Annotated in this window: 58 protein-coding genes (1 of these 58 running past the window's edge); 40 read left to right on the forward strand and 18 right to left on the reverse strand. The window is 46.7% G+C overall.

Annotated features, from left to right (window positions below):
• Positions 1-264 precede the first annotated feature (264 nt).
• The 4 genes from sigI to DIJ65_RS03750 all read left to right on the forward strand — a co-directional run bounded on the left by sigI (position 265) and on the right by DIJ65_RS03750 (position 4239).
• Complete coding sequence (sigI, locus tag DIJ65_RS03735; protein ID WP_117301585.1) at positions 265-1014, forward strand: RNA polymerase sigma-I factor; 750 nt, start codon at positions 265-267, stop codon at positions 1012-1014.
• A complete protein-coding gene (locus DIJ65_RS03740) occupies positions 1014-2153 on the forward strand; it encodes an anti-sigma-I factor RsgI family protein (RefSeq protein WP_117301583.1) in 1140 nt (379 codons plus the stop codon). Before sigI ends, DIJ65_RS03740 begins: the two co-directional genes overlap by 1 nt.
• Positions 2154-2356: 203 nt before the next feature.
• Positions 2357-3706 (forward strand): TrkH family potassium uptake protein, encoded by a 1350-nt coding sequence (locus tag DIJ65_RS03745; RefSeq protein ID WP_117301582.1) that lies wholly within the window; start codon positions 2357-2359, stop codon positions 3704-3706.
• Between the two features lie 89 nt (positions 3707-3795).
• Positions 3796-4239 (forward strand): MarR family winged helix-turn-helix transcriptional regulator, encoded by a 444-nt coding sequence (locus DIJ65_RS03750; protein WP_117301580.1) that lies wholly within the window; start codon positions 3796-3798, stop codon positions 4237-4239.
• A gap of 47 nt (positions 4240-4286) precedes the next feature.
• Here DIJ65_RS03750 and DIJ65_RS03755 read toward each other — a convergent pair whose 3' ends face one another.
• On the reverse strand, positions 4287-4979 hold the full coding sequence (locus DIJ65_RS03755) for a hypothetical protein (RefSeq protein WP_117301578.1): 693 nt from the start codon (positions 4977-4979) through the stop codon (positions 4287-4289).
• A 61-nt stretch (positions 4980-5040) separates the two neighbouring features.
• Positions 5041-5646 carry a CPBP family intramembrane glutamic endopeptidase gene (locus tag DIJ65_RS03760; RefSeq protein WP_117301577.1) on the reverse strand — a complete coding sequence of 202 codons (606 nt, stop codon included), beginning with the start codon at positions 5644-5646 and terminating at the stop codon, positions 5041-5043.
• Positions 5647-5833: 187 nt separating this feature from the next.
• On the opposite strand from DIJ65_RS03760, the gene DIJ65_RS03765 reads away from it, so the two are divergent.
• The 5 genes from DIJ65_RS03765 to DIJ65_RS03785 all read left to right on the forward strand — a co-directional run bounded on the left by DIJ65_RS03765 (position 5834) and on the right by DIJ65_RS03785 (position 10916).
• Positions 5834-6022 (forward strand): type 2 periplasmic-binding domain-containing protein, encoded by a 189-nt coding sequence (locus DIJ65_RS03765; protein ID WP_117301575.1) that lies wholly within the window; start codon positions 5834-5836, stop codon positions 6020-6022.
• A gap of 92 nt (positions 6023-6114) precedes the next feature.
• Positions 6115-7050, forward strand: coding sequence for an AAA family ATPase (locus DIJ65_RS03770; RefSeq protein WP_117301574.1), 936 nt, complete (start codon positions 6115-6117; stop codon positions 7048-7050).
• A gap of 1 nt (position 7051) precedes the next feature.
• On the forward strand, positions 7052-8206 hold the full coding sequence (locus DIJ65_RS03775) for a DUF58 domain-containing protein (RefSeq protein WP_117301572.1): 1155 nt from the start codon (positions 7052-7054) through the stop codon (positions 8204-8206).
• Positions 8203-9414, forward strand: coding sequence for a death domain-containing protein (locus DIJ65_RS03780; protein ID WP_117301571.1), 1212 nt, complete (start codon positions 8203-8205; stop codon positions 9412-9414). The genes DIJ65_RS03775 and DIJ65_RS03780 overlap by 4 nt, the downstream gene beginning before the upstream one ends.
• A 614-nt stretch (positions 9415-10028) precedes the next feature.
• Positions 10029-10916 carry an NAD(P)-dependent oxidoreductase gene (locus tag DIJ65_RS03785; protein ID WP_117301567.1) on the forward strand — a complete coding sequence of 296 codons (888 nt, stop codon included), beginning with the start codon at positions 10029-10031 and terminating at the stop codon, positions 10914-10916.
• A 16-nt stretch (positions 10917-10932) separates the two neighbouring features.
• Here DIJ65_RS03785 and DIJ65_RS03790 read toward each other — a convergent pair whose 3' ends face one another.
• Positions 10933-11394 (reverse strand): YkyB family protein, encoded by a 462-nt coding sequence (locus DIJ65_RS03790; protein ID WP_117301591.1) that lies wholly within the window; start codon positions 11392-11394, stop codon positions 10933-10935.
• Between the two features lie 259 nt (positions 11395-11653).
• On the opposite strand from DIJ65_RS03790, the gene fadH reads away from it, so the two are divergent.
• From fadH to DIJ65_RS03860, 14 genes are all read left to right on the forward strand, one after another.
• On the forward strand, positions 11654-12421 hold the full coding sequence (gene fadH, locus DIJ65_RS03795) for a 2,4-dienoyl-CoA reductase (protein ID WP_117301565.1): 768 nt from the start codon (positions 11654-11656) through the stop codon (positions 12419-12421).
• 99 nt (positions 12422-12520) lie between these two features.
• The gene (gene cbpB / locus DIJ65_RS03800; RefSeq protein WP_117301564.1) at positions 12521-12970 is read left to right on the forward strand and encodes a cyclic-di-AMP-binding protein CbpB; all 450 of its coding nucleotides are present in this window, start codon (positions 12521-12523) and stop codon (positions 12968-12970) included.
• Between the two features lie 59 nt (positions 12971-13029).
• Complete coding sequence (locus DIJ65_RS03805) at positions 13030-14514, forward strand: MDR family MFS transporter (protein WP_117301562.1); 1485 nt, start codon at positions 13030-13032, stop codon at positions 14512-14514.
• The gene (locus tag DIJ65_RS03810) at positions 14504-15379 is read left to right on the forward strand and encodes a LysR family transcriptional regulator (protein ID WP_117301561.1); all 876 of its coding nucleotides are present in this window, start codon (positions 14504-14506) and stop codon (positions 15377-15379) included. The genes DIJ65_RS03805 and DIJ65_RS03810 overlap by 11 nt, the downstream gene beginning before the upstream one ends.
• A gap of 67 nt (positions 15380-15446) precedes the next feature.
• Positions 15447-16160 (forward strand): 2,3,4,5-tetrahydropyridine-2,6-dicarboxylate N-acetyltransferase, encoded by a 714-nt coding sequence (gene dapD / locus DIJ65_RS03815; protein ID WP_117301559.1) that lies wholly within the window; start codon positions 15447-15449, stop codon positions 16158-16160.
• 11 nt (positions 16161-16171) lie between these two features.
• Positions 16172-17287, forward strand: a complete 1116-nt coding sequence (locus DIJ65_RS03820; RefSeq protein ID WP_117301558.1) for an N-acetyldiaminopimelate deacetylase — start codon at positions 16172-16174, stop codon at positions 17285-17287.
• 271 nt (positions 17288-17558) lie between these two features.
• Complete coding sequence (locus DIJ65_RS03825; RefSeq protein ID WP_117301556.1) at positions 17559-19916, forward strand: hypothetical protein; 2358 nt, start codon at positions 17559-17561, stop codon at positions 19914-19916.
• Positions 19913-20848, forward strand: coding sequence for an ABC transporter ATP-binding protein (locus DIJ65_RS03830; protein WP_117301554.1), 936 nt, complete (start codon positions 19913-19915; stop codon positions 20846-20848). Before DIJ65_RS03825 ends, DIJ65_RS03830 begins: the two co-directional genes overlap by 4 nt.
• The gene (locus tag DIJ65_RS03835) at positions 20845-21684 is read left to right on the forward strand and encodes an ABC transporter permease (RefSeq protein ID WP_117301552.1); all 840 of its coding nucleotides are present in this window, start codon (positions 20845-20847) and stop codon (positions 21682-21684) included. The genes DIJ65_RS03830 and DIJ65_RS03835 overlap by 4 nt, the downstream gene beginning before the upstream one ends.
• A 12-nt stretch (positions 21685-21696) precedes the next feature.
• Positions 21697-23109: a hypothetical protein gene (locus tag DIJ65_RS03840; protein WP_117301550.1), complete on the forward strand. Its 1413-nt coding sequence runs from the start codon at positions 21697-21699 to the stop codon at positions 23107-23109.
• An 18-nt stretch (positions 23110-23127) separates the two neighbouring features.
• Entirely contained in the window at positions 23128-24117 is a 990-nt protein-coding gene (locus tag DIJ65_RS03845; RefSeq protein ID WP_117301548.1) for an AAA family ATPase, read from the forward strand.
• On the forward strand, positions 24117-24977 hold the full coding sequence (locus DIJ65_RS03850) for a DUF58 domain-containing protein (protein ID WP_117301546.1): 861 nt from the start codon (positions 24117-24119) through the stop codon (positions 24975-24977). The genes DIJ65_RS03845 and DIJ65_RS03850 overlap by 1 nt, the downstream gene beginning before the upstream one ends.
• Before the next feature lie 11 nt (positions 24978-24988).
• Entirely contained in the window at positions 24989-26722 is a 1734-nt protein-coding gene (locus DIJ65_RS03855) for a vWA domain-containing protein (RefSeq protein WP_117301545.1), read from the forward strand.
• A complete protein-coding gene (locus DIJ65_RS03860; protein ID WP_117301543.1) occupies positions 26703-29285 on the forward strand; it encodes a VWA domain-containing protein in 2583 nt (860 codons plus the stop codon). Before DIJ65_RS03855 ends, DIJ65_RS03860 begins: the two co-directional genes overlap by 20 nt.
• A gap of 56 nt (positions 29286-29341) precedes the next feature.
• On the opposite strand, the gene DIJ65_RS03865 is transcribed toward DIJ65_RS03860, so the two are convergent.
• The 6 genes from DIJ65_RS03865 to DIJ65_RS03890 all read right to left on the reverse strand — a co-directional run bounded on the left by DIJ65_RS03865 (position 29342) and on the right by DIJ65_RS03890 (position 35136).
• A complete protein-coding gene (locus DIJ65_RS03865; protein ID WP_117301541.1) occupies positions 29342-30553 on the reverse strand; it encodes an MFS transporter in 1212 nt (403 codons plus the stop codon).
• A 243-nt stretch (positions 30554-30796) separates the two neighbouring features.
• On the reverse strand, positions 30797-31873 hold the full coding sequence (locus DIJ65_RS03870) for an ABC transporter substrate-binding protein (protein WP_117301539.1): 1077 nt from the start codon (positions 31871-31873) through the stop codon (positions 30797-30799).
• Positions 31874-31875: 2 nt separating this feature from the next.
• The gene (locus tag DIJ65_RS03875; protein ID WP_117301538.1) at positions 31876-32682 is read right to left on the reverse strand and encodes an ABC transporter permease; all 807 of its coding nucleotides are present in this window, start codon (positions 32680-32682) and stop codon (positions 31876-31878) included.
• Complete coding sequence (locus DIJ65_RS03880) at positions 32666-33484, reverse strand: ABC transporter permease (protein ID WP_117301536.1); 819 nt, start codon at positions 33482-33484, stop codon at positions 32666-32668. The genes DIJ65_RS03875 and DIJ65_RS03880 overlap by 17 nt, the downstream gene beginning before the upstream one ends.
• A complete protein-coding gene (locus DIJ65_RS03885) occupies positions 33474-34580 on the reverse strand; it encodes an ABC transporter ATP-binding protein (RefSeq protein ID WP_117301534.1) in 1107 nt (368 codons plus the stop codon). The genes DIJ65_RS03880 and DIJ65_RS03885 overlap by 11 nt, the downstream gene beginning before the upstream one ends.
• Before the next feature lie 16 nt (positions 34581-34596).
• Entirely contained in the window at positions 34597-35136 is a 540-nt protein-coding gene (locus tag DIJ65_RS03890; protein WP_117301532.1) for a helix-turn-helix domain-containing protein, read from the reverse strand.
• 305 nt (positions 35137-35441) lie between these two features.
• On the opposite strand from DIJ65_RS03890, the gene DIJ65_RS03895 reads away from it, so the two are divergent.
• Both DIJ65_RS03895 and DIJ65_RS03900 read left to right on the forward strand, forming a co-directional pair.
• Entirely contained in the window at positions 35442-35738 is a 297-nt protein-coding gene (locus DIJ65_RS03895) for a hypothetical protein (protein WP_117301530.1), read from the forward strand.
• A gap of 76 nt (positions 35739-35814) precedes the next feature.
• Positions 35815-36474, forward strand: a complete 660-nt coding sequence (locus DIJ65_RS03900) for a potassium channel family protein (RefSeq protein ID WP_117301529.1) — start codon at positions 35815-35817, stop codon at positions 36472-36474.
• A gap of 263 nt (positions 36475-36737) precedes the next feature.
• Here the strand turns inward: DIJ65_RS03900 and rnjA are convergent, their stop codons facing one another.
• On the reverse strand, positions 36738-38405 hold the full coding sequence (gene rnjA / locus DIJ65_RS03905) for a ribonuclease J1 (protein ID WP_117301527.1): 1668 nt from the start codon (positions 38403-38405) through the stop codon (positions 36738-36740).
• A gap of 2 nt (positions 38406-38407) precedes the next feature.
• Positions 38408-38620 (reverse strand): DNA-dependent RNA polymerase subunit epsilon, encoded by a 213-nt coding sequence (locus DIJ65_RS03910; protein WP_117301525.1) that lies wholly within the window; start codon positions 38618-38620, stop codon positions 38408-38410.
• Positions 38621-38907: 287 nt separating this feature from the next.
• On the opposite strand from DIJ65_RS03910, the gene DIJ65_RS03915 reads away from it, so the two are divergent.
• The gene (locus tag DIJ65_RS03915) at positions 38908-39678 is read left to right on the forward strand and encodes a Cof-type HAD-IIB family hydrolase (RefSeq protein ID WP_117301523.1); all 771 of its coding nucleotides are present in this window, start codon (positions 38908-38910) and stop codon (positions 39676-39678) included.
• 102 nt (positions 39679-39780) lie between these two features.
• Here DIJ65_RS03915 and def read toward each other — a convergent pair whose 3' ends face one another.
• Positions 39781-40347 carry a peptide deformylase gene (gene def, locus DIJ65_RS03920; protein ID WP_117301522.1) on the reverse strand — a complete coding sequence of 189 codons (567 nt, stop codon included), beginning with the start codon at positions 40345-40347 and terminating at the stop codon, positions 39781-39783.
• 147 nt (positions 40348-40494) lie between these two features.
• On the opposite strand from def, the gene DIJ65_RS03925 reads away from it, so the two are divergent.
• From DIJ65_RS03925 to DIJ65_RS03950, 6 genes are all read left to right on the forward strand, one after another.
• Positions 40495-41139, forward strand: a complete 645-nt coding sequence (locus DIJ65_RS03925; RefSeq protein ID WP_117301520.1) for a YkyA family protein — start codon at positions 40495-40497, stop codon at positions 41137-41139.
• A 254-nt stretch (positions 41140-41393) separates the two neighbouring features.
• Entirely contained in the window at positions 41394-42506 is a 1113-nt protein-coding gene (gene pdhA, locus DIJ65_RS03930; protein WP_117301518.1) for a pyruvate dehydrogenase (acetyl-transferring) E1 component subunit alpha, read from the forward strand.
• A gap of 3 nt (positions 42507-42509) precedes the next feature.
• Positions 42510-43487 (forward strand): alpha-ketoacid dehydrogenase subunit beta, encoded by a 978-nt coding sequence (locus DIJ65_RS03935; protein WP_117301517.1) that lies wholly within the window; start codon positions 42510-42512, stop codon positions 43485-43487.
• Between the two features lie 27 nt (positions 43488-43514).
• Positions 43515-44930 (forward strand): dihydrolipoamide acetyltransferase family protein, encoded by a 1416-nt coding sequence (locus tag DIJ65_RS03940; protein WP_117301589.1) that lies wholly within the window; start codon positions 43515-43517, stop codon positions 44928-44930.
• A 4-nt stretch (positions 44931-44934) separates the two neighbouring features.
• Positions 44935-46344: a dihydrolipoyl dehydrogenase gene (lpdA, locus tag DIJ65_RS03945; RefSeq protein WP_117301515.1), complete on the forward strand. Its 1410-nt coding sequence runs from the start codon at positions 44935-44937 to the stop codon at positions 46342-46344.
• 130 nt (positions 46345-46474) lie between these two features.
• Positions 46475-47350, forward strand: coding sequence for a polysaccharide deacetylase family protein (locus DIJ65_RS03950; RefSeq protein ID WP_117301514.1), 876 nt, complete (start codon positions 46475-46477; stop codon positions 47348-47350).
• Positions 47351-47392: 42 nt separating this feature from the next.
• On the opposite strand, the gene DIJ65_RS03955 is transcribed toward DIJ65_RS03950, so the two are convergent.
• A complete protein-coding gene (locus DIJ65_RS03955) occupies positions 47393-48862 on the reverse strand; it encodes an aminotransferase class I/II-fold pyridoxal phosphate-dependent enzyme (RefSeq protein ID WP_071151786.1) in 1470 nt (489 codons plus the stop codon).
• Between the two features lie 134 nt (positions 48863-48996).
• Here DIJ65_RS03955 and DIJ65_RS03960 point away from each other — a divergent pair, with 134 nt between their 5' ends.
• Positions 48997-49962: an NAD(P)H-dependent flavin oxidoreductase gene (locus tag DIJ65_RS03960; RefSeq protein WP_117301512.1), complete on the forward strand. Its 966-nt coding sequence runs from the start codon at positions 48997-48999 to the stop codon at positions 49960-49962.
• A 14-nt stretch (positions 49963-49976) separates the two neighbouring features.
• Complete coding sequence (locus tag DIJ65_RS03965; RefSeq protein ID WP_117301511.1) at positions 49977-50252, forward strand: UPF0223 family protein; 276 nt, start codon at positions 49977-49979, stop codon at positions 50250-50252.
• Between the two features lie 64 nt (positions 50253-50316).
• On the opposite strand, the gene DIJ65_RS03970 is transcribed toward DIJ65_RS03965, so the two are convergent.
• Positions 50317-50934, reverse strand: a complete 618-nt coding sequence (locus DIJ65_RS03970) for a YktB family protein (protein ID WP_117301509.1) — start codon at positions 50932-50934, stop codon at positions 50317-50319.
• Between the two features lie 160 nt (positions 50935-51094).
• Between DIJ65_RS03970 and DIJ65_RS03975 the strand changes: the two genes are divergently transcribed.
• Together DIJ65_RS03975 and DIJ65_RS03980 are read left to right on the forward strand one after the other, a co-directional pair.
• Entirely contained in the window at positions 51095-51289 is a 195-nt protein-coding gene (locus DIJ65_RS03975) for a hypothetical protein (protein ID WP_117301508.1), read from the forward strand.
• 88 nt (positions 51290-51377) lie between these two features.
• The gene (locus tag DIJ65_RS03980) at positions 51378-52169 is read left to right on the forward strand and encodes an inositol monophosphatase family protein (RefSeq protein ID WP_117301506.1); all 792 of its coding nucleotides are present in this window, start codon (positions 51378-51380) and stop codon (positions 52167-52169) included.
• Positions 52170-52399: 230 nt separating this feature from the next.
• Here DIJ65_RS03980 and DIJ65_RS03985 read toward each other — a convergent pair whose 3' ends face one another.
• Positions 52400-52585: a YlaF family protein gene (locus DIJ65_RS03985; protein ID WP_117301504.1), complete on the reverse strand. Its 186-nt coding sequence runs from the start codon at positions 52583-52585 to the stop codon at positions 52400-52402.
• Positions 52586-52694: 109 nt separating this feature from the next.
• Between DIJ65_RS03985 and typA the strand changes: the two genes are divergently transcribed.
• Together typA and DIJ65_RS03995 are read left to right on the forward strand one after the other, a co-directional pair.
• Positions 52695-54542, forward strand: a complete 1848-nt coding sequence (gene typA, locus DIJ65_RS03990; protein ID WP_117301502.1) for a translational GTPase TypA — start codon at positions 52695-52697, stop codon at positions 54540-54542.
• Positions 54543-54565: 23 nt separating this feature from the next.
• Complete coding sequence (locus DIJ65_RS03995) at positions 54566-54895, forward strand: YlaH-like family protein (RefSeq protein WP_117301500.1); 330 nt, start codon at positions 54566-54568, stop codon at positions 54893-54895.
• Positions 54896-55008: 113 nt separating this feature from the next.
• On the opposite strand, the gene DIJ65_RS04000 is transcribed toward DIJ65_RS03995, so the two are convergent.
• From DIJ65_RS04000 to DIJ65_RS04010, 3 genes are read right to left on the reverse strand one after another with little or no spacing between them, the layout of a single operon-like run.
• A complete protein-coding gene (locus DIJ65_RS04000; RefSeq protein ID WP_117301499.1) occupies positions 55009-55458 on the reverse strand; it encodes a hypothetical protein in 450 nt (149 codons plus the stop codon).
• Entirely contained in the window at positions 55458-55661 is a 204-nt protein-coding gene (locus DIJ65_RS04005) for a YlaI family protein (protein WP_117301497.1), read from the reverse strand. Before DIJ65_RS04005 ends, DIJ65_RS04000 begins: the two co-directional genes overlap by 1 nt.
• 12 nt (positions 55662-55673) lie before the next feature.
• A complete protein-coding gene (locus DIJ65_RS04010; RefSeq protein WP_117301496.1) occupies positions 55674-56180 on the reverse strand; it encodes a peptidyl-prolyl cis-trans isomerase in 507 nt (168 codons plus the stop codon).
• Positions 56181-56348: 168 nt separating this feature from the next.
• Here DIJ65_RS04010 and DIJ65_RS04015 point away from each other — a divergent pair, with 168 nt between their 5' ends.
• Both DIJ65_RS04015 and DIJ65_RS04020 read left to right on the forward strand, forming a co-directional pair.
• Positions 56349-56630 carry an Fpa/YlaN family protein gene (locus tag DIJ65_RS04015; protein WP_117301494.1) on the forward strand — a complete coding sequence of 94 codons (282 nt, stop codon included), beginning with the start codon at positions 56349-56351 and terminating at the stop codon, positions 56628-56630.
• Positions 56631-56694: 64 nt separating this feature from the next.
• A protein-coding gene (locus DIJ65_RS04020) for an FtsW/RodA/SpoVE family cell cycle protein (protein ID WP_117301492.1) crosses the window boundary here: on the forward strand, positions 56695-57671 show its 5' portion. 190 nt of this gene lie beyond the right edge of the window; only the first 977 of its 1167 coding nucleotides appear in the window; the start codon lies at positions 56695-56697; its stop codon lies beyond the right edge, outside the window.

Consider the following 57671-nt stretch of genomic DNA (forward strand, 5'->3'; position numbering starts at 1 on the left):
ATCCGTGTTAAGATGGGTGTAGGTCATTCGTGGTCACTCCTATGTTTTTCTTTGGTCGGAAAATACATTTAGAGTGTACCACGAATGGCTTTTTCAGTTGTCTAGCTTAATTTTACAATCGGCGTATTATAAAAAGTTTACACCCCCATAAAACGGGTAGAACGAGCGAATCATTATAATAGGAGATATTGTTCATGCTTTTCATTTTTTCTGAATCTCGGTACAATCATTAGTATTGAGAAAAAATGAAAAGAGGTGAACCGCATGTTGCTTTCTGTCCTGACCGGCTATTTTGGCCGCGGCAATAAGAACAATGCTGAAAATTTGGCCTTACAAGCCCAGAATGGCGATACAGACGCAATGGAGGACTTGCTTCTGTCCTATTCCCCTTTTATGAAGAAGACGGCAGGGCAGGTATGCAAGAGGTTCATCGATGACCACGATGAGGAATTCAGTATTGCGATGTCGGCTTTCCATGAAGCGGTCAATGGATTTAATGAAGAACAAAACGCTTCTTTTCTGACATTTGCCCATATGGTGATCCGTCGGAGAATCATTGATTTTATCCGAAAGGAAAGCCGCCGGAACGAATTTCCCCATGATTTCCATGGTCTCGCAGAAGAGGATGGCTACCGGAGCGGCATTGATGCATCAGCTTCAGTTAAATATTATTCTGAGCAGCAGAACGCTGCCGCCCGCAAAGAAGAAATTGCTGAATACGAACGGATTCTCTCGGATTACGGAATGACTTTTCAGGACTTGGTAAAAGTTTCTCCGTCACATGAAGATGCCCGGTCAACCGCGGTGCAGATAGCGCAATTGGTAGCCGAAACAGAAGAATATTGTCAATTTCTCCAAAACAAAAAGAAACTGCCCGTTAAAGAGATAGAACAGCTGGTTGAAGTTTCGAGAAAAACGATTGAACGCAATAGAAAATACATAATTGCGGTTGCGTTGTTGATGATGAGCGATTTGCATCATTTGAAGGAATATTTAAAGGAGCGGTTGCGCTGATGAGAATGCTAAAAGGGCTGTGTATCGAACTGAATGAAGATTATTCTGTTTTCATCGGACCAAATGGGGAATTTGTCCATGGAACACCTGCCCGGATCACCGCCGTAGGTGAAGAAAGCTATTTTTATCCAAAGCAGGAAGTGCCGTTGAAAAAACGGAAAGCGATGAATCCGGTATGGGCGCCGATTATGGCTGCTGCAGCAGTGGCGGTGCTGTTTCTTTCTGTACTGTTGCCGAGGCAGGAAGCGTTTGCTTATGTCCAGGTCCAGGTCAACCCCGGCATTGAACTGGGAATTGATGAAACCTACGAAGTGATATCCATGCGAGAGTTGAACGAAGATGGCCGGGAAGTGATCGGAGAGCTGGGAGAATGGAAGCATCATCCGCTCGAGGAAATTCTTGATGAAGTCATTGGTTTAGCGATGGAAGAAACCACAGACGAAATTGTAATCACAACGGTTGCCGACGACGAAGATGCAATTGCGGACGAAGCAGTGGTGAATTCAGTAATGGCAATTTCAGCCAAAGTTATGGCTGGAAATGTCACGGTCAAACTGAAAGAAGCTTCCAGAACACAATGGAGAACGTCAGTCGAAAAGAATGTGCCTGTCGGGCAATTGATCAGCGATTCGAAAAGTATAAAAAACAACAAGCCCGAAGAGCAGACAATTAAAAAGCCGGCAGAAAAACCGTTGAAAGCAAAAGAGAAAAAGGCTACTGACGATCAGCCAAAGAAAAATGAGTCCCAATCAGAAGAACAAGTGCCGAAAAAAGAACAGAAAACACCAGTAAACAAAGAGAAAACTGTACCGACAGGGCAAGAGAAACGCCAGGAAACTCCGGAAGCCGAAAATGGGAAACTTCTACCGTCAGGCCAGGACAAGCGCACAGAAGTACAAGGCCAGAAGAAGAAGGATGAAGACAGCATTGAATCCGATAAGCCTGAGCCGAAAAAAGCTGAGGCTCAAAAGGAGAAAGAAGTGGCTCCCGCCCCGCAAAAAAAGAAGGATGAAACCGGTGGAAGTAAAGAAAAAGCCGAAGGCAAAGATGATTCTTCTCCAGCAAAAAGCATCAAAGATCAACCTAAGCCGGGAATTGCGGGGCCCCAAAATTCCGCAGGAAAAAAGGGTTCCAAATAAATTGATACAGCAGACAACCCCGGGGACAGTGGCAATGAAACGTATCGATGAGGTAAAATAAGGGGAATGATAGGATAAAACAGCAGAAGCATCTTTTCTGCTGTTTTTTGAATGGAAACAGAAGAATTTCCGATTTCTCTTTCTTTTTTCAAATACTTTACTTAGAATAGGTAGATAACCGAAGTCGAAAGGATTTCCAACATATGAATAAATCATTTCAAAAACTCCGTAATTTAACACCTGCACAGGCAATTGCTGCTTATTATTTCGCCGCTATCAGCATCTCTTTCCTGTTGTTGCGGCTGCCTGGCGTTCATCAGGAAGGGGTCAATATACCACTTATTGACACCCTGTTCACTGCTATCAGCGCTGTCAGCGTAACAGGGCTGACGGTCATCAATATTTCAGAAACTTATTCGGTTTTTGGAATTATCCTTATTATGTTCATCCTGCAGCTTGGAGGCATCGGAATCATGTCGATCGGGACCTTTTTCTGGTTGTTGATCGGCAAACGGATAGGCCTCCGCGAGCGCCAGTTGATTATGGTCGACCACAATCAACTCAGCATGTCAGGAGTAGTCAAACTGATCCGCAATATCATTTCGATCCTGCTGCTGATTGAACTGATCGGTGCCATCATTCTTACTTTGCACTTTACGCAATACTACGATACGTTCAGTGAAGCCTTGCTGCAGGGAGTTTTTGCCTCTGTCACAGCAACAACAAACGGCGGTTTTGATATTACCGGCGCATCGCTGGTGCCTTATTTCAATGATTATTTTGTTCAGGTAGTGAATATGATGCTGATTATCCTGGGCGCAATTGGTTTCCCGGTGCTGATTGAATTGAAGGAGTTTTTATCCAATAAGGACAAAACATTCCGGTTTTCACTTTTCACCAAAATTACAGTCAGTACCTTCGGAATTCTGCTGGCAATCGGTACGTTGGGGATTTTGGCTCTCGAATCCTTCAAGGCTTTCAAGGGCATGACCTGGCACGAAACGCTTTTTGCCGCAACTTTCCATTCGGTATCGTCACGATCCGGTGGTCTTGTGACATTCGATATCACACAATTCGATGAGGCTACAAATGTATTCATCAGTGTTCTGATGTTCATTGGAGCGTCACCAAGCTCCGCAGGAGGCGGCATCCGGACAACGACTTTGGCCATAGCGTTCCTGTTTCTCATTAACTTTGCCCGAAGCAGAAACACAATACAGATTTTCAAACGGGAAATCCAACTGGTTGATGTTTTCCGTTCTTATGCTGTAATCATTCTGGCGATATTCATGGTCATTGTTTCAACGATGATCCTGTTCATCACAGAACCGGAAGCATCAGCAATTGAAATCATTTTCGAGATAACCAGTGCCTTTGGAACCTGTGGCATGTCGCTGGGCATCACTGATGATCTGTCTTCCGTGGGCAAGGTGACAGTTATGGTTCTCATGTTCATAGGCCGGGTCGGCTTGATCTCCTTCCTGTTTACCATCGGCGGCAAAATGGACCCAACAAAATTCCATTATCCGAAAGAGCGCGTCATCATTGGATAATCATCCAATAAGCCCGAAGGATGCCATTTTCTTGGAAAAGGGCTATAATTTATTTTATAGCGGTTACTAAGTGGAAAAGAGTGGATGAAATGAATGAAGAAATAAGGAGATCCTTAAAATTGTTTATCGTGATGTCACGCGCCCATAAGGCGATTACGGAGCAGGCCAACCAATTTTTCCAGGCGAACGGCGTCAATCCGACTGAATTTGCAGTACTCGAATTGCTTTACCATAAAGGCAAACAGCCGCTTCAAAAAATTGGCGGAAAGATCCTGTTGGCCAGCGGATCAATCACTTACGTAATCGATAAACTGGAAAAACGGGGATATATTACGAGAGTCAACTGCCCGTCAGACCGTCGTGTGACTTATGCCGAAATTTCGGAAGAAGGCAAGGAATTCATGGCGCGTATTTTTCCTGAACACGAGAAGAACCTTCACGAACTGACAAGCTCCCTGTCAGCAGAAGAAAAAGACCAGGCAATCGAATTGATGAAAAAGCTGGGGCTTTCCATTAAAGACTTGTCGTATTGAACAATTGAAAAAACGGCTTTCCTGAAATATCAGGAAAGCCGTTTTTCTTATTTGTGGGTTGGAACGATCGTTTTGCCCATATTCAGAAATTCTTCTGTAACACTTGCATCGGTAAGATCAAAAATAGTGAGTTTGACTACCAGGCCGTCTTTCTCAAATGCAACTCCTGTAACTTTCCCATTTTCAGTAGGAATTTCATAGACGGAAGAATTTTTGAATTCAGCCCCATCCAATGCCGGTAATTCCGTCAGTTCGGCATTTTCATTGGAGGCCTGGACTGTTTGCTGAATCGATTCTTCAGCAAACGCAAAATCTGCCTCATCAGGTTTGAAAGTTTCAATGCGCATGAACAATGCATCGTTTTCCGTTGAATAGACGACATCTTTATTCGGCTCTTCTGCTGTCAGTTCGTAAGCAGGCAATAGATAAAGTTCGTATGATTGCGAATCGCTGACAGTCAAAGTTCCTTCATTCACTGCAGGGTTGTCTTCGGCAGGTTGCTCAGCAGGTTCTTCACTGTCTTCACTTGCTCCAGCCGGGTCTGTATCCTGTTCAGTACTTTCATCCTGTTCAGCTTCTTCTTCGGTGCCTTCTTCTATAGTGGAGGTGTCATTCTGTTCTCCTACGGTTTCAGTAGGCGTTTCTTCAGTTGTCACTTCAGACGTTTCGTCCGTTCCGCAAGCTGCCACTAAGCCGCTGACAGCCAAAACGGATGCTGCCAAAAATAATTTTTTATTCATAATAAATTCACTCCCTTTGTAAAGTAGACGCTTGAACATGAAAATCGTTTCACTATTATTTTCAAAAAGGGAAAATAATAAATATTAAGACCATCAGCACTAAATGCGCGATGATAAGCAACGGCATGCTTTTTGTCTTTTCGTAAAGATAACCAAGAATCAATCCGACTGCCGTACCTGCGAATACTCCCGGCCAAAAACCTGCCAGCCATAATGTGAAGCCGAATAAAACGGCTGCAAGGGGGATGGCAATGGAAACCGGGATGTATTGCTTCAGTTGCTGCTGAACAAATCCTCTCCAGAACAATTCCTCGCCAGGCACGACGATAAACATCAATAACAGCAAGTGCCAGACGGATTCGGGAGTGAAAATCGACAGGAATTCAGCAGTGGCACTGGCCGATCCGACACCCAGCGCCTGCAGTAAGTAGTATCCCGCAAACAGCACAGCATACATGGCGACAGCCGCAGCTATTCCATACGCGAATGACTTGAGTGTGCGCATTTCATCCATGATTTCACTGTAAACGATGGCAGCCGACATCAGGATTAACAGCGCGAAGGTATACATATACCAAAACACAGAGATATCCTGGAATGCCAAGTGGTAGAGGCCATATGCAATCGGGAGCATGAATACAAGTTTGTGGTTCTTTAAAAAGCGCATTGTTAATTATCCTCCTATAATGTAAAAGGCAAGTTTTGCCGTTTTATGGTAAAAGAATGAATGTCCATAAACAATGCTTGCTGTATAATAAATGGAAGAGCCTGTCTGGGCTCCGGCAAACTCTTTGTCCGATATGTATTATAGCAGACTTGAAGGACTGGAAATATTGTTAAAGGAGATTTGGTAAATGACAGATTACAATGAATTATTAGATCGGTTAAAATCAGGAGAAATCGAGTCGATTACGGTCGAAAAAGATGAATTTCTTTCATTCCGCACCGTATTGATCGCACGTGAGGATTTCAAGCATTTTCGTGGAGAAGCGTTCCATCACGGAAAAACCATTTACAAATATACAGAAGAACCGAGCAAATAAGTAAACTATAGAAGTTGAACAAAAGGAGGGTGCTTTACAGATCGCTTCGGCGCTTTGAACAAAGGCGAAGATAATAAAAAGGGGTGCGTTGAATGGGGAATTTGAGAGAAGTAAAAGAACATTTGAATCATTTGGTCGTGGGGCGCGAAAAAGAAATCGATTTTATGTTGATTGCATTGATCCAGCAGGGACATGTATTGCTCGAAAGTGTCCCGGGTTCAGGAAAAACCTGGATGGCGAAAGCATTCGCCGGTTCGTTCAATGGATTGTTCCGCAGACTGCAATTCACACCTGACGTTCTGCCTTCCGATGTGACGGGAATCCGTTTCTTCAATCCGAAAAATCAGGAATTTGAGTTGCGGCCGGGAGCGGTGATGGCCAATATACTACTGGCGGATGAAATCAACCGGGCAACGCCCAGAACGCAATCGAGCCTTTTGGAATCGATGGAGGAAAAACAGGCGACCATCGATGGTGAAACCCTGCAGTTGCCACGGCCTTTCATGGTTATTGCCACTCAAAACCCGGTTGAATCCCAACAGGGAACTTTTCCGCTGCCGGCTGCCCAATTGGACCGGTTCCTATTCCGTTTGGAAATCGGCTACCCTGATTACGACGAAGAAATGGCGATTATCCGAAATTTCAGAGACAATGTATCGCACAAAAAAGAAATCCTGAACATCGCATCAATTGAAGATGTTGCTGCCTGGTCGGAAGGCGCGGGACGCGTCAGTGTACACGAAGATATCGAGAAGTATATCCTCAATCTGGTGCGGGCAACGCGCGAGCATCCGTCAATCGAATTGGGACTCAGTTCCAGAGCAGCACTTGCATTGGTTCATGCCGCTCAGGGCAGAGCCTATTTGGAAGGACGTGATTTTGTCACGCCTGATGACGTCAAATATATACTGGCACCAGTCGCCGTCCACCGCCTCCTGCTGACTGTGGAAGGGATGCTGGTCCACGAACCGGAAGCATTGCTCGAAGACATATCCGCTTCCGTGGCATCACCGGTCGAGGCCTATTGAAATGGACTGGATCCGCCATGATTATGGAATAAAAAACACAAAATGGGCACTCAGTTTCCTTGTCGTTCTTTTTTTTATGGCTATGGTGTTCCTCCAATTTGCGGCAGCAGCATTGACGGCATTCATCGCTGTTATCGTGCTGCTTCAATTGGCTTATTTCGCAAAAATGGGGGATAAGCTCATCTTTAAAAACACTAAAGTCAGAAAACGGGTTTTGAATGGAGGGAATTCTGATTGGGAATTGGCTTTTGAAAACAACGGGCTGCCGATTTGGGGAGGCAACCTTAAAATCTGGTTTGTTGATTCGGTTTTGCCGGCCGGACAGGAAACGGGCAATTACACGGAACTTGTCGAGATGGATATTCCTTTTACCGTCGGGCGTAAAGAGACCATCGTATTGAAAGTCCCGATCACCGGCAACCGGAGGGGCCTGGCACGCATCAAAAAGATGGAGCTGTCGATTCCTCACCCTTTTGGCCATGGCAGCCTGTTGCTTGAATATGGCGCTATGGTGCTGCAGGAGCATCTTGTGTACCCGAAACTGCGCAAGTACCAATTTCGTTATGCACCGTCCAAACAAAAACCCGGTCAATTCAATTTGCGCCATTCACTGTTCGAAGATCCATTCCAGCCGATCGGCACACGCGATTACGTATCGACTGACCAGTTTAATCAGATTCACTGGAAAGCGAGCGCAAGGCTGCAGACCTACCAGACAAAGGTTTTCAACCATGTGGCAAATGAAGCGATGCTGTTTGTGCTCAATGTCGCGGACCGCTACGCGGCGATATCAAATCTGGAAGAACGAATCGAAGAACTGGCATCGTATATTGAAAATTGCTTTTCAGAAAGTGTCCCCTATGCCATCGCAATTAATGTCCGCTCTGCGGGCAAGATGCCATATCTTTATCTGCCGCCGGGGGAAGGAAGCCGTCAGAGACAGAATGCGCTGGAACTGCTTTCCGTCATTTCGAAAAACAATTCCACAATGCCTTTTAATTCAATGATTGCGCATCTGGATCTGCATACGGAATTGCCTTACACGACGTATCTGTTGACGGACAATATTGAAAGCATCCGCAGCTACATCTCCAAATGGAGCAGAAAAACGGAATTAAAAATATTGCGCAATGACGTGGGGAGGGGGATTGCATGACCGCAAGATTCTCATCTGCCTCCGCTTACTTGCTTGACGCCTTTTTGATTGCGTTCGTTCTGCTGTTCATAGACGGTGGAACGGATATTCCACTGGTTGTTCTTTGGATGGCGCTGAGCTTTATCACAGGCTCGGTGGCCATGCTCATCAGTTGGCGAAAGCCTTATAATCCAACACCCGTGCTATTGGCGGCTGCTTTGGTCATGGCCTTATCATTGGTTGCTGGAGCTTCGGTCGGCACTTTTCTCGCTTTCACCATCATTTCTCTTTACAGGCTGCATGCGAGATTTTCGGAAATTGAAGACGGCAACAGCGGGGAAAGCAGTTTTTTGGTGCTATTTCTGCTTGGCTTCACCATTGCCCTAATACTGAGCATCTTCAACCCGCTCGGAACTTCCAGTACACTTTTGCTGCCTGTGGCTGCCGGAGCAATAATCTTCTATACGGTATCGCGCATATCCTATCGATTTCTGAACGCCCGTCGGGATGGCGCAAAGTTATGGCAGGCGCTGGCTGCAGCGGGGGGGATAACCCTCCTTTCCGCAGGAACAGCTTTTCTGGTCTATGCAGTTGCAGAAGAAACCCGTCTGCTTGCAGGATCCCTGCTGGGAGGTATTCTTGCTGTAGTCCTATGGCCATTTGCAGGAATCCTCAGCTGGCTGGTGAATATGATTAATGGCATGACCAGTGAGGAAGAGATGTTGAGCAATCGCGATAATATGGAAGAAGCGCTGGAACAGCCTGAAATGCTTCCTTCTTCAGGTGGGGCGGAATTCGACTACACAATCGTTGCCGGCATCGCGGTGGTGTTGCTGGTGGTTGCAGGAATTCTCCTGATGCGCAAGATCAAGCCGGATCTCGGACAACCGAAAGAGGAACCAGTGGCAGAAATCAGCCGCTCTGCAGCAGTTACCGAGGTCGAGCAGGACATCAAACCGAATCACAATTACGATATGATTGATATCCATGAAATCCGCAGAGCTTTCCGGGAATTTGAAGTGGAAGCAATCGCTGCAGAAAAAGGGCGCCTGCCGCACGAGACCCTGCGGGAGTGGGCACAGCGGCAGGACCTGGCGATATCTGCAGGCTTTTTCCATACTTACGATAAGGTGCGGTACAGCACAGGCCATCTGGCGGAAAATGAAGCTTTGCCATTCCTGGAAGAACTGGACCAAATAAAAAGAAATCTTTTCAAGGAAAAGGTTTAAACTTATATACATCGGGGCATACTAATAAAGAACACAGCAACATTCTCATTTCCCCCTTTTGTGGTCGGTCCAGTAACCTGGATCGGCTTCTTTTTTTTTGTTTTTTTTATCCTGTCTCCAGCAGCCCAGTTCTTCGGGTCATAAATCAGCCCAGCTGCTGTAGGATAAAGGCTGCTCCTGTCTCTGCATCGCTACGCTGCTTCGTCGCAAAGAGATGGGCCCATAATGGGCCATCTCTTCGCAGTCGCTTTTCTATTGTCCAGACTCCAGCGGCCCAGCCCCTCGAGTCGCTTCGGTCTTGTGTCTGCATCGCTTCGCTAGCTTCGACACATGAAAAAGAGCTGCCAGCAATGGCAAAGGACGCCATTACTTACAAGCCCTCCAGCGCTTGTCGGAGCTTAACGGGCGTAGTCGCTTTTCTATTTGTCTAGACTCCTACGGCCCAGCTCTTCGGGTCATAAGCCACTTTGGCTGTGCAGCTGAAATGATGCCGCTTCGCCAAATCGTCTTATGCCTTTCAGAGCTTAACGGGCGTAGTCGCTTTTCTTTACTATATAGTGAATATACTGAAGATTTTTGCTAAACTGAAGATAGCTTGAAAAAGGAGGATACATATGAAGGTCGGTTTTATCGGTACAGGGGTTATGGGCAACAGCCTGGTCAAGCACTTGCTTGAAGAAGGACATGAAGTTTCCATTTATACACGGACAGCGTCGAAAGCCACGAATTTATTGGAGGCTGGAGCGTTATGGAAGGATTCGCCCAAATTGTTGGCAGCGGATGCAGAAGTGGTTTTTACAATGGTCGGCTATCCTTCAGACGTGGAAGAAATTTACTTTGGTGAGGAAGGCATTATTGAAAATGCAAAAGAAGGCGCAGTCCTTATCGATCTAACAACCTCGAAACCCGAACTGGCACGGGACATTTTTAAGGCCTCCCTCAAAAGAGGAGTATCCTCATTGGATGCACCGGTTTCAGGTGGAGATGTGGGAGCCCGAAGCGGTCTGCTGTCCATAATGGTGGGTGGAGAAGAAGCAACCTTCAAACAAATGCAGCCCCTATTGGATCTGTTCGGGGGCAATATTGTCCATCAGGGACCAGCAGGAGCCGGTCAGCACACAAAAATGTGCAACCAGATTATCATTGCTTCAAACATGATGGGAGTCAGCGAAGCGCTGATCTATGCGCTGAAAGCGGGACTCGATCCGGAAACCGTTCTTTTATCCATTTCTTCCGGGGCTGCGGGATCCTGGTCTCTGTCGAATCTGGCGCCGAAAATGATTTCCCGTAATTTCGAGCCTGGCTTCTATATAAAACATTTCATTAAAGACATGAGAATTGCAGCAGATGAAGCCGAAGTGATGGGACTGGACCTGCCGGCTTTGCATCTTTCGCTCAGCCTGTTTGAAAGTCTGGCGGAAAAGGGTTACGAAGACAAAGGAACCCAGGCCCTGATCGTTCAATATGAAGACAATAATTTCAAAGAGCCGAAGACTGTTTAGTCCACGGCTCTCTGCATCAATCGAAATATGATTTTTTTGGTGAATAAAACCTGTTCATTTCCGGTGGCTGATAGGATTTTGCAGGATTGGAAACTGCTTCATCCTTTTTGAGGGGCTGCAATCCGGTCAATTCACTTAAAATCTCTTTTGCAGACCGCAGGTTCATGCGGCTGGCAGGATTCCGGAACGTTTCATCCAGATGACCAAGATGTTCAAGGCTTTCAAAATCTTCTTTTTTCGGCAGCATATGGAAATAATAATTTCCGCATTTTACAAGCACAGAAGATTGCTGTTGACTTTTTCGGGGGTTTTTACTGAAGTGCAGCCCTATTTTTTGAGCGCGTTTCTGGAGAAGCATTTTATTTAATGCCTCTTTTTTCAAGGCATATAAATAATGATTGTCTGAAGCGGTTTTTGCGTGCCTGTTGACCGTGAAGATTGCCTGTGCAATTTCAGAATCCGTTTTGGAGTTAGACATTGTCTCATTCCTTTCATTTGTTATTTTATTCATAAAACATCTCCATTATATCAAAATTTTCTTGCAATGTGTATAACAAGTATCAGGGGTATTGATTCAGTTGAGGAAATAGGCGTAAATCACTGCTTTTCATCTCAAAAAGATTATATAAGCCGAAATAAAGGATTTGCATATAGAAGATACTTCGTTGCTGTTTTGCGGAATATCGCCTTCTGCATTTACTTATTTCAACATATAGAGAAAAAAGGAGGAACTGTAAATGTTCAAGGATCAAACAATTATTGTGACCGGCGGTTCGAGCGGGATGGGTTTTCATATGGCGGAAAAGTTTGCGTCAGAAGGGGCGAATGTCGTCATAACTGGCCGGGATATGGAAAAGTTGAACGAAGCTGTTAAAAAGATGGCAAACTCCAGAGGGCAAGTGGAAGTTTTCCAAATGGATGTTCGGGAACCTGAACATGCCAAGGCGATGGTAAAATTTGCCCATGAAAAATTCGGTCGCATCGATGGCCTTGTCAATAATGCAGCAGGGAACTTTATCGTTCACGCGGAAAAACTGTCCCCGAACGGCTGGAAGTCGGTAATCGATATTGTATTGAACGGTACATTTTTCTGTTCGCACGCTGTCGGAAATTACTGGATTGAAAATGGCACAAAAGGCAATATCCTGAATATGCTTGCCACTTATGCATGGAATGCAGGTGCAGGAGTTGCCCATTCGGCTGCAGCGAAAGCCGGCGTCATGTCCTTGACCCGCACACTCGCTGTCGAGTGGGGAACGCAATTTGGAATCCGTGTAAACGGCATTGCACCGGGGCCGATTGAACGGACAGGCGGAGCGGAAAAATTATGGGAGTCGGAAGGAGCGGCGAAACGTACGCTGGAGTCCATTCCACTCGGCCGCCTGGGCAAACCGGAAGAAATAGCAGAGTTGGCGGCTTTCATCATGTCGGATAAAGCTTCCTATATGAACGGAGAAATCGTCACTTTGGACGGTGGACAATGGCTGAACAAATTTCCTTTTTAAGTAAATAATCACTCTTTTAAATAGTTTCATGTTTTGCGATGTGGTATGATGAAATCGGAGTGATTAGCATCAGTTTCTGATGCAAAAGGAGTAGAGCCCATGATTTCATTACCAAGCAAAGACTTTCTTGAAACTCAGATAGAAGATTTTATTATTTCCTCTGAAAAGGTTGCACACGTTCAACTCGGCAATAGTGCAGAGCATGCATTGCTTGTTTTGACGAAAACGGGGTATTCGGCAATTCCCGTGCTGGATATGAAATACCGTTTCCAGGGACTGATCAACACCCAGCTCATCACAGAGTCCATACTGGGCCTGGATCATATTGAATATGAAAAATTACCGGAAATTAAAGTCCAGGATATTATGCAGACAGAGATTCCATTGATAAAGAGTAACGATCGTTTCCAAAAGGCATTGGACTTGCTCATTGACCAGAACTTCCTGTGTGTGGTTGATGAAGACGGTTTGTTCATGGGAATCCTGACAAGGCGCGTAGTGCTGAAGCAATTGAAAAAGCAGATTTATCAAATCAGAAATAGTCACTGACAGGAAGGCCTCAAAGCAAGAGGCCTTTTTTGTGTCATTCGAAAAGAGGGTATTTGAATATGAACACAACAAACCGTCCGCTGGTTCTGGCATCTGTAATGCTGGCAATGTTTGTGGGTGCCGTAGAGGCGACGATAGTTGCAACAGCAATGCCGAGCATTGCCGCAGATCTGGGAGGCTTTTCGAAATACAGCTGGGTTTTTTCAGCATATTTATTGATGACGACAGTGACTGTCCTGATTTATGGGAAGCTGTCGGATATTTTCGGCCGCAAACCAATTTTCACATTTGGCATAGTGCTGTTTCTTTTTGGATCATTGATGTGCGGACTGGCGTCTTCGATGGATCAGCTGATCATTTTCCGTCTCATTCAGGGAATGGGTGCCGGTGCCGTATTGCCGATTGCCACCACCATTGTGGGAGATATTTACTCGGCTGAAGAACGCGCGAAGATTCAGGGCTATCTCTCAAGCGTCTGGGGAATTTCGGCGGTATCAGGTCCCGCAATCGGTGGGATACTGGTCGCGACAGTCGGCTGGCAATATGTATTCTGGGTGAACATCCCCCTGGGAATAATGGCGCTTGCCGGTGTGCTGCTGTTTCTGAAAGAACCGAAGAGAAACGGCAAACAGTCAATCGATTATGCCGGGGCAATGCTGCTGACGACCGGTTTGGTCAGTCTTTTGTATCTGCTGGTTGAAGGAGGGGTCGGTTTTGACTGGCTTTCGGCTTCTGCCGGTATTCTCCTTGCAGTTGCTGCACTGTCTTTCACCTTATTCGTTATCGTCGAGCGCAGAGCAAAAGATCCCATTATGCCTTTCGATATATGGAAGAACCGGACAATTTTATACGCCAACCTGGTTTCGCTCGCCACTGGGATCATTCTGATTTCCGTTTCAAGTTACTTGCCGACATACGTAACCGGCGTCATGGAGCAGCCTGCAGCGATAGCCGGCTTCACTTTGACTGCCATGTCGATCGGTTGGCCGATTGCCGCCACTTTATCGGGACGGTTGTTGGTCAGGTTCGGATATTTCCGTACGTCTCTTGCCGGCGGCGCATTCCTGGTTGCCGGAGCATTAATGTTCGTTATCATGCGTCCGGAATCGGGACCGTGGTGGGCAGCTTTCTCAAGTTTTGTAATCGGTATTGGAATGGGATTGACGAGCACCGCCTTCATCGTTTCCATCCAAAGCGCGGTTAACTACGAAAAGCGCGGAGTGGCCACTGCATCAAACATGTTCATGCGGAATCTCGGCAGCACCATTGGCGTCGCGCTCCTGGGTACAGTCCTCAATACATCCCTGCTCAACTATTTCGCAAACAGCGATGAAGGCGAAGGGCATGATCTGGACTCCATCAATTCGCTTTTGACGGTTGAGAGCCGGGCGGACATGCCGGCAGAAACGCTGCACTATCTCCAAAATGGCTTATCGTTGGCGCTGCAGAACGTTTATGCGTTGATGGCGGTGTTTGCCGTTATCAGCCTGATGCTGATTTTCGGTCTCCCGCGGGATAAAGGAGTGAGAAAAAATGTCCAATGAAGAAATGATCATCAAAATTTTGGCAGAAGAGGGGAATATGCGAAAAGCTGCGGAACGCCTCTTTTTGTCTCAGCCGGCTTTGTCCCAGAGGCTGCAATCGATTGAGAAAGAATGGGGACAGCAATTATTCATCCGTTCCCAAAAAGGGTTAACACCGACACCGGCCGGGGAACTGGTCATCGCCTATTCGAACGAAATGCTTCAGCGCAAAGAGGAAATCTTTGAAGTGCTCCATACACTGACGTCCAAAGTGCACGGGACACTGAAGATAGCCTGTGCCTCAATTATCGGCCAGAATTGGCTGCCAAAAGTGCTGAAGGATTTTGTTACATTATATCCTCAGGCAAAAATCCAGCTGATTACCGGCTGGAGCTCAGAGATAACGAGAGCACTGTATGAAGGCGAGGCACACATCGGCATCGTCCGGGGCCATACGGACTGGAAAGGGAAAAAGATTCACCTCTTCCGGGATACGCTGTATCTGGTTGACAAAGAAATCGAATCATTGGACGAAGTGATGAAAACCGAGCGTCCGTTCATCCAGTTTAAAAGCGATTCCAATTATTATGAAGAAATTCAGCAATGGTGGCAGAAGCATTTCGCTTCCAATCCAAAGCGGCAAATTACAGTTGATCAAATCGAAACCTGTAAACAGATGGCCGTTAACGGCATCGGATACGCAATACTGCCCTCCATTACCTTGAACGGTACTGAAGACGTCAATACTGTCGCGTTGGCGAGCAATGCAGAAGAGCTTGAATTGACAAGAGATACATGGCTGATCGGTTATGATTCCGCATTCGAATTGCGGCAGGTTACTGCTTTTGTAGAAATTGTGCAAAAACATGCCGCTTTATTACGGTAGAGTGATGAATTTTCATGCTGTATCCGTTATAATTACACCATTAACTAATAGAAAGAGGTTTTAATCAATGAAACAAATGGATGCCAATGAAATCATCTCGTACATACAGAACGCGAAGAAATCGACACCTGTAAAAGTTTATGTAAAAGGACAGGGAGTTGCTGCATTAAATTATGGAGAGTCTGCCAAAGTATTTGGCGAAGGAAACCATGCGACAGTATTCGGCGAGTGGTCGGATCTTGAAGCAGCGCTGGAACAGCACAGCTCGGCGATAGAAGACTTTGTTGTCGAAAATGATCGACGCAATTCTGCAATTCCCTTGCTTGATATGAAAAACATCAACAGCCGCATCGAACCGGGAGCATTTATCCGTGAAAACGTCGAAATCGGCAACAATTGCATCATCATGATGGGCGCTGTCATCAATATCGGATCCGTTATCGGCGACGGCACAATGATCGACATGGGGGTTGTCATGGGTGGTCGTGCAACGGTTGGCAAGAATTGTCATATTGGTGCAGGAGCAGTACTGGCAGGCGTAATCGAGCCGGCATCAGCCACTCCGGTGATTGTGGAAGATAATGTAATGATCGGCGCCAATGCGGTCGTACTTGAAGGCGTGCGAATAGGCCAGGGCGCAGTTGTAGCCGCTGGTGCTATCGTCATCGAAGACGTCCCGGAAAATGCGGTCGTCGGTGGAACGCCAGCGCGTGTTTTAAAATTGATGGATGAAAAAACCCGTTCGAAAACGGAAATCAAACAAGAACTGCGTCAATTGTAAGTTGGCTCCCAATGGACCTTATTAAAATAAGAAGAGACTTGCACACTATGCCGGAAATCGGATTCCAGGAATTTAAAACACAGCAGTATCTCCTGGAGCGGATCCGGTCCATGCCGCAGGAAAGAATGGAAATAGCCGAATGGAAAACAGGTATTGCCGTAAAAGTACGCGGACAGAATGCCACCAAACTGATTGCGTGGCGCACGGATATTGATGGGCTTCCGATTGAAGAAGCGACCGGCCTGTCTTTCAGCTCGAACCGTAAGGGCTTCATGCATGCTTGCGGCCACGACATTCACATGGCCAATGCCCTCGGTTTGCTTGAGCAACTTATTGGAAATCCGATCCAACAGGATGTCCTGATCCTTTTTCAGCCGGCGGAAGAAGGGCCCGGTGGCGCTCTGCCATTCCGGGAATGGCTGAAAACCGAAAGGCCGGATCTTTGGCCGGATGAAATTTTCGCTATGCACATTGCTCCGGAACTGCCTGTCGGAACAGTAGCCACAAAACCCGGTTTACTGTTTGCCAATACTTCCGAACTTTTCATCGATCTCCATGGAAGGGGTGGCCATGCGGCGTTCCCGCACCTGACAGAAGACATGGCAGTTGCAGGTGCTTCACTGCTGATGCAGCTGCAGACGATTGTCAGCCGCAATATCAACCCGATGGATTCGGCAGTCCTGACCATCGGTAAATTTACGGCCGGCACGGTTCAGAACATCATCGCCGAAAATGCCCGGCTTGAAGGTACGATCCGGACATTGAACAACGAGTCGATGCTGAAGATGAAACAACGCATCGAAGCCCTCTGCAAAGCTGTTGAAATTGGCTCCAATTGCAGCATCTCCATCGATTATGGCGCTTCGTATTGCGAAGTTGACAATGACGGGGAATTGGCGGAGAAGTTTCTGGATTTTGCCGGTGTCGCTGAAGGCATCACTGCTGTCCGCGCGGATGCCGCAATGACAGGGGAAGATTTCGGCTATTTTACGGAACAGATTCCCGGATTGATGTTTTGGGCAGGAGTCGCTTCGGAATTCGGGCTCCATCATGCAAAATTGAATCCGGATGAAAAGATTCTGGAATTCATGCCCGGCTTCATCCATCATTTTTTCAGCCGATTATAGGAGCGGACAGCATAGCGCTGTCCGCTTTTTTCTGATATAAAGGAACTAATTTGCGGGTCAAGCGTACTAATCTATATAACTTGAATTAATAATCGAGGGCAGCCGGTGTTCCGCGAAACAGTTCAGCAGACATTAGCCGTCGCTTGGACGGCGAAATCTATGCGGCGAGCTTGCGCAGAAGCATAATTTTTGCCCACTGTCCAAAGCGCCGAAGCGGCATATTCATATTGATTCTTAAATTCAATTAATATAGGAGATAAGGAGGGACACTATGCACAAGCAATTTTCCATCGGTCTTATTATTTTTTCTGTATTCATTTTTTGCAATTTTCCAATGATTGCTTCAGCGGAGGCGGATATCACGATCGATGCGGAAGCCGGTTTTCAAAACAAGGTGAAATACAACAGAGGGGTGCCGGTACAGATTACAGCCTCGAACAACGGAACGGCATTTTCGGGTGATCTCGTCCTGGATTATTCGGAGAGCTATAACATAGGAGCCGGGCTCACCCTGCCGCTGGATCTGGCAGCAGGAGAGAGCAAGACCCTGCAGGTTTCACTGCCCGGAATGATGGATAACAGCTATTCGGGGGGTGTAAAGAACCAAACGATCTTCCTGTATGAGGATGGCTGGGAAGAGGGACGGTCCATCGACTTCCGTGGCAGCAAATCGCTGACGCCGAATTATTTTAACCCGGAAGTTTTGTTTATCGCTGCAATGACTGAAAATGCCGACCGATTGCGGGGGCTTGGTGAATTATTGCCTGTGGGGGGAGTAAAAGCTCAGGTTTTCCATTTTAATCAGCAAAGCGAAATGCAGTTGCCGGCGGATGCGTTGGCTTGGGATACATTGGATTATCTGATTATAGATGACTTTCCATACAGCGATCTTCCCGATGAGACGCAGCAGGCAGCATTGACCTGGCTCGAACAGGGAGGCAAAATTATTGTCGGTGCCGGCAGCAATCTGGAAGCCACGGTGGGCAATCTTTCTGATCTGCTTCCTCTTACACTCTCTTCTCCGTCAGAAAAAAGGGTGCCCGGACTGGAGAATCCAGTTGCCGTTTATCAGGCGAAAACGAACGATGGCGCCCGTTCAATGATTGAAGACGACGGCACCATTTTTGCTGCGAAACGGACGGTGGGAGCTGGTACGATCATGCAAACCGCTTTTTCACTCGGTGATGAGCCCGTCAGGTCGCAGCCCGGATATGATGAGCTTCTAATGAATTTGGTTACTGCCGAAGAGGCTGCCTCGTATTTTCAGCAGGATCAGTCGATCAAAGAAAGAATGTCTTATGAAATCGGCCTGGTCAATGAGTTGTTTGATAGCTTTGCCGTTTCAAAAACAGCGATGTTCTTCATCATCCTGCTCTATATCACTGTTGTAGTCCCGGTGCTCTATATCATTTTGGCGAAAAGGGAGAAAAGGGAATTTGCATGGCTTGCCATACCGGCCATTGCAATACTTGCTTCGCTTGGAATTTTTGCTGCTGGGGCAAAAGACAGGATTGCAAACCCTCAAATCCAGCAGACCGGTTTTTTTGAAGTGGACGGGGACGGTGGATTGAGCGGTTATTATATGAATACGCTTCTGTCGAATCGGAGCGGTGATTATCAGTTTTCAGCTCCTTCAACTACAACCATGACGGCGACGTCCGGAGACCAATTTACCGGCGGCAGCATGCACAGTAACGCCATTCTGGAGAATGGCTCCCAATCGAGTACGCTGACTGTGCGGGATATGCGCTATTGGTCTGTAGCCTCCATTATCGGTGAATCCTATATCAATGGCAGCGGCCAATTTGAAATCGATCTTGCTCTGGAAAACGGTAAATTGTCCGGTACTGTTCGGAACGCCTTCCCATTTGCGGTCCATGATACAGCCATTTGGACGGGAACGCGTCTCCTGTCACTTGGAGATTTTAACCCTGACGAAGAGAAGGAAATAACAGAAATGGTGCAGACGGACTTGATGCAGCCGATTTCTCCCATTGGCCAAACAATCGGTTCGCAGCCGATGGCAAGTGAAGAGGAACTGATCGAAGCAAGAAAACAAAGTGCACTGGCAATGTCTTACGAACATCTCGCCGAAAGTGCATCTTCTCCTTATATGATCGCCTATACAAATGATGCCATCATACCGGTAGCGCTGGAATCCGAGGAAGCCAGAGTGTCCGCTGTCCATCTGCTGGCGCAAAGTTTTGAGCCAAGCCTGAGCTTTGATGGTGAGGTGGTTATTGATTCGGATGACTTTATCATTGAAGTAAGAGCTGTAAATCCGCAAATCGCCGTTCAGGAATATCCGGATAATGCATACTTCTATGGCCTGGAACCCGGGGAATACCGTGTGCAATATCAATTGCCGAAAGCACTGGACGGCAGCAATGCTTCATGGACTAAGCTTGATATTCTGTCAACTGCTCCAGACTTGGATTTTTCGATTCTCCGCCCGGACACCGGCGAGTTTGAAACTTTGCCGAACGACTCTGCAGACTTGTCCGAAAACAGCGGCAGCTACATTTCAGAAGACGGCATCATTGAAATCAGGTTGAATAAAAATCAGCAGACCGGTTATTCGGAAGTGACGATACCCAAAATTGAACTGGAAGGGGAGGTGCAGCCATGATTGAAATAAAGGGATTGACGAAAAAATATGGTTCCTTTTATGCCCTGAAGGATTTGAACCTGAAAATTGAAGAAGGCACTGTTTTCGGGTTTGTTGGGGCAAATGGTGCAGGCAAATCCACGACATTTTCAATCTTGGCCACCCTTCTGCAACCAACAGCCGGGGAAGCCTGGATCAATGGCGTATCAATTTCGCAAAATCCTCATGAGGTGCGCAGGCAAATTGGCTATATGCCGGACTTTTTTGGCGTTTATGATCAATTGAGAGCAGAAGAATACCTCGATTTTTACGGTGCCAGTTACGGGTTGAACCCAAAGCAGCGAATGGAACTGATTCCGAAACTTCTCGAATTGGTGAATCTAACAAATAAGCGCTACGATTATGTCGATCTGCTGTCGAGGGGGATGAAACAGAGACTGTGCCTGGCCCGTGCGCTCATTCATAATCCGAGCGTATTGATTCTCGACGAGCCGGCTTCCGGACTGGATCCGCGCGCCCGCGTGGAAATGAGGGAAATCCTGCTGGAATTGAAGGCGATGGGAAAAACAATTCTGATTTCCTCCCACATCCTGCCAGAGCTCGCGGAAATGTGTGATACGCTCGGTGTCATCGATTCGGGTGAACTGATTGCGCATGGCTCTGTCCAGAGCATTCAGGAAAAGTTGCAGAATGAGAAAGTAATCCGTGTAAAAATCGCCGGACCGCTGAAAGTTGCTGTAACGTTCTTCGAAAACGATCCACAGGTGTCCCGTCTGACCCAAATCCAGGACCGGCAGATTGTCGAATTCCTGTATAAAGGGAACGATGAAGACCAACTGGATTTATTGCGTAATGCCATGGCAACGGGCTTGCCCATACTGGCGTTCTCAGAACAGGAAACCGATTTGGAAGATGTCTTCATGGAAATAACGAAAGGAGCTGAATCCCTATGAGAGAGCTCCTGGCAAACCCTGTACTGGTAAAGGAAATTAAATTACGGTTTCGCAATATGAAAAGCTTTACCGGCCTGTTTTTCTACCTGTTGGTCATGGGGATTTTCGTTTTTGGTTTTGTTTATCTGACCGGCTCGATTTCCGGCGGCGGTTTTTTCCGGCCGGAAGAAAGCTTTATCCTCTTCACTATGCTGAGCTTTATCCAATTGGGGCTGATCCTGTTTATCACCCCGGGACTCACCGCCGGCACGATCAGTACCGAGCGCGAAAAGCAGACATTGAACATCCTGTTGACCACTGCACAAAGCAGTTTCCAGATCATTTTCGGCAAACTGCTGTCGTCCATAGCTTTCCTGTTGCTGCTGCTCCTCTCAGGGTTGCCAATCTACAGTATGGTATTTTTGTATGGAGGCGTATCCCCGGGTCAGATGGCCGTGATTTTCCTGTTTTATTTTTTGACTTTATTGGCCATCGGCAGTTTGGGTGTCATGTATTCAACTGTGACTCGCCGTACGGTTGTTTCGATGATTGCGACTTTCAGCACGATGATTTTTCTGACAGCGGTCACCGGCTTTTTTCTGATTCTTACGGTGTCGCTTTCTTCAGTCGCAATGGGGACAGGAACTTCTCCGCTCAGTTATTTCTGGGCGAGCATTAATCCGGCAGTGGTTCTTATGTCTTTGCTGGAGCCAAGCTGGAATGATGAAATCAGCCGGATTACGGGGATTTCCCTGCCGCTGTGGGTCAGTTATTCCTTTTTTTACCTCCTTTTGTTCGCAGGTTCCCTGTGGCTTTCGGTGAGTAAGTTACGTGTGAATATGAATAAATACAGATAAGGAGCATGCCTTATGGACAGCCGGAAGACAGCAATTTTTATCAAAAAAGCGAATCGCCGCCTGAAACTGCAATACATGGCGAAAACGCTGCAAACTGCCCTGGGTCTTGGGTTGGCGGCAGCACTTTTGGTAACGGTGATTTCCAGGTTGTCCATTATTCCTTATTATGGATTTTATGCATATACTGCAGCTGCGCTAATGATTGCTGCCATATTACTTATGGGAATCCGAAAGCTGCCGCGCCGCGAGCAGGCAATCCGTGAACTGGACCATTTTACTCCGCACAATCGGTTGCTGACTCTATCACAAATACCGGGGGGCAGCCCATTGGCTGACGACCTGGCCACCCAGACCGAAAAGGAGATTCACCTGAGCTATCAATTGTTCCAAAAAGAGAACAACGACTGGTTGTCGGCGAAATGGCTGCTCTTATCCTTGGGGATCTCGATCGTATTGCTGATTTCGGGAATAGTTCCAGCTTCCACTCAACTGGCAGCCAAAGATCAGGAGCTGGAACAAGAATTGATAGAAGAAATAATTGAGACAGTGAAGAAACAGCAGGAACAGACCGAATCACCACTTGTTCAAAAAGAGCTCGAAAACCTGCGGGAAAAACTGAGCGGGAGCGAAACGCCCGAACAGGTGTTGCGTGAACTGGTGAAAAAACAAAAAGAATTAGCATTGAAACAGCAGCAAAAAGAGCAGGAAGGCACACAGCAGGCGAGTGAAGAAGCGAAACAATTGGAAGAAGCTTCCGATCAATTGGCTGAGCAGGCCGGCGACTCCCAGACTGCGTTAAGCGAAATGGGCAAACCGGTGGCGTTCGATTTACGGCAATCAATTGCCGCAAATGATAATTCCGGCGATCCGCAAGAATCCGGTGGAGGGGAACCGGAAAGCGCCGGCGATGAAGCCGGGAGCGAAGGAAGTGGTCAGCAAGGCAACGAAAGCAGGAGTGGAAATGATGCGACTGCCGTTGAAGATGGCTCTGCCGGGGAAGCGAGCGAAGGTACGTCCGGCGAAAATGGCACGGATGGCACCAGTGATGGGCAAGGACAAGGAGAAGGCGAAGGCGCTGATTCTTCGTCGGGCGGAGAAGCCACAGGAACAGGCAGCGGGCAAGAAACGGCCACTGGACCAGGAAACGGAGCGGGAAGTGGGCAAGGCACTCGGGAACTGCTCAGCATTCCCGACAGAATCGGGGGCAACGGAGATACGGCCGTTGACGGAGGTGAATTGTCGGAAGGAGAAACGGGCTCTTTCGAAGAAGGGGCGGTGGACGCGGAACGCGGTTCGGTACGTCCTTACCAGGAAGTCGTGGGATTCTACAGTGAGTCTTATTTTTCCAGTGCGGAACGCATGAAACTTCCGCCGGATCTCCAAAAAATAGTGGAACAGTATTTTTCGGCAATTGAAAGCGATTAACAGAAAGTGGGGAGAGCGATGACAGTCACAGCAGAACAGTTTACGGAGATGAGCTCCAAATTGCAGCAGGTAAGGGAAGAAATCGGCCGTTTTATCGTCGGCCAGGAAGAAGCTGTGGAGTTTTCCCTTTATGCCATTCTTTCCGATGGCCATGCACTTCTTGAAGGCTTGCCGGGACTTGGGAAAACCATGCTGATCCGGTCAATTGCGGAAGTGTTGGATCTGTCATTTTCCAGGATTCAATTCACGCCGGATCTGATGCCTTCGGACATAACGGGAACCAGTCTCATCGAAAGGGACCACGATGGCCGGCAGCAGTTCACCTTCCGGGAAGGCCCGATTTTCAGCCAGATGGTCCTGGCAGACGAAATCAACCGGGCAACACCCAAAACCCAGAGTGCCCTATTGGAAGCGATGGGGGAGAAAACAGTTACTGTACTGGGCGATACGAAGAAGATGGCCCGTCCATTCTTCGTTTTAGCGACGCAGAACCCCATTGAAATGGAAGGAACTTATCCATTGCCGGAAGCCCAGATGGACCGTTTTCTATGCAAAATCAAAATTCTGGCACCCTCCCGTGAAGAGCTGGCCCAAATTGTCCGGCGAACAACCGGTATAGAGGACATCCGTTTGGAGAAACAGATGGATACGGCGGAATTGCTGGCTGCACAGCAGCTTGTTAAAGAGGTGCTCATTGCGGACGATATTCTGCTGGTTGCGGTCGACATCATCCAGTCCACCGATCCCCTGGTGACCGACATCGAAGACATTAAACAGTTTGTGCAATATGGCAGCGGCCCGCGCGGCCTGCAAAGCCTTATTCGGATGGCAAAAGCCCGTGCACTGACCGCTGGCCGCTACCACGTGTCCATCGGTGATTTGAAATATGTAGCAAAACCGGTTTTACGGCACCGGCTGCTGCTGAATTATGAAGGTGAGGCGGAAGGAGCGGACATCGATTCGCTGATCGTCGAAGTTCTGGATGCTGCGGGACGAGGGAACTTCTGATGGATTTTCTCCAATTGCCCGAGGGGTGGATCTCCCGTCTTGGCCGTTATTCGATTGGCACCCAGTCAAAGATCAGAGGACACCACAAAGGATCCAGCCGTTCCCGCCGATTCGGCTCATCGATGGATTTTTCCGATTTCCGGGAGTATCATCCGGGGGATGATGTGCGCCATATTGACTGGAATGTCTATGCCAGAACGGAAAAGGTTTATATCAAAAGATTTCTGGATGAACAGGAAATGCGTATACATATTATGATTGACGGTTCAAAATCGATGCAAAGCAAATGGCTGTTTACGAAACAGTTGGCATTTTCACTCGGTACCATTGTATTGATGAATGATGATAAGCTCACGATGTCATTGGGCGAGGGAAAGTACCGTCCATTCAGGCAAAAAGGGAATTCAGCGCAAAAAAAATTCAGCCATTTCCTCACATCTCTTCCTGAACCGAAAGAAACAGGATTTGCAGAATTGGCTGATTTTCAACAGTCAAAAGATTCCACAGTCCTATTCATTTTGTCAGACGCACTGGAATCGCTTGATAAATGGCAGCACTTTTTCCACAGGGCGTCAAAATACTCAAAAGATATCCGTTTCCTGCATATCTCCAATGAGCAGGAGCGAAAACCGCTTTTTCAGGGAGATCTCCGGTTGGTAGATGATGAAAGTGCGGAAGCCTTTAACGTAACGATGACACCCTGGACGGCTGAAGCCTATAATCGGCAGCGCTCAGTGCATGTTGCGGGCCTGCAGTCTCTATGCCGCCGGTACGGTGTCCATTATATGCCGGTCCATATCGAAGACGGCATTCAGCGGGTCATTATGCACCAACTGGCAAAACAAAACTGGATCAGGTGAGGTGAAACACAATGGGAATTTCAAATTGGGGGCTGGCCTGGACATTATTGATGCCCATTGCCCTCATCCTCTATTATTTCTACAGAAAAAAATACAAAGACCAGCCAGTGTCTTCCATACTATATTGGCGCGAATTGATGAAAGAAATGCAGGCATCGCCCTATCCAAAAAAATTGCAGCATCATGCGCTGTTTTACCTGCAGCTGGCAGCCCTGCTTCTGCTGGTTTTGGCGCTTCTGAATCCTTATCTGAAATCAGAGAGCCTGGCAGGTGGAGAGTTTATTTTTGTCATCGATACATCTGCTTCAATGCTTGCAGGATCACCGAGCCAGCTGGACAAGCAAAAAACCTTGATGAAAGAATTGGCGGCAAAGGCACAGGGGAAACCGGTGACCATCATCAATGCCGGCAGCACACCGGAAATTCTGGCGAATAAGGAAGTTTCGTTAAGGACTTTAGAGCGGACAATCGATGATATCGCTGCCGACTATGAATCTGCGGAGATGGAAAAAACATTATTGTTTGCTGAAACTCTGCCCGAAGGAGAAAGCGGAGCAATCCACATCTTCACCGATTCCCTGGACCGAAGCCTCTTAACCAATAAAACCGGGGCGGCATATGAAGTTCATGCCAACGCTGAAGAACTGGCGAATGTTTCGATACGCCAATTTGGTGTGGCGGAAGGGGAAGCGTCGGACCGCGCCATCGTCCAAGTTGTCAATGACAGCGAAGAGGCTGTTGCGGGAAGGCTCGAATTGAGTGGCGGAGAGTATGGCACAAGCACAGAAATAGGGCTGCAGCCTGGGGAAGAGAAACTAATACCATTCGAAAATTTACCGAAAACTGAGCTTTGGCAGGCGGATCTTACAGTAGACGACGATTACCGACTGGATAACCGGGCATATGCCTATATGAGCCGGTCGGCGGACACCGTCATCATAGACAATGCCTTGCACGGCCTGGTAGCGAAAGGAGTGCAATCGCTCGGTATTCGAGCGAATGCCGCGCCGGAGGGCCAATTGAGCAAATTTGGCGAAGTTCCGCTTGTCACCAATCAGAGTAGCCTGATCGGTGGCGACGCCCCGGTTTTATTGATCGGCAGAAACGATGAAGCATCTTTTGAAGTCGCAGGAGCAGTGGAAACAGTGGAACATCCCGTGTTTGCCTATGCGCCGATGGAAAACGTCTATATTTCCGCGTTGTATCCGGGATTTGAAGAATTTGAGACACTGGCCACCGTGGACGGTGAGCCATTCATTCAATTATCGCCTGGTGGGGACATTGTCGTCCTGGCAGATATCCAGGCGACCGACTGGCCCCTGAGTCCATCCTTTCCGTTATTTCTTTGGAGCGCAATCAATGAATTGACCGGAACCGATGATTACATCGGAACGTTTTGGCCAAAAGAGCAGCGCGCGGTTACGTTGACATCTCCTTCTGGCGAATGGGAAATTTTCAAAGGGGACGAATACCAGTCCTCTTTTATCGAAGGCCGAAGCAATTTTCAGGCGCCGCCAGAACCCGGAATCTATCAGGCTGTCAGTGACGGGGAAACGAAAAACTTTATCGTCCAATTGAGCAATGAAGAAAAAACCTTGTCAGCAGGACAGAATTATTCAGCCGGCCAGGCGGTCGAAACTGAAACGTCGACCGAGCGTTCTGTCATTCCCTGGCTGTTGCTGATGGTTTTGTTGCTGATGCTGGCTGAATGGGAGGTGTACCGGCGTGGAACTTCGCTTGGATGAACCACTATGGCTGTTATTGCTCATTCCGACAGCTTTCTATTTGCTGTTGACCGGATGGAAAACTATGAAAAAAGGTTCGCCGCTCTTTCGAACTTCATACATATTAAGAGTTCTGAGTGTTTTTCTTTTGATAGCCGCTCTTGCTTCACCGTCCATCCATCAGCCGGTCGAAGAAGAACAGATTATTTTCCTATGGGACCGTTCCGCTTCGATGGAGCAGGCAGAACCCGTTATTGCCCAACAGCTGGAAAGGGTGCTGCTCGAAAAACAAAACCATCAATCGGCTGGCGTGTTTACATTTGCCGGGGATTTTCAGTCGCTGATTCCTGTTTCCTCGGATTCTGCACAACTGCCCGCCGACCAGCAGGCCAATCAGATTGGCCATACTGATATTGCCCAGGCGCTGGAACTGGCTGCCAACAGCGGTGACAGCAACTTGGCTACCCGCATCGTGCTGGTGAGCGATGGCAATGAAACCACGTCCTCCGCGTTGGAAAGCCTGCAGCGCATCGCAAACGACAGAATTACGATAGATGTCTTGCCGGTTGAACCTCCTGTTGGCAGTGAAGCGGCATTGACGGAGTTTCAAACGCCAGCCCAGGCTTTTTCAGGAGAAGAAATAAACTTCACGTTGATCATTGAGGCAGACCAGGAGAGCACAGGAGAAATACTACTGTCTGTCAACGACACAGAAATCGGAAGAATACCCGTGGACCTTCAGGAAGGCAGGAATATTCTGCCGTACAGCTATCAAGCTGAAAACGAAGGTTTGCTGAAATTCGAAGCAGCCATCGAGATTGAAGGAGATGGATTCCTTCAGAACAATCGGCTGACGAGTCTGACGGAAGTTGAAGGCCCTCCCGAATTATTGATTGTCAGTGGCGAAGGCGGGAGCCCAATCGGTGAGTTGGTGGACAGTGAAAATCTTTCCGTACAGGAAACGTCACCAGCAGGCCTGCCACAAAACCTGTCTTCCATTCTTGCCTACGATGCCATCATTTTTGATAATGTTTCGGGGACCCGGGTCGGGGAACAAACAATGGCCGTCATCGAACAGGCGGTCAAGGAATTCGGCATGGGCTTTATGATGGTGGGAGGCGACGAGAGCTTCGGTCTCGGTGGATACTTCAAAACACCGATTGAAGAACTTTTGCCGGTCGAAATGGAAGTGAAAGGCAAACACGAATTGCCTTCCCTGGGTCTTATGATCGTGATGGACCGCTCGGGCAGTATGTCGGGACAGAAAATGGAATTGGCCAAAGAAGCGGCTGCCCGTTCAGTTGAATTGCTGAGGGAAGATGATGTGGTCGGCGTCATCGCTTTTGACGACAAACCGTGGGAAATCGTCCCGACACAGAAACTGGAGGACCAGCAGCAGGCAATCGATGCCATTCTTTCGGTTGCTCCGGGAGGCGGGACGGAAATTTACTCTTCACTCGCTGAAGCTTACAGCCAATTGGGAGAACAGGAGCTTCAGCGCAAACACATCATTCTGCTGACGGACGGACAATCGGCAACGCAGAACGATTACAACGAATTGATCGAAATGGGCAAAGACAATAAAATCACGTTATCCACAGTCGCGATTGGACAGGACGCGGACAAAACGCTGCTCGAATCCCTCGCGCAAACCGGCAGCGGACGGTTTTACGATGTAACCGATGCCACCACGATTCCGGCAATTCTGTCGCGTGAAACGATTATGATGTCGCGCACTTATATTGTCGACGAACCTTTCCAGCCACTTCTCTATGACAGTGCATGGAGCCCTTTATTTGCTGAAGGCATTCCGCAAATGAACAGTTATATCGCCACTACAGCCAAGGAGACTGCAAGGGTTGCTGCAGTAAGCGAACAGGAGGATCCGATATTGGCGGAATGGAACTATGGCCTGGGGAAAACAGTGGCATTTACTTCCGGCAGCGGGGCGTGGAGCGGAGAATTTCAGAACTGGAGCAACTGGCCGGCTTTCTGGAACCGCAGTGTTTCGCAGATTCTGCCTTCGTTCACAGAAGCGCCATTTACGATCAGCAGAAAACAACAGGGAATCTACACGATAGAAGATCCGACTCAATCTTCTGCAATCCTGAATGCCGTGGTCATCAATGAAAGAGGAGAAGAAATTCCTGTGCAAACAGAGCCGCTGGCACCGGGCGTCATCGATGTTCACATCGATGAAGAACCGGGACTTGTATTTTTCAGCGTATCCAATGAAACAGGAGCGGCTTACCGGACAGGCCTGACGATTCCCTACGGCGAGGAATACCGCAGCAAGCCGACCAACACGCAGCTTCTTTCGGCTATTGCGGAACAGGGCGGCGGACAGGTTCTGGACACCCTGGATGATGCTTTCAGAGAGATTCCCTTTGACAGCACTGCCATACAGGAAATCCGAATTCCGCTCGTTTTGTTGGCAATGCTTCTGTTTTTTGCAGACATCACCATCCGCCGGTTCGGACTGAAACTGCCGGAATTTCCAAAAAGAACGCCAACCGCACCAGAAACAACGAGCAGCCAAGGCATCGAACAATTGCTGAAAGCCAAACGCAGGAACGCAAAATAAAACCTGTCCGAAGTAAGCGGACAGGTTTTTTCATATGGCTGTGTTTGTCTTGAAAATCAGGCCTTTCCTGCTGGGACAACATGGCGGGTTTCCTGCAGCAGACGCTGTTTTTTCGCTGACCAGTTGGCAGCAAGGAAGAAACAGACCAACAGGATAGCGGTTCCTGCGATATATGGGAGAATCATGTTGATATCAAACAGAATACCGGCAAGCGCCGGTCCAATCATATTGCCGAGACTCATATAGGCATTGTTCATGCCCGCTGCATAGCCCTGCTGGTCACCGGCCAGTTTGGAAATGAGTGTATTGATGGCTGGGCGCAGCAGGGAAGCGGCGGTAAAGAATACTGCCGATACAAGCAAAATGCTCCCAAAAGTATCAACGAACAAAATTCCGATCATGGCAGCGGCTGAAACAAGAAGGTTAACGAGAATGACTTTCATTTCTCCGAAACGCTTGAACAGGCGATCGATGACAAATGTCTGGATGACTACACCGACAAATCCACCAATCGTTATGAGGATGGAAATTTCCTTGGGTGAAAAGCCATGCTCTTTATCGACATATAAGGCAATTGTAGATTGGAAGTTCGATAAGCCGAATGCAAAGATGAACATGACAATCAGCATGACGAAATATGGCGTATACACAGAACGCTTCATCTGCTGAAGTAAATTTTCGTTTTTATTTTCCAGCTGCTGGATTGTAGGTGGCACATCCGGCAGTGCGATATGGGACATGATGGCGGCTAAAATCGCAACGAGTGCAGCGATGTAGAATGGAAATTGCAGGCTGACTTCCGCAAGAAAACCGCCGAAGCCGGGGCCGATCATAAAGCCGAGCGACATGGAGGCGCCCAGCAGCCCCATCCCTTTGCCGCGTTCTTCAAATGTCGTGATGTCGGCTACGAAGGCCATCATCGGCGGGATGAGGAAGGCGGCACCCAGGCCGCTGAAGAAGCGCGCAAGGTATAGGACCCAGAGCTCTGTGGCCAGGCCGAAAACTAATTGGGATAATCCGAAAATGACAAGTCCGAAGATGATCAGTTTTTTTCTGCCGTATTTATCCGACAGTTGGCCAGAAAGGGGGGAGAACAGAAATTGCGCAAAAGCGAAAGTCGCAATCAGCGTGCCGAGCACCTGGCCTGCAACACCGAATGTATCCAGATAGGCGGGCATGATCGGTATGATCAGGCCGATGCCGCTCATGGCGATGAACATATTGAACATGAGGATGTACAACGCAAATTTATTTGATTTTATAGCCATGCGGCGTCCTTCTTTCGTAAATTACTTCGTGTGACTAAATTTAGTGCAATGAACTTTTTTACTATACCCCATTTCAAAAAAAAATAACAGACAATGAACCTGGCAAAAAGTGATTTTTGCCGGGTTCATTTGCGACGAAGCCAGCGAAGCGATGGAGGAGCAAGGTGTTAAAGATGACGTATAAAAAAGTATTCATGATTTTTTAAAAACAAAAGAAAAAATAGTGCGCAAGAAATTTGCCCACTATTTCTCCATATCCATTTTAAACTCGAGGAAAAGCTCATTATAAATCCCCAACATTTCAAGGCCCAGGTTTTCGTAAACCTCGAGCCGTTCACGCATTTCTTCGGTCGGATAGAACCGTTCATCGCCGGTCACTTCCGGGTCCATCAATTCCATGGCCGCCTGATTTGGGGTCGAGTAACCGACATAATCAGCGTTTTGGGCAGCTACTTCCGCATCCAGCATGAAGTTGATGAATTCATGTGCACCATCGATATTATCGGCAGTTTTCGGAATGATCATATTATCAAACCAAAGGTTCGATCCTTCTTCGGGTACGGAAAAATCGATGTTTTCATTGATCCACATCATGTCCGCTGCCTGGCCGGACCAGGTGAGGGCAACAGCTGCTTCTTCGCGGCGCATCATCTCGACGATTTCATCGCCGATGATGGCTTTCACATTCGGCCCGAGCGTTTTCAGTTTGTCGGTCGCTTCCCGCAACTCGCCCATGTCGGTTGAGTTCAATGAGTATCCAAGGCTGTTAAGCCCCATGCCGATCACTTCACGGGCGGAGTCCACAAGGATGACTTCCTGTTCCAGGGATGGATCCCACAGATCATCCCAGCTTTCGAATGTCTGGCCATCCAGAAGGGAAGGGTTGAAGGCGATGCCGACTGTTCCCCAGAAATACGGAATGGAATATTCATTGCCGGGATCAAACGGCAAGTCCAGGAAATAGGGATCGATGTTTTCGAGATTTGTGATCCTGTTCAGATTGATCGGGTGAAGCAGATCCGATTCCTTCATCCTTTCAATCGCATATTCGGAAGGCATGGCAACATCGTAGCTTGTGCCGCCCTGTTCGACTTTCGTCATCATTGCTTCATTGGAATCAAAAGTTTCATAGATGACCGTGATGCCGGTTTCTTCTTCAAATTGGCTGACAAGCTCCGGGTCGATGTATTCTCCCCAGTTATAGACGTTGATGGTACCGTCGCCACCCGCAGAAGAAGTATCCTCCAGCAGGGAAACCACGTACATCAATATCGCGGAAATGGCGATAATTGCCAGACTGGCGCGTACTATGCTTTTCATGGTCAGTTTCCACCTCCTGGCGGCCGGACAGTCAGTCGTGTCCGGTTATTAAAGAAGTAATAGCCGAGAACCAGCCCGAGCGTCACAAGGAATATCAACGCGGAGAGGGCGTTGATCGTCAAAGTGATTCCAGCCCGTGCCATCGAATAGATTTCCACCGACAATGTCGCAAACCCATTGCCGGTTACAAAGAAAGTCACCGCGAAATCATCCAGCGAATACGTCAGTGCCAGAAAAAAGCCGGCAAATATCCCGGGTTTGATATAAGGAATGATGACACGCGTCAGAATATCCCGTTTTGATGCCCCGAGATCGGTGGCGGCATCGATTAAAGAATCGCTCATTTCCATCAGTTTCGGCAGTACCATGATCACGACGATCGGGATGCTGAAGGCGATATGCGAAATCAGCACGGAAGCAAAGCCGAGCTTGATGCCGACCAGCGTGAAAAGGATCAAAAACGATGCTCCGATGATGACATCAGGGCTGACTATCAGAATCGTATTCAATGATAAAACCGCATGGCGCATTTTGCGGTTGCGGATAAAGACGATTCCGATAGCGCCAAGTACCCCGATGGCTGTCGAAATCAATGCTGACAGCAAAGCAATGATGACCGTATTCAGGACGATGATGATCAGGCGTGTGTCATTAAAAACGGCCGCATAATGCTCAAGAGTGAATCCTTCAAAACTGGACATCGTGCCGCCGCTGTTGAACGAATAGAAAATCAGGTAAAAGATCGGTGCATAAAGGATGAGAAAGACAATGGCCAAGTAGATGCGTGCGGGCTTACTTAACTTTTCCATTGAGCGTCCCTCCTTTTTCACCGGTTATCATCATGATGATGATCATGAACAGGATCAGGAACACAGCAATCGTCGATCCCATACCCCAGTTTTGGGTCACGAGGAATTGCTGTTCGATTGCTGTGCCGAGTGTGATGACTTTATTGCCTGCGATGAGCCTCGTGATCACAAACAGCGACAGGGCAGGGATGAAGACGACCTGAATACCGGCTTTCACACCGTTGATCGCAAGTGGAAAAATGACGCGGGTGAAAGTGGTCCACGAGGATGCGCCAAGGTCTCTCGAGGCATCGATCAAAGCCGGATTGATGCGGTCGAGGGAATTGAAGATCGGCAGCACCATGAACGGGATGAAAATATAAACAGACACAAAAATGAAACTGAAGTCGGTGAACAGGATCTGCAGTCGTTCGGAGCCGATTGATGCGAGCAGATTGTTTGCCGGTCCGTACAGACCGAATATCCCGATGAACGCATAGGCCTTCAAGAGCAAATTGATCCATGATGGAATGATGATGAGCAGCAGCCATAAATTTTTATGCTTTGTTTTCGTCAGCCAATAGGCAGTGGGATAAGCCACCAGCAGGGAAATCAGGGTTATCAGAAATGCATACCAGAAGGAACTCAGTGTCAGCCTTAAATAGACGGATGAAAAAAAGTTCCGGTAATTATCGAGTGTCAGGTTGCCGGAAATATCAAAAAATGAAAAGTACGTGACCAGAGCAATGGGCGTAATGACAAACAGGATAATCCATAAATAATAGGGGACCAGGTAGAAAGGGTTTGTCGAATTACTTTTCATAGCCTGCCGCTCCATACGCTTCGAGCCTCGCGTCAAACGCCTCTTCCGATTCATTCAGCCCCATGACATGGATCGCTTCAGCCTCGAAATCCAAGCCCACTCTGGAGCCGACTTCAACTTTCTTTGTCGAATGCACAAGCCATTCATTGCCGACTTCATCTACAGTGGAGATTTCGAAATGGACGCCCCGGAACAATTGGCTGTTTACCGTTACGGTAATTTGTCCTCTATCTATGCGTGTAATGTGGAGATCCTCCGGACGGATGACAATTTCCACTTTTTCGTTCTTATTGAACCCCTTGTCGACGCATTCAAACTCCTGATTGGCAAAGCGGACACGGTAATCATCAATCATCAGCGCATCAACAATATTCGATTCGCCTATAAAATCAGCTACAAACCGGTTAATAGGTTCGTCATAAATATCCATGGGAGTTCCGCTCTGTTGAATTTCTCCGGCCTGCATGACGAAAATTTCGTCTGACATGGCAAGGGCTTCTTCCTGGTCATGGGTAACGAAGATGAAAGTTTTGCCGAGACGCTGCTGCAGGTCCCGCAGCTCATATTGCATTTCTGTCCGCAGTTTCAAGTCGAGTGCAGAAAGCGGTTCATCCAAAAGAATTACTTCCGGATCATTTACAATGGCGCGGGCTATGGCAACACGCTGGCGCTGGCCGCCGGACATCTCATCAATCTTGCGCTTTTCGTAACCCGGAAGATTGACGAAATCGAGTGCTTCCATGACACGCAGTTCGATTTCGGCTCCTTTTAATTTTTTGATCCGCAGACCGAAGGCTACATTTTCAAAAACATTCAAATGTGGAAACAGGGCATAATCCTGAAATACAGTATTTACCTGGCGTTCATTTGCGGGAAAATCATTGACGATTTCGCCTTCAATATAAATATCACCCATGGTTGGTTTGATAAATCCGGCAATCAGCCGCAGAATGGTCGTTTTGCCGCATCCTGAAGGGCCAAGCAGAGTGTAGAATTTACTGCGCTGCAGTTCAAAACTGACATTATTCAGCACAGTGCCCGCGCCCTCATATTTTTGTGTGACATTCTCAAATCGGATGATTGAATTTCCGGACATTAGATTCCCTCCTGAATTATAAATACGAATGGGTTACAGTGATGATCATTTCACATTTTTCCGTGCCGGCGTTGCTTAATTGATGGTGCTGGGAAGCTTCATAGTATATCGAATCACCGGCAACGCCGATATATTCTTCTTCTCCAAGCAGAAGGCGCACCTTCCCTTCCAGTACGTAGATGAAAGTCTGGGCCTGGGAAGGTTCAAACTTCTTGTAATGGCCTTCGGTCGACAATGTGAGGTAGATGGGTTCCATTTCCTTCTTGTAGGACGTGGGTATAAGCCAGTCAATTTCATAGCCTGCTTCCTCGTCACGATGAATCCGATGATCTTTTGAAGAATAAATGAGCGGGGGCGACTCAGCATCTTCGAAAAAATTGGTAGGAGTTGTGCCCAGTACTTCCAACAATGTGAAAAAAGTTTCGAGGGAAGGGGAATTCATGTCGCGCTCAAGCTGGGAAATGAAACCTTTGCTTAAATCTGTGCGCTCTCCTAATTCTTCCTGGGTCAGTCCGTTTTTCAAGCGGAGACTTTTTATCTTCGAACCGATATTCATCAATATTCCTCCCTTAATTTGGGATAAACCTGTTTGTTTAGTATAAACAAACTTTCGGTTTCAGAAGTTTAGTAAAAATATACTCATAGTTTACATCTGATGTTACCTTGATAGCAATAAATAATTGTGAAAACAAAGCAGAAATTATTTTAAAATATTTGGTCCGTATCTATTGCAATCTGCACCGGGTATTTACTATTATAGAGAAAGTGTAAAAAGATTATTTTATTATAATGTAACCTGCAATGATTAACAGAACCACCGTCAAAGAAAAAACCCGTTCCACCAATTTGGGAGTGACAGAAATGAATGACAAAATGAATTTTTTCCTGGACCCGAAAAACAGGGCAGTCCAAAAAACTTCAATAATGAATTATAAACAAGACCAACAGGGCCTGTACCTGGTGGCCAATAAAAGAATCATCAATTGGATGGAAGTCCATACTTACTGCCATCATTGCTTATCAGCTTTGACGTTTGATGATGAATTTGATGCAAGCTATTGTGCAAGCTGCAACGAGTGGCGGGAAGAAGCTTGCAGCGATATTGATTGCGAATACTGTGAAAACCGACCAAAACGACCGCTCGATCCCCGCCGATAAGCGGGGTTTTTTTCTTTTCTTGTTCCTGAAAATAATATGGTAGACTATAGTTAAGGCAAGGATTTGGAGGATGCATATGAAAAAGGAATTTGTAGTGATAGGTCTCGGAAGATTCGGCGGCAGTATAGTACGCGAACTGATTGAACAGGATGCGGATGTCATGGCAATCGACAAAGATACAGAAAGAGTGGATGAATTTGCAAGCATTGCCACACAGGCAGTGGTGGCCGATACAACAGATGAATCAGTTCTGAAATCACTCGGCATCCGTAACTTTGAACACGTCATTGTGGCAATAGGGGAAAATATACAGGCAAGCATTCTGACGACACTTATGCTTAAGGAAATTGGAGTCAAAAAAATTACGGTGAAAGCCCAAAACGATTACCATGCGAAAGTGCTGGATAAAATCGGTGCCGACAAAGTAGTGCATCCTGAACGGGATATGGGCATCCGGATTGCTCATAACATGCTGTCGAATAACGTTCTTGACTATCTTGAGTTATCAGATGAACATTCCATCATGGAAGTGAAAGCCAACGAAAAATTGGCCGGTTATACCTTGATGGGGCTCGATATCCGTGCAAACTACGGCATCAACATTGTTGCCATCAAGCGCGGGAAGGAAATTCATGTATCTCCACAGGCAGATATGGAAATCGAATTACAGGATATTCTCATCATCATCGGCTCAGACGCAGACATCAACCGCTTTGAGAAGAAAGTGTTGAACTAGAGCCAATCAATTTCTGCAAACTAAAAAAGGAGGTCCCGATTTGGGACCTCCTTTTGGTATTGTCGCTATTTTGTGTCCAGACTCCGGCGACCCAGCTCTTCGGGTCATAAGCCAGCTCAGCTGCGCGGCCAAGGCCACTTTGCTGTTCTGTCAAAAACCTTATTGCTCCTGCATCGCTTCGCTAGCTTCGTCGCAAAGAGATGGACCAAATTACATTTGGTCCATCTCTTGCCTTACAGAGCTAACCGGGCACTGTCGCTTTTCTATACTTCCATAATTACCGGAAGGATCATTGGACGGCGTTTTGTTTTTTCGTACAGATAAGGTCCGAGAACATCCGAAATATCATTCTTCAGTTCAGGCCAATCAGTATCTTTGCCATGAATTTTCTTTTTCAGGTGGCGGTTCAGCATCTGCTGCGCCTCATAAATCATTGTGCCGGACTCGCGCATATAAACGAAACCGCGTGAGATGATATCCGGGCCTGACACCATTTTGTTATTTTTCATATCAACGCTGACCACTACGATGACCAAACCGTCTTCGGAAAGGACGCGACGGTCGCGCAATACAATATTGCCGATATCTCCGATGCCGCTTCCATCAATATAAACATCACCGGATGGTATTCGTCCGGCAACCGATGCTTCATTAGCACCCAAAGCCAGGACGTCACCATTTTCCATGATGAATGTGTTTTCCGGTGGTACGTCGCAGTCTATGGCAAGCTGAGCGTGCTGTTTCTGCATACGGTATTCACCGTGGATCGGCATGAAATATTTCGGTTGGATCAAACGGAGCATCAGCTTATTTTCTTCCTGTGAGCCGTGTCCAGATGTATGGATGTTGTTCAGGGAACCATGGATGACATCGGCTCCTGCACGGAACAGCAGGTTGATAGTACGGTTGACACTATAGGTATTCCCCGGAATAGGAGAAGAAGAGAAGACGACTGTGTCATTCGGCTGAATCTGAATTTGACGGTGGGTACCGTTGGCGATGCGCGATAACGCAGCCATCGGTTCACCCTGTGAGCCTGTGCAAAGAATCAATGCTTCATTTGCGGGAAGGCGTTTCAGGGTTTGGGTATCGACAAATGCATCTTCAGGTGCATTGATATAGCCAAGTTCACGGCCGATTGTCATCGCATTTTCCATACTGCGTCCAAAAACAGCAATTTTACGTCCCTGCGCTACGGCTTCGTCTGTAACTTGCTGCAGACGATAGATATTGGAGGCGAAAGTGGCGAATATGAGACGTCCGTCGACTTTGCGCATAATATCTTTAAGTGTTTCCCCGACTTTACGTTCGGACATGGTGAAATTCGGGATTTCTGCATTCGTGCTGTCCGACAGCAGGCAAAGAACGCCTTCACTGCCGATTTGGGCCATTTTGAACAAATTGGCCGGCTCGCCGACAGGAGTAAAGTCGAACTTGAAATCGCCAGTGTGTACGATATTTCCCGGTGGTGTTTTGACAACAATACCGAAAGCATCGGGAATACTGTGGGTGACACTGAAGAAACTCACAGAAGTTTTCCGGAATTTGATAACATCATCTTCACCGATTTCAATCAATTTCGTCTGGCGAAGAAGGCCATGTTCTTCCAGTTTTTTACGCAAAAGCCCGAGTGCGAGCTTGCCGGCATAAACCGGGATATTGATTTTCTTTAATAGATAGGCAACGCCGCCGATATGGTCTTCATGGCCGTGTGTAATAAACAGGCCTTTGATCTTATCAGCATTTTTTACTAAATATGTGTAATCCGGAATAACATAATCGATTCCGAGCAAATCGTCTTCCGGGAATTTGATGCCGGCATCAATCAGGATAATTTCATCCTGGAATTGGACACCGTAAGTGTTCTTGCCAATTTCGCCGAGTCCGCCGAGCGCGAAAACAGCTACTTGATCATTTTTTACAAATTTCATACTCAGTCGATGCTCTCAACTTCATAGTTTTGGGCTGCCTGTTCATGTGCCAGGTGGCTGCCTTCAAGCAATTGAACAAGCTCAATGTTGTAATTGCGGTCTTTCAGATGAGTTCTAACTTCACGCTCGGATGAAGCTTCAACATAAAGGCTCTGAGTGTTTTCACGAACAGGAACCTCGTTGCGGTTTTCTTGGTAATAGACTTTAAAAATCATAGTTTGCTCTCCTTTTTCCACGTTCAAAATAAATTCACTTTCTTTATATTATCACGTCGCTGTTTTAAAATAAAGAATAGCCCTTCTTATTTTGCGAAGAAGGACTATAATAGCTATGCTATTTTCTTTTTGTTCATAATACCGTTAAGCCTTCTGAGAAGTTTTCTCTTTAAACGTTTCAGCATGGCTGCTCACTCCTTATGTAAATAATACTGTATTTTCTGACAAAAGTAAAGAGGCAAAACAGCCGGCGAAACAGAGCTGGCAAGGGATTGGAGCTGGATAGAATGGGAAAACTATTGTTATTGGATATTGATGGAACTTTATTGAACACGAAAAAGGAATTGCCGGTTTCAGCTTTTGAAGCACTGCAGCAGGCGAGGGCAAATGGCCACGAACTGGCAATTGCAACAGGGCGTGCACCTTTTATGTTTACAGATTTACGGGATGAATTGGATATTCAGACATTCATTTCATTTAACGGACAATACATTGTCCGCGATAAAAAAGTGATCCATACAGAGGCGCTTAATCCGGAAATGCTCGAGAAAGTCTTTCATTTCGCTGAAAGGAGAGATCATCCGCTGGTTTTCATGAATGGCAAAAAAATGATTTCTTCCATAGATTATCACCCGGACATTGACGAGAGCTTAAAAAGCCTGAAATTTCCACATCCCGATACCGAAGTGGATTTTCATCTGGATAATGATATTTATCAATCTTTGGTTTTTTGCACAAAAGAAGAAGAAGCACAGTATCATGAAAATTTCAGGGACTTCGACTTTGTGCGCTGGCATCGCGTATCGTGTGATATTCTTCCTAAAGGGGGCTCCAAGGCCAGCGGCATCGAAAGGCTGATTGCCAGCACCGGCCATGCCGTTGAAGAAACAATTGCTTTCGGAGATGGACTGAATGACCTGCAGATGATGCAGGCTGCAGGCTATAGTGTCGCCATGGAAAACGGACATCCTGAAACTAAAAAAGTTGCTTCATATGTTACATCGCATGTCGATGATGACGGTCTCGCAAAAGCCTTTGCCCATCTTGGCATTATTTAGTATTCAGCCCGCAGCATAATATTCGATTTACGTTCAGGACTTTGTTGTGCTTTCAGTAGCATACAAAAAAGGCTGTCGGGAAATCCCGCCAGCCTTTTCCTGTTACTCTTCAGTCTCTCTTGCAACGGCAACCGCATTGTCGATTTCGGCGAACGGGTTATCGGGATTGATGTGGTCAAAGAACATGACGCCGTTCAAATGATCGAGCTCATGCTGGAATGCAATGGCAGGCAGCCCCTTGAGCCGCATTTTGTATTCCGTACCCTCTATGTCAAAAGCCTTAACAGTGATTCTTGCGTGGCGCGGAACATATCCGGGAACCGAACGGTCGACTGACAGACAGCCTTCGCCGGAAGCCAGATAGGATTTTTCTACTGAATGGCTTACGATTTTCGGATTGATTGCGATGATGCTCAGATCTTCCCCTGAGTGCTCATCGAAATGGATCGCAAAAATTCGTTTCGGGATGTTCACCTGGGGTGCGGCAATCCCGACGCCGGGCCGAAGATCATATTTTTCAATCATTTCATCATTCTGGCTGTTGACAACATACTCCATCAATTCTTTGGCCGTTTTTTTATCTTCAGTGGACAAAGGGAATTTGACTTCTTCTGCTCTTTGGCGAAGGGTAGGGTGTCCTTCCCGTATGATATCTTTCATTAAAATCAATTGGCTCAATCCTTTCAATCGTGTTGCATATGCCTATCAGTATAACGCAATGCCGGTATTCGGCAAAAGAAAAATTGCTTAATAATAGCAGTTGTAATTTTTTGAGCATCATAATATAGTTAAATCATGCAATAAGGAGGGTTTCGATTGAAAAAATACATATTGACGGCAGGAATATCAAGTGTCTTGCTTTTAAGCGCATGTTCAGGTCCTTCAACTGAAGAACAATTGGACGCTGTGCTGAAAGATACATTTGACGCAGAAAAAGAGTATCGTGACACACAAAGTAAGATGGAAGAACTTGAAGCAACTGAACAGGAGAAGTTCGAATCCATCATGGCTTTGACCCAGGAACAGCAGGAAGACGTCAGAACGAAAGCTGAAGAAGCACTCGCTTCAGTGGAAGAGCGGCTCCAATTGCTGGAGACTGAGAAAGCTTCCATGGATTCAGCAGAAGAAGAGTTCCAGGAAATTGATACTGTAATTGAAGAAGCGGAAGAAGAGGATCTGAAAGAAGATCTGACAGCCCTGAAGACAAAAATGCAGGAACGCTTTGACGCTCATGAACAATTCACTGCCGTATATGAAGAACTTGCAGCCGAGCAAAAGGAGCTTTACGAAATGCTTCTGAATGAAGAAACGGAATTGCAATTGCTGCAGGAGAAAACAGTTGCGGTAAATGACAAAAACAAAGAAGTGCAAAATGCTGTTACAGCCTTCAACGAACAAACCGAACAGTTCAATGAAATGAAAAATAATGTCATTGAAAAAATGAATGCAGACAACGAGTAAGCGGCCGATTGGCCGCTTTTTTTCTGTGCTATAAAAGAAGGCTTATATCGAACTGTTATATAGTACAGGCTCCGGTTTTACTGTGATACAGTTTCTCGGATTTGGAATATTCTACGTTTTTTGGATGCGTGCTGCATAAAGGTTCCCCATGATTGACCCTCAATATCAAGTGACGTATACTGAAAAAGAATATGCGCTTGTATTACTAAAAAATGTATAGAATCTTAATACAGATAAAAAGGAGAGTTGCTTTTATGGCTGCGAAAAAATCACAGCAGTTTGATCCAGTAAAAACACTGAGTGAAATCGAAGAAAAGTTCGAAATGTTTCAGGTTTTAAACGAAGAAGGCGAAATTGTTAACAAAGAGGCAGATCCGAAGCTGTCAGATGAGGATTTGCAGGAATTGATGCGACGGATGGTTTACACACGCATCCTGGACCAGCGTTCCATTTCCCTTAACCGCCAGGGCCGTCTTGGCTTCTACGCACCGACTGCAGGACAGGAAGCGTCACAGATCGCTTCTCATTTTGCATTGAAAAAAGAAGATTTCATCCTGCCGGGTTACCGTGATGTTCCGCAATTGATCTGGCATGGCTGGCCGCTTGAGCAGGCATTCCTTTTCTCTCGTGGCCATTTCATGGGGAACCAAATGCCAGAAGGGCTGAATGTGTTGCCTCCGCAAATCATTATCGGAGCCCAGTTTATCCAGGCGACCGGAGTGGCGCTTGGCATGCAGAAACGTAAAAAAGAAGCAGTGGCAATAACATATACAGGAGAAGGCGGTTCATCGCAAGGGGACTTCTACGAAGGTATCAACTTTGCCGGTTCGTTCCGTGCACCTGCTATTTTCATCGTACAGAACAACCAGTATGCAATCTCCACACCACGGGAAGTTCAGACTGCGGCTAAAACCATAGCGCAAAAAGCGGTAGCTGCCGGAATTCCTGGAATCTTCGTCGATGGAATGGATCCGCTTGCTGTCTACGCTGTGACGCGTGATGCACGTGAACGCGCGATCAAAGGCGACGGACCGACATTAATAGAAACATTCTGTTATCGCTACGGCCCTCATACAATGGCCGGTGATGATCCGACGCGCTACCGTACTTCGGACATTGACAGCGAATGGGAAAAGAAGGATCCCCTCGTACGTTTCCGTAAATACCTTGAAGGCAAAGACCTTTGGAGTGAAGAGAAGGAAACAGAAGTGATGGATCAGGCTAAAGAAGAAATTAAGGCCGCGATCAAAAAAGCGGATGGAGCTCCAAAACAGAAAGTAACCGATTTGCTCGGAATCATGTATGAAGAGATGCCATTCAATATAAAAGAGCAGATGGATATTTATAAAGCAAAGGAGTCGAAGTAAGCCATGGCACAAATGACAATGATCCAAGCGATTACTGACGCTCTGAAAACAGAGCTGAAAAATGATGAAAACGTTCTTGTTTTCGGTGAAGACGTAGGAAATAATGGCGGTGTTTTCCGTGCAACAGAAGGTTTGCAAAAAGAATTCGGTGAAGACCGGGTATTTGATACACCTTTAGCTGAATCCGGAATTGGCGGACTGGCAATTGGTTTGGCCTTGCAAGGATACCGGCCGGTACCGGAAATCCAATTTTTCGGATTTGTCTTCGAAGTAATGGATTCAATCAGTGGCCAAATGGCACGTATGCGCTACCGCAGCGGCGGCAGCCAGCATGCACCTGTAACAATCCGTTCCCCATTTGGCGGCGGAGTCCATACACCGGAAATGCACGCCGATTCACTTGAAGGGCTGATGGCAGCTTCACCAGGTTTGAAAGTTGTGATTCCATCAAACCCATACGACGCAAAAGGGTTGCTCATTTCAGCGATCCGCGATAACGACCCTGTTATTTTCCTTGAGCATATGAAACTTTACCGTTCATTCCGTCAGGAAGTCCCGGAAGAAGAGTATACAATTCCACTTGGCAAAGCAGATATCAAACGCGAAGGCAAAGATTTGACGATCATCGCTTACGGTGCAATGGTCCAAGAAAGTCTGAAAGCGGCAGAAGAACTTGAAAAAGAAGATTACTCAGTAGAAGTAATCGACTTACGCACTGTGCAGCCGCTTGATATCGAAACAATCATTGCTTCTGTTGAAAAAACTGGCCGTGCAATGGTTGTTCAGGAAGCTCAAAAACAAGCCGGGATTGCTGCGAGCGTGGTTGCAGAAATTACAGATCGCGCAATTCTAAGCCTTGATGCGCCTGTTCTTCGCGTAACAGCTCCAGACACTGTATTTGCATTTTCACAGGCAGAGGAAGTTTGGCTTCCTAACGCGAAGGATATAGTAGAAACAGCGAAAAAAGTACTTACTTTTTAAATAGATAGAGAAGAAAGGGTGAAACTGATGGCTTATGAATTTCGTTTGCCGGATATTGGAGAAGGTATCCACGAAGGTGAAATTGTAAAATGGTTCGTTAAAGCCGGAGACACGATTGAAGAAGATGATGTGCTTGTCGAAATTCAAAATGACAAAGCAGTCGTTGAGATTCCTTCACCAGTTTCCGGAACAATTGAAGAAGTTCTAGTGGAAGAAGGCACTGTGGCAGTAGTGGGTGATGTGCTGGTTCGAATCGATTCTCCAGATGAAGACGGAGGAGAAGAGGCGGCTCCTGAAGCGAAAGAACAAAAAGAAGAGCCAAAAGAAACAGAAGAAACAGAAGAAACAGAAGAAACAGAAGAAACAGAAGAGCAAGTGCAGGCTGGCACTGCAGAATCAGGCCAGGATGTTGAAAAACAGCCTGCTGAAGAGCAACAGCCTGAAGGTGATACAGGTGCAGGAGCACAGCCGCAGGCAGAAGAAGGGGAAACTGATCCGAATGCCCGCATCATTGCGATGCCTTCTGTCCGCAAGTTTGCGCGCGACAAAGAAGTTGACATCAAAAAAGTAAAAGGATCCGGCGACAATGGCCGCATCATGAAACAAGATGTCGAGGCATTCCTGAGCGGCGATCAGAAATCTGCTGAACCTGTTAAAGAGGAAGTTACTGCAGAAGCAGCAGAACAAAAAGAAGAAACTGCACCTAAAGCGGAAAAAACTCCGGCAGTTCCTGAAGGCGAATTCCCGGAAACACGCGAAAAAATGTCCGGAATCCGCAAAGCGATTGCCAAAGCTATGGTTCATTCCAAGCATACAGCTCCGCACGTTGCGTTGATGGACGAAGTGGATGTAACGGAATTGGTTGCTCACCGCAAAAAATTCAAGGACATCGCTGCGGAAAAAGAAATCAAATTGACTTATCTTCCATATGTAGTAAAAGCATTGGTCAGCACATTGCGCGAATTCCCGGCTCTCAACACGTCATTCGACGATGAAACAAGCGAAGTGATCCAGAAGCATTATTTCAATATCGGCATTGCTGCGGATACAGAAAAAGGTCTTATGGTTCCTGTCATTAAAAACGCGGACCGCAAATCGGTATTTGCCATTTCCGACGAGATCAATACGCTTGCAAAAAAAGCCCGTGACGGCAAATTGAGTGCAGCGGAAATGAAAGGTGCATCCTGCTCGATCACAAATATCGGCTCGGCAGGTGGCCAATGGTTCACGCCAGTTATCAACCATCCTGAAGTGGCGATTCTTGGAATTGGCCGCATCGCAGAAAAACCGGTAGTAAAAAATGGTGAAATTGTCGCGGCTCCTGTGTTAGCATTGTCTTTGAGCTTCGATCATCGAATGATCGATGGAGCGACAGCACAACATGCATTAAATCACATTAAACGTTTGTTAAGTGAACCAGAATTACTATTAATGGAGGCGTAAAATTATGGTAGTAGGAGATTTTCCGATTGAAACAGACACGCTCATCATCGGCTCAGGCCCTGGCGGATACGTTGCAGCAATCCGTGCAGCGCAGACTGGCCAAAAAGTAACAATCGTTGAAAAGGAATATATCGGCGGAGTCTGCCTGAACGTAGGCTGTATCCCTTCGAAAGCGATGATTTCTGTAGGCCATCGTTTTGAAGAAGCGCAACATTCCGAAGATATGGGTGTAGTCGCCAAAGAAGTTTCATTGAACTTTGAAAAAGCCCAGGCTTTCAAAGACGGCGTTGTTAAAAAATTGACAGGCGGCGTTGAGTCTTTATTGAAAGGCAATAAAGTCGAGATTGTCCGCGGCGAAGCTTATTTTGTAGATGAAAATACAGTAAAAGTGATGGATGATAAGTCTTCACAAACTTATAAATTTAAAAATGCAATTATCGCTACAGGATCACGTCCTGTGGAAATTCCAACTTTTAAATTTACGAAGCGCGTGATCAATTCAACTGGAGCTTTGGCACTTACAGAACTTCCGAAAAAGCTTGTCGTTATCGGCGGCGGTTACATCGGTACGGAGCTTGGAACTGCATTTGCAAATATGGGTTCTGAAGTAACAATCCTTGAAGGCGCACCTGATATTCTTGCAGGATTCGAGAAACAGATGACAGCCATCGTTAAAAAAGGATTGAAGAAAAAAGGAGTCGAAGTCATCACGAAGGCTTCTGCTAAAGGCGTTGAAGAAACAGACACAGGCGCAACTGTAACTTACGAGGCAGGCGGAGAAGAAAAAACTCTTGAAGCCGACTATGTACTGGTAACTGTTGGTCGCCGTCCGAATACGGACGAAATGGGCCTTGAAGAACTTAACCTTAAAATGGGCGAACGCGGACTTATCGAAGTCGACAAACAATGCCGCACAAGCATCTCCAACATTTACGCAATCGGCGATGTGGTAGCAGGCCTTCAATTGGCGCATAAAGCATCCTATGAAGGTAAAGTTGCTGCAGAAGCGATTGCAGGCGAGAAGTCTGAAGTCGATTACCTCGCTATTCCAGCTGTTTGCTTTACAGATCCGGAACTTGCAAGCGTCGGATTGTCTGAAGAGCAGGCAAAAGAAGAAGGTTTTGAAGCTGGGGCTGCGAAATTCCCATTCGCTGCAAACGGCCGCGCTCTTTCATTAAACGCAACTGATGGTTTTGTGAAATTGGTGTCGCGTAAATCAGATGGTCTATTGCTTGGGGCTCAAATCGTGGGTGTCGGCGCTTCTGATATGATCGCCGAACTTGGATTGGCCATTGAAGCGGGAATGACAGTGGAAGATATCGCGATGACGATTCACGCTCACCCGACTTTGGCTGAAATTTCCATGGAAGCTGCTGAAGTTGCTCTTGGCACTCCAATCCACGTCGTAAAATAATATGTAACAAAATCTAGGCTCCTCTCCAGGGAATTTTTTCTGGAGAGGAGTTTTTTCTGCAGATTTACTTTGATAACAGTTGTAGAAATGTGGTAATATTATGTGCGAAAGGGCTAAGGTGATACTACAGATGACACACTCAAAATGGATTTTAATGGCAGCAGGATTGGCTCTATTGACCGCTTGTTCAAGCGGCGATGGCAACTCGGCTGCACCTGAAAAAGAAGATACAGAAGAAGCAGCTGCTGAAACTGCCGGAGAAACGACAGAACAACCGACAGAAGAGAACGCAGAAGAATCAACAGAAGAAAAAACGGATGAAGAAGAAGCGGAAGAATCCGCAGAGCAGCCGGAAGAAGCTGTAAGTGCGGAGCCTCTTTACCGCTTGAATCCTGCAAATGCTGCAGTGGAGCCGATTGCTGATGCCAATGCTCAGGCAGTTTTAATGACCATTGATGATGCCCCTGACAAGCGGAGTGTGGCTATGGCAGAAACCTTGAATGAATTGGGTGTGCCGGCGATCTTTTTTGTGAATGGCCACTTTTTGGATACTGATGAAGAAAAAGAAAACCTGAAGAAAATCCATGATATGGGATTTGCCATAGGCAATCATACATATTCACATTCGAATTTAAAAACTATTCCTGAAGAACAGCAACGGGAAGAAATCCTTTCATTGAGCAATCTGGTTGAGGAAATTACAGGAGAACGTCCGGAATTTTTCCGTGCACCTTTTGGTATAAACACTGACTTCACCAAAGCACTGGTTGAAGAGGAAGATATGGTGCTCATGAACTGGACGTATGGCTATGACTGGGAAAAGCAGTACATGGATGCAACCGCTTTGGCTGATATCATGGTGAATACAGAATTGCTGCGTGACGGGGCTAACCTTCTTATGCATGACCGCGAATGGACGGCCGAAGCTTTGCCGGCAATTGTGCAGGGCTTGAGCGATAAAGGCTACGATTTTATCGACCCGAACGACATCGAAGGTGTTCAATAAAAAAATCCGGAAAGCGTGGGGATACCACGTTTCCGGATTTTTTTAACGAATTGCCAGTTGCTCTTTAATGACGCGCAGCAATTTCAACGTATCATCTTCAGGCCCCTGGACGGGCAATCCCGCTTCAACATTCATATGGATGTATTCGATGTTTTCCTGTGTGATAATCTCGCCGGGAATGAATATCGGGATGCCAGGAGGATACACCATGATGAATTCGGCGGAAATCCGTCCCACAGCTTCGTCGATTTTGACCACTTCCGTGCTGGCGTAAAACGCATCACGGGGCGTCATGGCCAGACGCGGAATGTCCGGCAACAGGACGATGGGCTCCACAACTGCGGCCTCATTGTCATAAGCTTCGCTCATTCGCTGAAGTGCATTCACCAGCAGATTCAATTCTTTGCGTGAATCTCCGATGGTAACAAGACAAAGAATGTTGTAAAGATCCGAAAGCTCAATCTCGATATTGGCATTTTCGCGCAGCCATTCTTCAGCCTGGTGTCCGGTGATGCCAAGATTTTTAACGCTGATCAGCAACTTGGTCGGATCCAGATCAAATGTTGCGGATGTTTTCAGCAACTCTCTGCCGACACAATGCAGATGGGGGATTTTATTGATCCGCTTGCGTGCATCATTTGCCAGCCGGATTGTCCGGTCGATCAGATCGGCTCCATTGATTGCCAATTGCCTTCTGGCTGTATCCAAAGAAGCCAGAATAGGATAAGAGGTGGAAGTCGTCGTCAACATGGATAAAGTCGATTGCACGCGCTTTGCCGACACCAACCCTTCACGGACATTCAGCACTGAGCTTTGGGTCATGGACCCGCCGAGCTTGTGAACGGAGGTAGCCGCCATATCGGCCCCGGCCGCCATTGCGGACACCGGCAGGCTTTTATGGAAATGAATATGGACACCATGCGCTTCATCCACAAGAACCGGAATCTGGCGTTCATGGGCAATTTCAACAATGCGCTTAAGGTCTGCAGCAACCCCGAAATAGGTTGGGTTGATAACAAGCACTGCTTTGGCATCCGGGTATTCGATCAAAGCCTTTTCTACGGCTTCCGCTGATATTCCGTGTGATATCCCGAGTTCCGGATCGACCTCCGGGTGGATGAAAATAGGAACCGCTCCTGCAAAGACGATGGCTGACATGATCGACTTATGGACGTTTCGGGGAACCAGAATTTTATCGTTAGGCCCGACGACACTGAGGATCATCGTCATGATTGCGCCGCTCGTACCTTGAACGGAGAAGAATGTATGGTCAGCACCGAATGCCTCCGCAGCCAATTCCTGCGCTTTTTTTATCGCACCTTTAGGCGAGTGCAGGTCATCCAGTGGTGCAATATTGATCAAATCTATGGAAAGTATGTTATCGCCGACAAATTCCCGGAATGCGGGATCGACGCCATGACCTTTTTTATGGCCGGGAATATGGAATTGTATTGGGTGCCGATTACGGTGCTTCAGTAAAGCATCGAATAATGGAGTTTCTAATTGTGACAATTGATTACCACCTCACTTTTAAAAATGAAAACAAAAAGAATTATAGCATGTTGATGCAAGCTATTCTATAAAAATAAAAGGATTATGCATATCTTCATCGAATACAGGATATGCAGATAGAAAGGAGTGGCAATATGCAATTTTCCACACGCATTACTGAATTACTGGGTATCGAGTTGCCGATCATACAAGGGGGGCTGGCATATCTTGCGTATGCCGAATTAGCGGCAGCTGTTTCAAACGCCGGCGGCCTGGGACAGATTACGGCCATGAGCCTTGCTTCACCCGAACAATTGAGAGAGGAAATCCGTAAAGTGAGAAGTCTGACCGACAAACCATTCGGGGTCAATTTCGCGATTGGGGAACATGGCAGGCAATTTTCCCATATGCTCGAAGTCGCGATTGAGGAAGAGGTGCCGGTTGTCTCCATGACCGGAGGCAACCCAACGCCTATCTTTAAACAGCTGGAAGGAACGGCCATCCGGAAGCTGGTGCTCGTGGCGGCCCGCAAACAGGCATTGAAAGCGGAAATGCTGGGTGCAGATGCCGTTATGGTAGTGGGCCACGAAGGCGGGGGCCATCTCGGGCGGGACGATATCGGGACGATGGTGCTGATTCCGCAGGTGGTGGATGCAGTGAAAATTCCGGTTATAGCGTCAGGCGGGATAGGCGATGGCCGTGGTTTGATGGCGGCATTGGCGCTCGGAGCCGAAGGAATTGAAATGGGCACCCGCTTTATTGCGACGAAAGAATGCGTTCACGCATCAGAAGCTTACAAAACCGCTTTGGTCAACAGCTCCGAAAATGATACAGTCATTATTAAAAGAAGCATCGGGGCGCCTGCAAGGACCCTCAAAAACAGCTGGACCGATAAGATCCTGGAAATTGAACACGAAACTCCGACATATGAATCGCTGAAGGATTATATAAGCGGTGAAGCCAATAAACGTTTCATCTATGCCGGCCGCAATGACCAGGGGTTCGGATGGGCCGGACAAGTCACAGGCATGATTCGTGACGTTCCTTCTGTGAAGGAGTTGTTCGACAGAATGGTGGAAGAAGCTGATGGGATCCGCCGCAGATGGGGTTCTTTTGAATAGAAGGAGGAATTAGAATGGACTATTCATATCCATTTTCGCTTGATTGGAGCACAGAGGAAATTATCGACGTGGTAACTTTTTTCGAAGGCATTGAAATGGCCTATGAAACGGGAATCAGACGCGAGGAAATGATGACAAGGTACGAGAATTTCAAAAACGTCGTACCGGCAATGTCTGAAGAGAAAACATACTTCAGGGAGTTTGAAGCAGAAAGCGGCTACGCCAGTTTTCCGGTTATCAGGGAAATGAAAGCAGCCGGTGCCAATTCAGTGATCAAAATAAACAAATAGAACGCTGAAACCCGCAACGGAGTTTTCCGCTGCGGGTTTATTTGGTCATACAGTATTAGTCGAATCACTTATTCAGCATTTCGTTGTAAACGGGCAGCAATTCGTCAAACGTCTTTTCGACCAGTTCGTCGAATTGGCTTTTGCTCAAATTGTCGGCTTCGTCACGCTGCAGATGGCGGCCGATGACGAATTCGCCTTTTTTTACGTCGCGCAGGCGCTGCAGAAGCTGCTCGACGCCTTTTTCACCCAGATCCTTCAAAGTGGAAGCTTCCGGTTTCATATGGTCTCCAGATACGACCATGTCGCGGGGGAGTTTACTGATGGTTTCGGAATGCAACAGACGCTCCGCCATCGCGGATTTCCCGCTAGCTTCATAGATGACGGCCAAAATGATGAACACGTGGCTCTCCCACAGGCCGATCTGGAAATGGGGTACAGCTTTGTACCCACGCTTGTGTGGCGCAAAAGCTACCCAACTGTCATTGGGCGGGTTAACAGTGCGGCGCATATGCTTGGCCACATGGGGATGGTATTCTTCCCCTGTTTTACCGGAAAAATAAGCTGAATACTGTGTACCGAGTTCCTCGAATTTTGGACGCACCTTTTCGATAAGCGCTGACATTCTGGCTTCGAGGCCGGGTGTTTCAAACACCTTGAAATGTTTTTCGTTCCAATAAGACATGAATTCTGTTTCCTCCTTCAACTGGCTCATAAAATTACTTTACAGGACTTTGCCAAAAAATTATAGAAAGACGTTTCTGTTTACAGGCAATCGGGTAAAGTTTGGTAACAACATTAATTTTTCGGAATTATTGGAATCTAAAAGGGAAGGGGTGCTAAAAATGAAGCAGATGATCCAAATAATCCGCAAAGCAGATGTCGAAAAAGAATACATCCACGTATTGAAGCTGGAACTAGATTACGAGCTTGCTTCCCTATTTGAAGCCATGCAGCAAGAAAATGTCCGGGAAATTAAGAAAAGCAAAAAACGGCTTCAGGAAATACACGTGGAACTGGAGGCTCTTCATGCGCTTTAATCCATTTCATTCATAAGGCCACCTGCTGAAGTATGACAGCAGGTGGCTTTTGACGTTATACTGTTGTAAACAGAGGAGGAAGCTTTTTATGGATTTGCACGAAATGGACAGATATATCAAATCAATCATCAAGGAAGCAGGGCATAGAATTCGCAACTCTTTCCTATCGGATATTTCAATAGAATCAAAATCGAATGTCAATGATCTCGTAACGAACATCGATAAAGAAATAGAACAATTTTTCATTTCCCGCATCAACCGTGATTTCCCCGAACACCGTATTTTCGGTGAGGAAGGATTCGGAGATGAAATCCGGGATCAAAAAGGTGTAATCTGGCTGCTCGATCCGATTGATGGAACAATGAATTTCGTTCACCAGAAACGCAACTTTGCAATATCACTCGGAATTTACGATGAAGGAATCGGCAAGCTCGGATACATATATGATGTGGTTAATGATGATCTGTACCACGGTGTGCTTGGCGGAGGCGCTTATTATAATGATGAAAAGCTGTGCCGGCTGTCCGACACGGTTATAGAGGAATCGATCATTGCAATGAACGCCACATGGGCTGTGCCGAACCGGTACTTTGACCATAATGGTACGTTGCAGTTGATCCAGGATGTCCGCGGCATCAGGTCCTATGGATCGGCAGCCCTTGAACTGGCATATCTCGCAAGTGGTCGCATAGACGCGTATATTTCGATGAGGCTCTCTCCCTGGGATATCGCAGGGGGGATGGTCATAGCCAGGGAAGTTGGTGCGGTAGCCACCAACATCAGAGGGGAGCCGGCAAATCTTATGAAGCAGGATACATTCATTGCGGCAAATCCTTCTATCCATTCCCGGATACTAGAAAAATACATTCAACAAAAATAAAAAAAGGATGCGAAGCCGCATCCTTTTTTTTGTTGAAAATTATGAAACTGTATCACTTGAACAAAAGAGCCATACTTTACAGAACGCTTCGACGCAAAGGCTCAACCCCGCAGGCGTCGGCAAATGTCTTCGGAATTATTATTACGGAAGGGCGCACTATAAAATTAGTTGACCTTCTATAGTGACAAAATAAAGCTCCTGCATTTGCCGTGACAATCCCGAAGAAGTCATTACAATGATCCGGCTTCAATCATCGCCTGTTTTTTCTTGAAGCCGAACATCATGATGACACCAAGCAAAACGATTGCCAGGAAGACCATTGGAATGCTGCGGAATGCAACTGCAAGACCGATGCCAGCCATGGCCAACAAGGCGGCTAACGAGTAGAGAACGAAAATCCATTTTACATTTTTCATCTATTTTCCTCCTGAAACTAGGTGCTGAAATAAAATCTTAGGGTTTTCTCCCTGTATGTGATATACTAGCACAGTTATAGGCATGAAAAAAGAATATTGGAGTGAAAATATGACTAACTTACGAAACGATCTAAGAAACATTGCTATTATTGCCCACGTTGACCATGGTAAAACGACGCTTGTGGATCAGCTGTTGCAACAATCAGGAATTTTCCGTTCAAATGAACATATGGATGAACGAGCTATGGACTCAAACGATATCGAGAGAGAACGTGGAATCACAATTCTTGCAAAGAATACTGCGATTCAATATAAAGATGCCAAAATCAACATTTTGGATACACCTGGACACGCCGATTTCGGTGGAGAAGTGGAACGTATCATGAAAATGGTTGATGGTGTCCTTTTGGTAGTGGACGCGTATGAGGGCTGTATGCCACAAACACGCTTTGTATTGAAAAAAGCTCTTGAGCAAAACTTGAAGCCAATTGTAGTAGTAAACAAAATTGACCGTGACTTCGCGCGTCCGGAAGAAGTGGTTGATGAAGTAATCGAATTGTTCATCGAACTTGAAGCGAACGACGACCAATTGGAATTCCCGGTTATTTTCGCATCAGCTATGAATGGTACCGCAAGCCTTTCACCTGATCCTGCTGATCAGGAAGAGACTATGCAGGTTCTTTATGATTCAATTCTTGAAAATGTACCTGCGCCAATTGATAACAGAGACGAGCCGCTTCAATTCCAGGTAGCACTTCTTGATTACAACGACTACGTTGGACGTATCGGGATTGGCCGCGTATTCCGTGGCACAATCGAAGTCGGACAATCTGTCGCACTGATGAAGCTTGATGGATCAGTTAAGAATTTCCGTGTAACGAAAATCCATGGTTTCATGGGTCTTAAACGGATTGAGATCCAAAAAGCAGAAGCTGGCGATCTGATTGCTGTATCTGGTATGGAAGATATCAACGTCGGAGAAACTGTATGTCCTCAGGACCATCAGGAAGCATTGCCGATTCTTCGCATTGATGAACCGACTCTTCAGATGACATTCCTTGTCAACAACAGCCCGTTTGCGGGTAAAGAAGGGAAATTCATCACGTCAAGAAAAATTCAGGAACGTCTGGATGCGCAATTGGAAACGGATGTTTCACTTCGTGTGGATCCAACAGATTCACCTGATGCATGGGTTGTTTCAGGACGCGGCGAATTGCATTTGTCGATCCTGATCGAGAACATGCGCCGTGAAGGATTTGAAATTCAAGTATCTAAACCGGAAGTTATTGTACGTATGGTTGACGGAGTTCGCTGCGAACCTGTTGAGCGTGTGCAAGTGGATGTGCCTGAAGAATATACTGGCGCAATCATCGAATCTTTGGGTGAACGCAAAGGCGAAATGCTTGATATGATCAATAACGGAAGCGGACAGGTCCGTTTGGTATTTAACGTACCGGCTCGCGGCTTGATCGGCTATACAACTGAATTTTTGACACAGACTCGTGGCTACGGAATTATCAATCACACATTCGACAGCTACCAGCCGGTCGCTTCCGGGCGCGTTGGCGGACGTCGCCAGGGTGTATTGGTATCCATGGAGCGCGGTAAAGTTTCAACTTACGGCCTGATGGGCATCGAAGACCGCGGAACGGCATTTGTTGAAGTCGGCGCTGAAATCTACGAAGGCATGATTGTCGGTGAACATAACCGCGACAGCGACTTGACAGTAAACATCGTTAAGATCAAAGCTGCGACAAACATCCGTTCTGCCAACAAAGACCAAACGACTACAATGAAAAAAGCACGTCTGATGAGCCTTGAAGAAGCGCTTGAATACTTGAACGACGATGAGTATTGCGAAATCACACCGCAGACAATCCGTCTGCGCAAGAAGATTCTTGATAAAAACGAACGTGAGCGTATGGCGAAAAAGAAAAAAGTTGCCATCGAAGAATAAAAGAATGGAAGGATGTATAAGCCGTGGACGATCAATCGTTTGTCTATGACAATATGTATCCGGTAGCCAGGGTTCTATATCAGAATTTGCCGAGCTTTGAAATTGCCGGCTTTGCCTTATTCGGTGTAATCCTTCTTTTATCGGCCCTTGTTTACAAACTGGGGTTTGCTAAAAAGCTGCCGCTCGGAAAAAATATTGTAATCGGCCTGTTTTTGGCAGTCGGTGGATTGGGGCTGACTTTTCTGGCCTTCTTCCTGCCGGTTGTCGAAGGGCTGGTCATTGCCGCGCTTATCCTGATTCTCTATAAAATCCGCTTATGGCGCGAAAAACGCGAAAACGCTGCATCTCATTGAGGTGCAGCGTTTTTTGCCTTTCGAAAGACTTCGGCAACATTGATTTTTCCGAAGCTATCGCTTGCTGTGAAATGATAGGCCCTTAATTTTTAAACAAGAAAAAATGCAGTGCCCTATTGAGGCACTGCGTTTTTGCGTTCAAATATTTTATAGAGGATTGGCAGCAGCAATGAATATGCCAGGTTGCCGAATACCCAATAGGTGATGGCCTCCCAGTCGGTCAGCCCGGGAACCTGTTCCGTGACTGCCATAGATGACAATATGAAATAGAGAAAATAAGTGGGTGAACAAAGAATCAGGCTGAGAACGGTCAACTGCCCGAAAGTGTAGGGACGGCGTTTGGCAAGGTAGACGTAGACGACGCCAATGACGACAGAGACCGCTGTATGGAATAAGAATTCTGTCATTTCCGACCAGTCAATATCTCCAATGACCGGGATAAAGTCGACGTTCAACAGCAGCAGATAGACATTCACGCCCGTCACAGATTGAATCCATTTAAATAATAAGCCCAAAATCAGGCCACTCCAAAATCCAATCCACACACCCTTCAGAAACTTCATCAAAAGTCTTCCTCAATCTTGCGTGAACTGCGGTAGAAATGGAATTTACCGGTAGCCAGCCGTTCTTTCGTACGTTTCTCGATCCGCTGGTGGCAGGTCTTGCACATATGTGTGTGGATCGGCCGGTTTCTGAGCCGTTTTGCTGCAAGAGTATCATCCACTAATTCTTCGATAGTGTCGCAAATAACACATTTAACACGCATGGTGCTTCACTCCTATTCTACCCGAATGCCTGTTACATTGGTTATCGGATTTTCAAGATTGCTTCCGTCAGCCAGAAGCACGTGCACAGGGCCATCTTCACGGAGCGGTTTGCCTTCATGGCTGAACTTAAGCACCAATTCCTTGGATGCCTCGAGTGGGAAACCGTGCTCTCCGTCTGCTGTTTCAAAAATGACGGTTTGTGCAGTTTCAAACGGTTCTGCGTTTTCGATGAAAGGTTTGAACAGAATACCGAAGGTGCCGGTAAGCATCTCCTGCTTTTCCTGTTTCTTGTATTTCTTTTCGGAATTCAAAGTCGGAGGCACTGTTGCGCCTTCCATAATTTCGCGCGACCAATGTTCACCCATGCCGCGTTTATATTCTTCCAGTTCGTCCCGGTCAATGTGTTTATCAGTGAAATATTTCGCAAGATCCAGTTTTCGGTCATCGAAAATCCAGACTGTCGGATCCAGAGTGATTTTAAATTTGACGTTGCCTTTGAATTGAATGATGTATTCCATTAGTAAAACCCTCCATCTTGATTATCGCTCTTCTTTCAGTATACCTGTCTTTGTCAAGTTCCTAAAGTGTTTGCTTCCGCGGAAAGAGGAGGCTTGCAATTTCATTCTTTAAAAGATACACTTTAAACAGGTTGAAGAGTAGAAATATCAGTAAATGGGGGCGTCCTCATGGAACATACAGAAGAACAAACGTATCAGCATAAAGCCTTGGATCTCCTTAAAGCTGATGCACATAAAATAGAACAATTGATAAAGGTGCAAATGGACAATCTGACTTTGCCATCCTGCCCATTATATGAAGAGGTCCTCGATACACAAATGTTCGGACTGTCACGTGAAATCGATTTTGCTGTCAAACTCGGGCTTATCGAAAAGCAGGACGGTAAAAACTTAATGGATACGCTGGAGAAGAAATTATCGATGCTCCATGAAGCGTACACGAATAAATAAGGCAAACTCAAACGAACCTGTTTGAGTTTTTTTACTAATACATATTAAAAGAGGTATACAAACAATGAAACAGTACTTAAAAAGATATGCCGCAAATTTTGACTACCCCTTATTATTTACGTATATCGCTTTAGCTTTATTTGGCCTCGTCATGATTTACAGTTCGAGCATAGCCTGGTCGGTCAATTATTATGGGTATGAGCACGACCACTTCTTTTCAAAGCAGAGATTGAACTTGCTGCTGGCTCTGCCGGTTTTTGTTGCTGCGGCCATTTTTCCCTACAAGCACTTTAAAAGAAAAATAATGCTGAAGCTTATTCTGGCAGTTATTTTTACCGGTCTGATTTTGGTGCATATCATCGGCTACGCAGCAGGCGGAGCTCAAAGCTGGATTAACCTGGGGTTCGCCAGCATCCAGCCTTCAGAAGTTGCCAAAGTGGGGATCATTTTGTACTTGGCTGGTGCCTTCACCAATAAATACAACAACGGTACAATAAATAAATTGAATGAATCGGTCATTTTTCCCGTTGCAATCTTAACATTAGTGCTGGGCCTGGTATTTTTGGAACCGGATCTTGGATCAATGGCAATCATTGGCGCGGTTGGATTAAGTGTGATTGCCGCAAGCGGCATCCGATTCAAGTCATACATGAAGCTTGCTGGAATTATTATTGCTGCCACAGGCCTGGCTGTTTCCGTTGTATTTTTGTTTGCGCAGGAATCAATCTTTACCGAAAAACGACTGGGCCGGTTGGATGCATTCTTTAATCCTTTTACTGACGAACTCGGTTTCGGCATGCAGATAGTCAATGGTTATCTGGCAATCGGCTCCGGCGGACTCAGCGGATTGGGGCTTGGCCAGTCGGTGCAGAAACTGGGCTACCTGCCGGAACCGCACACCGATTTCATCATGTCAGTAATTGCGGAAGAGCTTGGTGTTTTTGGCGTATTGTTCGTAATAGGCGGTTTGGCATTCATTGTTCTTCGCGGCCTGAACATCGCGATGACTACGACAGACCCGCTGGCACGTATGCTGTCTGC

The sequence above is a fragment of the Planococcus salinarum genome, from assembly GCF_007004625.1.
GTDB classification, from domain to species: domain Bacteria; phylum Bacillota; class Bacilli; order Bacillales_A; family Planococcaceae; genus Planococcus; species Planococcus salinarum.

Coding starts and splice junctions, on each gene's coding strand:
- DIJ65_RS03975 (WP_117301508.1), top strand. CDS start 51,095: ATGAAGCAGATGATCCAAATAATCCGCAAAGCAGATGTCGAAAAAGAA.
- DIJ65_RS03970 (WP_117301509.1), bottom strand. CDS start 50,934: ATGTCTTATTGGAACGAAAAACATTTCAAGGTGTTTGAAACACCCGGC.
- DIJ65_RS03765 (WP_117301575.1), top strand. CDS start 5,834: ATGACAGATTACAATGAATTATTAGATCGGTTAAAATCAGGAGAAATC.
- cbpB (WP_117301564.1), top strand. CDS start 12,521: ATGATTTCATTACCAAGCAAAGACTTTCTTGAAACTCAGATAGAAGAT.
- DIJ65_RS03740 (WP_117301583.1), top strand. CDS start 1,014: ATGAGAATGCTAAAAGGGCTGTGTATCGAACTGAATGAAGATTATTCT.
- DIJ65_RS03810 (WP_117301561.1), top strand. CDS start 14,504: ATGTCCAATGAAGAAATGATCATCAAAATTTTGGCAGAAGAGGGGAAT.
- DIJ65_RS03900 (WP_117301529.1), top strand. CDS start 35,815: ATGAAAAAGGAATTTGTAGTGATAGGTCTCGGAAGATTCGGCGGCAGT.
- DIJ65_RS03985 (WP_117301504.1), bottom strand. CDS start 52,585: ATGAAAAATGTAAAATGGATTTTCGTTCTCTACTCGTTAGCCGCCTTG.
- DIJ65_RS03820 (WP_117301558.1), top strand. CDS start 16,172: ATGGACCTTATTAAAATAAGAAGAGACTTGCACACTATGCCGGAAATC.
- DIJ65_RS03950 (WP_117301514.1), top strand. CDS start 46,475: ATGACACACTCAAAATGGATTTTAATGGCAGCAGGATTGGCTCTATTG.
- DIJ65_RS03785 (WP_117301567.1), top strand. CDS start 10,029: ATGAAGGTCGGTTTTATCGGTACAGGGGTTATGGGCAACAGCCTGGTC.
- DIJ65_RS03790 (WP_117301591.1), bottom strand. CDS start 11,394: ATGTCTAACTCCAAAACGGATTCTGAAATTGCACAGGCAATCTTCACG.
- pdhA (WP_117301518.1), top strand. CDS start 41,394: ATGGCTGCGAAAAAATCACAGCAGTTTGATCCAGTAAAAACACTGAGT.
- DIJ65_RS03880 (WP_117301536.1), bottom strand. CDS start 33,484: ATGAAAAGTAATTCGACAAACCCTTTCTACCTGGTCCCCTATTATTTA.
- DIJ65_RS03960 (WP_117301512.1), top strand. CDS start 48,997: ATGCAATTTTCCACACGCATTACTGAATTACTGGGTATCGAGTTGCCG.
- fadH (WP_117301565.1), top strand. CDS start 11,654: ATGTTCAAGGATCAAACAATTATTGTGACCGGCGGTTCGAGCGGGATG.
- DIJ65_RS03910 (WP_117301525.1), bottom strand. CDS start 38,620: ATGATTTTTAAAGTCTATTACCAAGAAAACCGCAACGAGGTTCCTGTT.
- DIJ65_RS03835 (WP_117301552.1), top strand. CDS start 20,845: ATGAGAGAGCTCCTGGCAAACCCTGTACTGGTAAAGGAAATTAAATTA.
- DIJ65_RS03805 (WP_117301562.1), top strand. CDS start 13,030: ATGAACACAACAAACCGTCCGCTGGTTCTGGCATCTGTAATGCTGGCA.
- DIJ65_RS04010 (WP_117301496.1), bottom strand. CDS start 56,180: ATGGAATACATCATTCAATTCAAAGGCAACGTCAAATTTAAAATCACT.
- DIJ65_RS03895 (WP_117301530.1), top strand. CDS start 35,442: ATGAATGACAAAATGAATTTTTTCCTGGACCCGAAAAACAGGGCAGTC.
- DIJ65_RS03940 (WP_117301589.1), top strand. CDS start 43,515: ATGGCTTATGAATTTCGTTTGCCGGATATTGGAGAAGGTATCCACGAA.
- DIJ65_RS03755 (WP_117301578.1), bottom strand. CDS start 4,979: ATGAATAAAAAATTATTTTTGGCAGCATCCGTTTTGGCTGTCAGCGGC.
- lpdA (WP_117301515.1), top strand. CDS start 44,935: ATGGTAGTAGGAGATTTTCCGATTGAAACAGACACGCTCATCATCGGC.
- DIJ65_RS04000 (WP_117301499.1), bottom strand. CDS start 55,458: ATGAAGTTTCTGAAGGGTGTGTGGATTGGATTTTGGAGTGGCCTGATT.
- sigI (WP_117301585.1), top strand. CDS start 265: ATGTTGCTTTCTGTCCTGACCGGCTATTTTGGCCGCGGCAATAAGAAC.
- DIJ65_RS03885 (WP_117301534.1), bottom strand. CDS start 34,580: ATGTCCGGAAATTCAATCATCCGATTTGAGAATGTCACACAAAAATAT.
- DIJ65_RS03875 (WP_117301538.1), bottom strand. CDS start 32,682: ATGGAAAAGTTAAGTAAGCCCGCACGCATCTACTTGGCCATTGTCTTT.
- DIJ65_RS04015 (WP_117301494.1), top strand. CDS start 56,349: ATGGAACATACAGAAGAACAAACGTATCAGCATAAAGCCTTGGATCTC.
- DIJ65_RS03845 (WP_117301548.1), top strand. CDS start 23,128: ATGACAGTCACAGCAGAACAGTTTACGGAGATGAGCTCCAAATTGCAG.
- dapD (WP_117301559.1), top strand. CDS start 15,447: ATGAAACAAATGGATGCCAATGAAATCATCTCGTACATACAGAACGCG.
- DIJ65_RS03965 (WP_117301511.1), top strand. CDS start 49,977: ATGGACTATTCATATCCATTTTCGCTTGATTGGAGCACAGAGGAAATT.
- DIJ65_RS03780 (WP_117301571.1), top strand. CDS start 8,203: ATGACCGCAAGATTCTCATCTGCCTCCGCTTACTTGCTTGACGCCTTT.
- DIJ65_RS03830 (WP_117301554.1), top strand. CDS start 19,913: ATGATTGAAATAAAGGGATTGACGAAAAAATATGGTTCCTTTTATGCC.
- DIJ65_RS03770 (WP_117301574.1), top strand. CDS start 6,115: ATGGGGAATTTGAGAGAAGTAAAAGAACATTTGAATCATTTGGTCGTG.
- DIJ65_RS03890 (WP_117301532.1), bottom strand. CDS start 35,136: ATGAATATCGGTTCGAAGATAAAAAGTCTCCGCTTGAAAAACGGACTG.
- DIJ65_RS03745 (WP_117301582.1), top strand. CDS start 2,357: ATGAATAAATCATTTCAAAAACTCCGTAATTTAACACCTGCACAGGCA.
- DIJ65_RS03850 (WP_117301546.1), top strand. CDS start 24,117: ATGGATTTTCTCCAATTGCCCGAGGGGTGGATCTCCCGTCTTGGCCGT.
- DIJ65_RS03825 (WP_117301556.1), top strand. CDS start 17,559: ATGCACAAGCAATTTTCCATCGGTCTTATTATTTTTTCTGTATTCATT.
- DIJ65_RS04005 (WP_117301497.1), bottom strand. CDS start 55,661: ATGCGTGTTAAATGTGTTATTTGCGACACTATCGAAGAATTAGTGGAT.
- rnjA (WP_117301527.1), bottom strand. CDS start 38,405: ATGAAATTTGTAAAAAATGATCAAGTAGCTGTTTTCGCGCTCGGCGGA.
- DIJ65_RS03935 (WP_117301517.1), top strand. CDS start 42,510: ATGGCACAAATGACAATGATCCAAGCGATTACTGACGCTCTGAAAACA.
- DIJ65_RS03980 (WP_117301506.1), top strand. CDS start 51,378: ATGGATTTGCACGAAATGGACAGATATATCAAATCAATCATCAAGGAA.
- DIJ65_RS03865 (WP_117301541.1), bottom strand. CDS start 30,553: ATGGCTATAAAATCAAATAAATTTGCGTTGTACATCCTCATGTTCAAT.
- DIJ65_RS03760 (WP_117301577.1), bottom strand. CDS start 5,646: ATGCGCTTTTTAAAGAACCACAAACTTGTATTCATGCTCCCGATTGCA.
- DIJ65_RS03840 (WP_117301550.1), top strand. CDS start 21,697: ATGGACAGCCGGAAGACAGCAATTTTTATCAAAAAAGCGAATCGCCGC.
- typA (WP_117301502.1), top strand. CDS start 52,695: ATGACTAACTTACGAAACGATCTAAGAAACATTGCTATTATTGCCCAC.
- DIJ65_RS03775 (WP_117301572.1), top strand. CDS start 7,052: ATGGACTGGATCCGCCATGATTATGGAATAAAAAACACAAAATGGGCA.
- DIJ65_RS03855 (WP_117301545.1), top strand. CDS start 24,989: ATGGGAATTTCAAATTGGGGGCTGGCCTGGACATTATTGATGCCCATT.
- DIJ65_RS03750 (WP_117301580.1), top strand. CDS start 3,796: ATGAATGAAGAAATAAGGAGATCCTTAAAATTGTTTATCGTGATGTCA.
- DIJ65_RS03915 (WP_117301523.1), top strand. CDS start 38,908: ATGGGAAAACTATTGTTATTGGATATTGATGGAACTTTATTGAACACG.
- DIJ65_RS03870 (WP_117301539.1), bottom strand. CDS start 31,873: ATGAAAAGCATAGTACGCGCCAGTCTGGCAATTATCGCCATTTCCGCG.